53 protein-coding genes (2 of these 53 only partly in view) are annotated in these 57,671 nt (G+C 60.7%); 17 read left to right on the top strand and 36 right to left on the bottom strand.

Annotation, left to right across the window (positions count from 1 at the left end):
- From tilS to rpsB, 19 genes are all read right to left on the bottom strand, one after another.
- A protein-coding gene (tilS, locus tag ABD997_RS07790; protein WP_345316448.1) for a tRNA lysidine(34) synthetase TilS crosses the window boundary here: on the bottom strand, positions 1-1,209 show its 5' portion. 201 nt of this gene lie to the left of the window's left edge; 1,209 of the gene's 1,410 nt are visible here — the first part of the coding sequence; the start codon lies at positions 1,207-1,209; the stop codon falls past the left edge of the window.
- 9 nt (positions 1,210-1,218) lie between these two features.
- The gene (locus ABD997_RS07795) at positions 1,219-3,066 is read right to left on the bottom strand and encodes an ABC transporter ATP-binding protein (RefSeq protein WP_345316449.1); all 1,848 of its coding nucleotides are present in this window, start codon (positions 3,064-3,066) and stop codon (positions 1,219-1,221) included.
- A gap of 269 nt (positions 3,067-3,335) precedes the next feature.
- Complete coding sequence (gene accA / locus ABD997_RS07800; RefSeq protein WP_345316450.1) at positions 3,336-4,295, bottom strand: acetyl-CoA carboxylase carboxyl transferase subunit alpha; 960 nt, start codon at positions 4,293-4,295, stop codon at positions 3,336-3,338.
- Positions 4,296-4,328: 33 nt separating this feature from the next.
- A complete protein-coding gene (dnaE, locus tag ABD997_RS07805) occupies positions 4,329-7,826 on the bottom strand; it encodes a DNA polymerase III subunit alpha (protein ID WP_345316451.1) in 3,498 nt (1,165 codons plus the stop codon).
- A 172-nt stretch (positions 7,827-7,998) separates the two neighbouring features.
- Positions 7,999-8,577 carry a ribonuclease HII gene (rnhB, locus tag ABD997_RS07810; RefSeq protein WP_345316452.1) on the bottom strand — a complete coding sequence of 193 codons (579 nt, stop codon included), beginning with the start codon at positions 8,575-8,577 and terminating at the stop codon, positions 7,999-8,001.
- Complete coding sequence (gene lpxB, locus ABD997_RS07815) at positions 8,574-9,779, bottom strand: lipid-A-disaccharide synthase (RefSeq protein WP_345316453.1); 1,206 nt, start codon at positions 9,777-9,779, stop codon at positions 8,574-8,576. The genes rnhB and lpxB overlap by 4 nt, the downstream gene beginning before the upstream one ends.
- On the bottom strand, positions 9,780-10,550 hold the full coding sequence (lpxA, locus tag ABD997_RS07820) for an acyl-ACP--UDP-N-acetylglucosamine O-acyltransferase (RefSeq protein WP_345316454.1): 771 nt from the start codon (positions 10,548-10,550) through the stop codon (positions 9,780-9,782).
- 3 nt (positions 10,551-10,553) lie between these two features.
- Entirely contained in the window at positions 10,554-11,003 is a 450-nt protein-coding gene (gene fabZ, locus ABD997_RS07825; RefSeq protein WP_345316455.1) for a 3-hydroxyacyl-ACP dehydratase FabZ, read from the bottom strand.
- 22 nt (positions 11,004-11,025) lie between these two features.
- The gene (gene lpxD / locus ABD997_RS07830) at positions 11,026-12,063 is read right to left on the bottom strand and encodes a UDP-3-O-(3-hydroxymyristoyl)glucosamine N-acyltransferase (RefSeq protein WP_345316456.1); all 1,038 of its coding nucleotides are present in this window, start codon (positions 12,061-12,063) and stop codon (positions 11,026-11,028) included.
- 3 nt (positions 12,064-12,066) lie between these two features.
- The gene (locus tag ABD997_RS07835; protein ID WP_345316457.1) at positions 12,067-12,570 is read right to left on the bottom strand and encodes an OmpH/Skp family outer membrane protein; all 504 of its coding nucleotides are present in this window, start codon (positions 12,568-12,570) and stop codon (positions 12,067-12,069) included.
- A gap of 47 nt (positions 12,571-12,617) precedes the next feature.
- Positions 12,618-15,119 (bottom strand): outer membrane protein assembly factor BamA, encoded by a 2,502-nt coding sequence (gene bamA / locus ABD997_RS07840; protein ID WP_345316458.1) that lies wholly within the window; start codon positions 15,117-15,119, stop codon positions 12,618-12,620.
- A gap of 31 nt (positions 15,120-15,150) precedes the next feature.
- On the bottom strand, positions 15,151-16,494 hold the full coding sequence (gene rseP, locus ABD997_RS07845) for a sigma E protease regulator RseP (RefSeq protein ID WP_345316459.1): 1,344 nt from the start codon (positions 16,492-16,494) through the stop codon (positions 15,151-15,153).
- Positions 16,494-17,684: a 1-deoxy-D-xylulose-5-phosphate reductoisomerase gene (gene ispC, locus ABD997_RS07850; RefSeq protein ID WP_345316460.1), complete on the bottom strand. Its 1,191-nt coding sequence runs from the start codon at positions 17,682-17,684 to the stop codon at positions 16,494-16,496. The genes rseP and ispC overlap by 1 nt, the downstream gene beginning before the upstream one ends.
- Before the next feature lie 3 nt (positions 17,685-17,687).
- Positions 17,688-18,548, bottom strand: coding sequence for a phosphatidate cytidylyltransferase (locus ABD997_RS07855; RefSeq protein ID WP_345316461.1), 861 nt, complete (start codon positions 18,546-18,548; stop codon positions 17,688-17,690).
- Between the two features lie 33 nt (positions 18,549-18,581).
- Entirely contained in the window at positions 18,582-19,334 is a 753-nt protein-coding gene (gene uppS / locus ABD997_RS07860) for a polyprenyl diphosphate synthase (protein WP_345316462.1), read from the bottom strand.
- A gap of 91 nt (positions 19,335-19,425) precedes the next feature.
- Positions 19,426-19,983: a ribosome recycling factor gene (gene frr / locus ABD997_RS07865; protein WP_345316463.1), complete on the bottom strand. Its 558-nt coding sequence runs from the start codon at positions 19,981-19,983 to the stop codon at positions 19,426-19,428.
- A 29-nt stretch (positions 19,984-20,012) separates the two neighbouring features.
- On the bottom strand, positions 20,013-20,747 hold the full coding sequence (gene pyrH / locus ABD997_RS07870; protein ID WP_345316464.1) for a UMP kinase: 735 nt from the start codon (positions 20,745-20,747) through the stop codon (positions 20,013-20,015).
- 73 nt (positions 20,748-20,820) lie between these two features.
- Positions 20,821-21,693, bottom strand: a complete 873-nt coding sequence (tsf, locus tag ABD997_RS07875) for a translation elongation factor Ts (RefSeq protein ID WP_345316465.1) — start codon at positions 21,691-21,693, stop codon at positions 20,821-20,823.
- Between the two features lie 140 nt (positions 21,694-21,833).
- The gene (gene rpsB / locus ABD997_RS07880; protein WP_345316466.1) at positions 21,834-22,562 is read right to left on the bottom strand and encodes a 30S ribosomal protein S2; all 729 of its coding nucleotides are present in this window, start codon (positions 22,560-22,562) and stop codon (positions 21,834-21,836) included.
- A gap of 269 nt (positions 22,563-22,831) precedes the next feature.
- On the opposite strand from rpsB, the gene map reads away from it, so the two are divergent.
- From map to dapD, 3 genes are read left to right on the top strand one after another with little or no spacing between them, the layout of a single operon-like run.
- Positions 22,832-23,626, top strand: a complete 795-nt coding sequence (gene map, locus ABD997_RS07885; RefSeq protein WP_345316467.1) for a type I methionyl aminopeptidase — start codon at positions 22,832-22,834, stop codon at positions 23,624-23,626.
- Positions 23,627-23,652: 26 nt separating this feature from the next.
- The gene (gene glnD / locus ABD997_RS07890; RefSeq protein ID WP_345316468.1) at positions 23,653-26,235 is read left to right on the top strand and encodes a [protein-PII] uridylyltransferase; all 2,583 of its coding nucleotides are present in this window, start codon (positions 23,653-23,655) and stop codon (positions 26,233-26,235) included.
- A gap of 10 nt (positions 26,236-26,245) precedes the next feature.
- Positions 26,246-27,070: a 2,3,4,5-tetrahydropyridine-2,6-dicarboxylate N-succinyltransferase gene (gene dapD, locus ABD997_RS07895; RefSeq protein WP_345316469.1), complete on the top strand. Its 825-nt coding sequence runs from the start codon at positions 26,246-26,248 to the stop codon at positions 27,068-27,070.
- 52 nt (positions 27,071-27,122) lie between these two features.
- On the opposite strand, the gene ABD997_RS07900 is transcribed toward dapD, so the two are convergent.
- Positions 27,123-28,550: a PTS transporter subunit EIIC gene (locus ABD997_RS07900; RefSeq protein ID WP_345316470.1), complete on the bottom strand. Its 1,428-nt coding sequence runs from the start codon at positions 28,548-28,550 to the stop codon at positions 27,123-27,125.
- Positions 28,550-29,026 carry a flavodoxin gene (locus ABD997_RS07905; protein ID WP_345316471.1) on the bottom strand — a complete coding sequence of 159 codons (477 nt, stop codon included), beginning with the start codon at positions 29,024-29,026 and terminating at the stop codon, positions 28,550-28,552. Before ABD997_RS07905 ends, ABD997_RS07900 begins: the two co-directional genes overlap by 1 nt.
- Positions 29,027-29,110: 84 nt before the next feature.
- On the opposite strand from ABD997_RS07905, the gene ABD997_RS07910 reads away from it, so the two are divergent.
- On the top strand, positions 29,111-29,245 hold the full coding sequence (locus tag ABD997_RS07910; RefSeq protein ID WP_345316472.1) for a hypothetical protein: 135 nt from the start codon (positions 29,111-29,113) through the stop codon (positions 29,243-29,245).
- Here the strand turns inward: ABD997_RS07910 and truC are convergent.
- Together truC and ABD997_RS07920 are read right to left on the bottom strand one after the other, a co-directional pair.
- Positions 29,235-29,978, bottom strand: coding sequence for a tRNA pseudouridine(65) synthase TruC (gene truC / locus ABD997_RS07915; protein WP_345316473.1), 744 nt, complete (start codon positions 29,976-29,978; stop codon positions 29,235-29,237). The genes ABD997_RS07910 and truC overlap by 11 nt on opposite strands.
- Positions 29,975-30,319: a YqcC family protein gene (locus ABD997_RS07920; RefSeq protein ID WP_345316474.1), complete on the bottom strand. Its 345-nt coding sequence runs from the start codon at positions 30,317-30,319 to the stop codon at positions 29,975-29,977. The genes truC and ABD997_RS07920 overlap by 4 nt, the downstream gene beginning before the upstream one ends.
- Before the next feature lie 95 nt (positions 30,320-30,414).
- Between ABD997_RS07920 and ABD997_RS07925 the strand changes: the two genes are divergently transcribed.
- Positions 30,415-31,443, top strand: coding sequence for a DUF3549 family protein (locus ABD997_RS07925; protein ID WP_345316475.1), 1,029 nt, complete (start codon positions 30,415-30,417; stop codon positions 31,441-31,443).
- The gene (locus ABD997_RS07930; protein ID WP_345316476.1) at positions 31,436-31,846 is read left to right on the top strand and encodes a DUF3301 domain-containing protein; all 411 of its coding nucleotides are present in this window, start codon (positions 31,436-31,438) and stop codon (positions 31,844-31,846) included. The genes ABD997_RS07925 and ABD997_RS07930 overlap by 8 nt, the downstream gene beginning before the upstream one ends.
- Positions 31,847-33,114: 1,268 nt before the next feature.
- Here the strand turns inward: ABD997_RS07930 and ABD997_RS07935 are convergent.
- The gene (locus ABD997_RS07935) at positions 33,115-33,732 is read right to left on the bottom strand and encodes a GNAT family N-acetyltransferase (protein WP_345316477.1); all 618 of its coding nucleotides are present in this window, start codon (positions 33,730-33,732) and stop codon (positions 33,115-33,117) included.
- A 77-nt stretch (positions 33,733-33,809) separates the two neighbouring features.
- Here ABD997_RS07935 and ABD997_RS07940 point away from each other — a divergent pair, with 77 nt between their 5' ends.
- On the top strand, positions 33,810-34,040 hold the full coding sequence (locus ABD997_RS07940; protein ID WP_345316478.1) for a DUF2789 domain-containing protein: 231 nt from the start codon (positions 33,810-33,812) through the stop codon (positions 34,038-34,040).
- Between the two features lie 24 nt (positions 34,041-34,064).
- Here the strand turns inward: ABD997_RS07940 and ABD997_RS07945 are convergent, their stop codons facing one another.
- Positions 34,065-34,442, bottom strand: coding sequence for a DUF3192 domain-containing protein (locus tag ABD997_RS07945; protein ID WP_345316479.1), 378 nt, complete (start codon positions 34,440-34,442; stop codon positions 34,065-34,067).
- Between the two features lie 162 nt (positions 34,443-34,604).
- Here ABD997_RS07945 and ABD997_RS07950 point away from each other — a divergent pair, with 162 nt between their 5' ends.
- The 3 genes from ABD997_RS07950 (at position 34,605) to exaC (ending at position 37,376) form a co-directional block, all read left to right on the top strand.
- Positions 34,605-34,907 carry a bZIP transcription factor gene (locus ABD997_RS07950; RefSeq protein WP_345316480.1) on the top strand — a complete coding sequence of 101 codons (303 nt, stop codon included), beginning with the start codon at positions 34,605-34,607 and terminating at the stop codon, positions 34,905-34,907.
- Positions 34,908-34,991: 84 nt separating this feature from the next.
- Complete coding sequence (locus ABD997_RS07955) at positions 34,992-35,774, top strand: Zn-ribbon-containing protein (RefSeq protein ID WP_345316481.1); 783 nt, start codon at positions 34,992-34,994, stop codon at positions 35,772-35,774.
- Between the two features lie 81 nt (positions 35,775-35,855).
- Positions 35,856-37,376 carry an acetaldehyde dehydrogenase ExaC gene (exaC, locus tag ABD997_RS07960; protein ID WP_345316482.1) on the top strand — a complete coding sequence of 507 codons (1,521 nt, stop codon included), beginning with the start codon at positions 35,856-35,858 and terminating at the stop codon, positions 37,374-37,376.
- Between the two features lie 177 nt (positions 37,377-37,553).
- Here exaC and syd read toward each other — a convergent pair whose 3' ends face one another.
- Positions 37,554-38,186, bottom strand: coding sequence for a SecY-interacting protein (syd, locus tag ABD997_RS07965; protein ID WP_345316483.1), 633 nt, complete (start codon positions 38,184-38,186; stop codon positions 37,554-37,556).
- A 60-nt stretch (positions 38,187-38,246) separates the two neighbouring features.
- Between syd and queF the strand changes: the two genes are divergently transcribed.
- Complete coding sequence (gene queF / locus ABD997_RS07970) at positions 38,247-39,104, top strand: NADPH-dependent 7-cyano-7-deazaguanine reductase QueF (RefSeq protein ID WP_345316586.1); 858 nt, start codon at positions 38,247-38,249, stop codon at positions 39,102-39,104.
- A 32-nt stretch (positions 39,105-39,136) separates the two neighbouring features.
- On the opposite strand, the gene ABD997_RS07975 is transcribed toward queF, so the two are convergent.
- Positions 39,137-39,997: an HDOD domain-containing protein gene (locus ABD997_RS07975; protein WP_345316484.1), complete on the bottom strand. Its 861-nt coding sequence runs from the start codon at positions 39,995-39,997 to the stop codon at positions 39,137-39,139.
- A 137-nt stretch (positions 39,998-40,134) separates the two neighbouring features.
- Here ABD997_RS07975 and trhP point away from each other — a divergent pair, with 137 nt between their 5' ends.
- Entirely contained in the window at positions 40,135-41,499 is a 1,365-nt protein-coding gene (trhP, locus tag ABD997_RS07980; protein ID WP_345316485.1) for a prephenate-dependent tRNA uridine(34) hydroxylase TrhP, read from the top strand.
- Between the two features lie 3 nt (positions 41,500-41,502).
- Positions 41,503-41,754 carry a YfhL family 4Fe-4S dicluster ferredoxin gene (locus ABD997_RS07985; RefSeq protein ID WP_345316486.1) on the top strand — a complete coding sequence of 84 codons (252 nt, stop codon included), beginning with the start codon at positions 41,503-41,505 and terminating at the stop codon, positions 41,752-41,754.
- Positions 41,755-41,856: 102 nt separating this feature from the next.
- Here the strand turns inward: ABD997_RS07985 and ubiT are convergent, their stop codons facing one another.
- On the bottom strand, positions 41,857-42,345 hold the full coding sequence (gene ubiT, locus ABD997_RS07990; RefSeq protein ID WP_345316487.1) for a ubiquinone anaerobic biosynthesis accessory factor UbiT: 489 nt from the start codon (positions 42,343-42,345) through the stop codon (positions 41,857-41,859).
- Positions 42,346-42,480: 135 nt separating this feature from the next.
- Here ubiT and ubiU point away from each other — a divergent pair, with 135 nt between their 5' ends.
- Positions 42,481-43,476 carry a ubiquinone anaerobic biosynthesis protein UbiU gene (gene ubiU / locus ABD997_RS07995; RefSeq protein ID WP_345316488.1) on the top strand — a complete coding sequence of 332 codons (996 nt, stop codon included), beginning with the start codon at positions 42,481-42,483 and terminating at the stop codon, positions 43,474-43,476.
- A gap of 34 nt (positions 43,477-43,510) precedes the next feature.
- Positions 43,511-44,395: a U32 family peptidase gene (locus tag ABD997_RS08000; protein WP_345316489.1), complete on the top strand. Its 885-nt coding sequence runs from the start codon at positions 43,511-43,513 to the stop codon at positions 44,393-44,395.
- Positions 44,396-44,414: 19 nt separating this feature from the next.
- Here the strand turns inward: ABD997_RS08000 and ABD997_RS08005 are convergent, their stop codons facing one another.
- The 5 genes from ABD997_RS08005 to ABD997_RS08025 form a co-directional block, all read right to left on the bottom strand.
- The gene (locus ABD997_RS08005) at positions 44,415-45,083 is read right to left on the bottom strand and encodes a DUF998 domain-containing protein (RefSeq protein WP_345316490.1); all 669 of its coding nucleotides are present in this window, start codon (positions 45,081-45,083) and stop codon (positions 44,415-44,417) included.
- 171 nt (positions 45,084-45,254) lie between these two features.
- A complete protein-coding gene (locus tag ABD997_RS08010; protein ID WP_345316491.1) occupies positions 45,255-46,511 on the bottom strand; it encodes a glutamate-5-semialdehyde dehydrogenase in 1,257 nt (418 codons plus the stop codon).
- Positions 46,508-47,620: a glutamate 5-kinase gene (gene proB, locus ABD997_RS08015; protein WP_345316492.1), complete on the bottom strand. Its 1,113-nt coding sequence runs from the start codon at positions 47,618-47,620 to the stop codon at positions 46,508-46,510. The genes ABD997_RS08010 and proB overlap by 4 nt, the downstream gene beginning before the upstream one ends.
- Before the next feature lie 261 nt (positions 47,621-47,881).
- A complete protein-coding gene (locus ABD997_RS08020) occupies positions 47,882-49,171 on the bottom strand; it encodes an NCS2 family permease (RefSeq protein ID WP_345316493.1) in 1,290 nt (429 codons plus the stop codon).
- 805 nt (positions 49,172-49,976) lie between these two features.
- On the bottom strand, positions 49,977-51,497 hold the full coding sequence (locus tag ABD997_RS08025; RefSeq protein ID WP_345316494.1) for a M17 family metallopeptidase: 1,521 nt from the start codon (positions 51,495-51,497) through the stop codon (positions 49,977-49,979).
- A gap of 241 nt (positions 51,498-51,738) precedes the next feature.
- Here ABD997_RS08025 and ABD997_RS08030 point away from each other — a divergent pair, with 241 nt between their 5' ends.
- Both ABD997_RS08030 and nhaD read left to right on the top strand, forming a co-directional pair.
- The gene (locus ABD997_RS08030) at positions 51,739-53,199 is read left to right on the top strand and encodes an aminoacyl-histidine dipeptidase (RefSeq protein WP_345316495.1); all 1,461 of its coding nucleotides are present in this window, start codon (positions 51,739-51,741) and stop codon (positions 53,197-53,199) included.
- 247 nt (positions 53,200-53,446) lie between these two features.
- A complete protein-coding gene (gene nhaD, locus ABD997_RS08035) occupies positions 53,447-54,694 on the top strand; it encodes a sodium:proton antiporter NhaD (RefSeq protein WP_345316496.1) in 1,248 nt (415 codons plus the stop codon).
- A gap of 15 nt (positions 54,695-54,709) precedes the next feature.
- Here the strand turns inward: nhaD and ABD997_RS08040 are convergent, their stop codons facing one another.
- The 3 genes in view from ABD997_RS08040 to ABD997_RS08050 are tightly spaced (at most 9 nt apart) and all read right to left on the bottom strand, a layout consistent with a single transcriptional unit that may run on beyond the window.
- A complete protein-coding gene (locus tag ABD997_RS08040) occupies positions 54,710-56,434 on the bottom strand; it encodes a sugar phosphorylase (protein ID WP_345316497.1) in 1,725 nt (574 codons plus the stop codon).
- Positions 56,431-57,654, bottom strand: coding sequence for a glycosyltransferase family protein (locus ABD997_RS08045; RefSeq protein WP_345316498.1), 1,224 nt, complete (start codon positions 57,652-57,654; stop codon positions 56,431-56,433). Before ABD997_RS08045 ends, ABD997_RS08040 begins: the two co-directional genes overlap by 4 nt.
- A gap of 9 nt (positions 57,655-57,663) precedes the next feature.
- Positions 57,664-57,671 carry the end of an HAD-IIB family hydrolase gene (locus tag ABD997_RS08050; protein WP_345316499.1) on the bottom strand. It continues 835 nt past the right edge of the window, so 8 of the gene's 843 nt are visible here — the last part of the coding sequence; the start codon falls outside the window, past its right edge — the gene reads right to left on this strand; the stop codon is at positions 57,664-57,666.

The following is a 57,671-nucleotide window of genomic DNA, read 5'->3' on the forward strand; positions in this document are numbered from 1 at the left end:
ACTACCGGAGAGACCGTAACGGACCGAGACCGCCTGCCCGGGCCTAGGCAGCATCAATCGCTCACCCTGATGACAACGCTGCCCACACCACTGCTCTCCATTGGCCAGTGCCCACTCCGGCGCCGGTGAGCCAGGCTCGGACAACGCAGAAGCATCCAGCCAGTGCGCCAGCAGAGGTAAAGTCTCCCGCTTTGGCAGTACAGGCAGTGGTGCCCTGAGCAGGTAGATCCCATCCCGGTAGCGTCGAAGCTCGCCCCCCTCCCAGGCGATCTGCGGCTGGGCATCCTCCCTGGCCTCCCACAGCTGGGCCATCTGCGCCAGCTGAGCGCGGGTTGGCATCACCCCGCCCCGAGTGCCAAGCCAGTATCGCAACAGGTTGTTGCGGCGCTCCGCTGACAGCGATGCGATGGCGGAGACGCTGAGGCCGCCGCAGGGGCGGGCCACGGCATCGAGATCGCTGCGGGCCAATTCATCACACAGATGCTGCTGCTCGGCGCAGAGCTCAGCGCTGCGGGCCAGGTTGCGCCTGAAACCTGGCCAGCGCTGCTCCAGCTCCGGTAACACCCTGTGACGCAAAAAGTTGCGGTCGAACCGGGTGTCGGCGTTGCTGTCATCCTCGATGTGCGTCAGTCCGAGGGACTGGGCGGCCCGTTCGATGATGACCCGGGGGATCCCAAGCCAGGGGCGTAGCAAAGTGGCATCGCCAAGGGCGCGCCGGCGCGACATCGACGCCAATCCCTTGGGACCGCTGCCGCGCTTGAGTGCCAGTAGCAGGGTTTCCGCCTGATCATCCAAATGATGGCCGGTCAGCAGAATATCCTTTGGCCCAAGGTGGGATAAAAAAGCGGCATATCTGGCATCACGGGCCGCCGCCTCCACACTAATCCGGGACTTGAGCGCCAATTGAACCCGCGACACCGTCAGGGGCAAGCCGAGTCGTTCGGCGCTGCGGCGGCAGTGCAACTCCCAGCCGTCCGCGTGCTCCGACAGACCGTGATGAACATGCAGCAGGGCGCAGGAGCGCTGCGGCTGGCGCTGCTGCCAGCGCGCCAGCAGAGTTGCCATCAACTGGGAGTCAACCCCACCGGAGTAGGCTAACCAGACTCGGCCCCCGTGTTGCGCCGAACTCGCGTCCACACCCTCGCCTGCCAGCGCCGTTGCCAGAGCCGTTTCAAGTTGCGCCACCGCTGCGTCCGATAAACCCACCATCTCGCTACCTCAAGCCGACTGTGCCGGCACCTGATCAGCGAGGAATCCGCCGGTCTGGTGGGCCCAGAGTTGAGCGTAGAGGCCGTTGTTGGCCAGGAGCTCCTGATGGGTTCCCTGCTCAATGATCCGGCCTTGGTCCAGCACGACCAGGCGATCCATCGCCGCGATGGTGGAGAGGCGGTGGGCGATGGCGATCACCGTCTTGCCCTCCATCAACTCGTACAAGCTCTCCTGGATCGCCGCTTCCACCTCGGAGTCCAGCGCCGATGTGGCCTCATCCAGCACCAGGATGGGGGCGTCCTTGAGCAGCACCCTGGCGATGCCGATCCGCTGACGCTGACCACCGGAGAGCTTGACCCCACGCTCCCCCACCTGGGCATCGTATCCCCGGTTGCCATGACGGTCGTCCAGAGTCTGGATGAATTCATGGGCATGGGCCTGGGCCGTGGCGGCCAGCAGCTGATCCTCGGTGGCATCCGGCTTGCCGTAGAGGATGTTCTCCCGGATGGTGCGATGCAGCAGCGAGGTGTCCTGGGTCACCATTCCGATCTGGGCTCGCAGCGAATCCTGGGTCACCTCGGCAACATCCTGGCCATCAATGGTGATCTTCCCGCCTTCCAGTTCATGGAAACGCAGCAACAGATTGACCAAGGTGGATTTTCCAGCACCAGAGCGCCCCACCAGGCCCACTCGCTCTCCGGGTCGAATGGTCATGTTAAACGCCTCCAGCACCCCCTGCCCCTTGCCGTAATGGAAGGTTACATCCCGAAACTCAATGGCCCCCTGACTCACCTGCAGCGGTTTCGCGTCCGCCTTATCCTCGATAGTAACCGGCTGGGAAAGGGTCTGGATCCCATCGATAACAGTGCCGATGTTTTCAAACAGCGCCCCGATCTCCCACATGATCCACTTGGACATCCCCTGGATCCGAAGCGCAATACTGATCGCCACCGCGATTACACCGACGGTCACCGCCGCCTCCATCCACAGGAAGATGGAGAGGGAGGCGATGATAAACAGCAGCAGGTAGTTGATCACATCGACGCTCAGTACAAAACAGGTGGCCAGGCGCATCTGGCCGTAAACCGTCTTGAGGAACCCCTTCATTCCCGCTTCGGCGTACTCAACCTCGCTGTCATTATGGGCAAAGAGCTTGACGGTCTGGATGTTGGTGTAGCTGTCGACGATGCGGCCGGTCATCATGGAGCGGGCATCCGCCTGGGCAGTGGCGATCCGCTTCATCCGGGGGACGAAGTACCACTGGATCACGACGTAGGCGATCAGCCAGAGCAGGATCGGCAACATCAGGATGAGATCGGATCGCCCCATCATCACCAGAATGGAAACAAAATAGACACTGACGTAGACCAGGACATCCAGCAGCTTCATCACCGTTTCCCGCACCGAGAGCGCCGTCTGCATCACCTTGGTGGCGATGCGGCCGGCAAAATCGTCCTGGTAAAAGGCGACGCTCTGCTTCAACAGGTATCGATGGGCAAGCCAACGAATCGACATCGGGTAGTTACCCAAAAGGGACTGGTGAAGCAGGCCCGCGTGCAGCAGCGCCAGCGTGGGAACCACCAACAGCAACAGCGCCGCCATTCCGATAAGCATCCCACGCTGCTCAGCCCAGAAGCTGCCGGGATCCGAGCTGGCCAGCAGATCCACCAACTGTCCCATGAAACCCAGCAGGATCACCTCCACCACCGCGATCATGGCGCTGAACAGTGACATGGCCAGTAACGGCCTCTCGAACCCTCGAGTGTAGTGGCGGCAAAACGCAAATAGCGTCCGAGGCGGTTGATCGGGCTCGGCCGCTGGGAAGGGCTTGGTAAAACTCTCAAACAGCTTAAACATCAATGGTATCCATTATTCTCCAGGCAGGCTCCCACACTAAAAAGGTCGGTTGGCTCACAAGCCAAGCCTAGGAGCATGCTCCAAATCATGACAGACCCAAAGCATCGTGGCCATCCGATGAACCACTCCTTGAATGCTCCCTGCCGGGTCCCCTGTTGAGCCACAAAGTGATCGAGAGTGGCCGTTGTCGCCGACCTGAACGCGCGACGTCAGCGCCAAGATAGAAAAAGCGCGGCCCTCGGGCCGCGCTTTTTTGCTAACTGCGGGAGCTATCGGCAGTAGCCGTACCCCATCAGGCGCTCGTAGCGCTGCTCAAGCAGGGTGTCGATCTCCAGCCCCTGCAGGGTCGCCAAGTCGTCCTCGAGCCGGCTGCGCAGGTTCGCCGCCATGCTGTGGGGATCCCGATGGGCGCCCCCCATCGGCTCGGGAATGACGTTGTCCACCAGGCCAAGTTCGTGCAGGCGCTGCGCCGTGATCCCCATCGCCTCGGCGGCCAGGGGGGCCTTGGCGGCATCTTTCCACAGGATGGAGGCACACCCTTCCGGTGAGATCACCGAGTAGGTGGAGTACTGCAGCATGTTGACCCGGTCACCCACGCCGATGGCGAGGGCGCCACCGGAGCCCCCTTCGCCGATCACGGTGCAGACCGTCGGCACCTTGAGGCCGGACATCACCATCAGGTTCTTAGCGATCGCCTCGGACTGACCGCGCTCCTCGGCACCCACACCGGGGTAGGCCCCGGGGGTGTCGATGAAGGTGAGGATCGGCAGCTTAAACCGCTCGGCCATCTCCATCAGGCGCAGCGCCTTTCGGTAGCCTTCGGGGCGTGGCATGCCGAAGTTGCGGCGGATCTTCTCCTTGGTATCACGCCCCTTCTGCTGGCCGATCACCATCACCGGCTGGCCATTGAAGCGGGCGGTGCCTCCGACGATCGCCGCATCGTTGGCGTAGGCACGATCACCGGCCAGCTCATCAAACTCGGTAAACAGCATGTCGATGTAGTCCAGCGCATAGGGACGCTGGGGGTGGCGGGCCATCTGCGACACCTGCCAGGGCGCCAGGTCGGCAAACACCTTGCGGGTCAGGGTTTCGCGCTTTTGCTCCAGGGCGCGGATCTCCTTGGCCAGGTCCACATCCAGGCCACCGTTCTGGGAAACGTTGCGCAGCTCTTCAATCTTCGCCTGCAGCTCGGCAATCGGCTGCTCAAATTCCAAAAAATCCAGACTCATGTTCCTACTCGCAGCTGAGGGGCTGCCTGCCCCTTAAAAATTCAATGTGATCCGATCCTGCCCCAGCAGCTTCTCCAAGCCGCTGAGCAGGTCATCGCCGGGCACAACCCGGTAGCGATCACCCAATTCGAACACCCCCTGGGCGTTGGCCTGCTGATACTGCACCTGCACCGGGCAGCCGCCATTGCCGTGTTGCGCCAAAAGGGTTTTCAGCTCAGCCAAGGTGTCTGGCTGGGCCTGTTGTTGATTCAGTTGCAGCACCAGCGCCTTGGCATAACGCTCCCGCGCCTGACCGATGTCCAGTACCTCTTTGGCGGACATTTTATTGCCCCCACTGAACTGATCAAAGCTGACCTCTCCCTCAACCACCAAAATATTGTCAGTACCGATTAAATCCTGATACTTCTCAACACCTTCTGAGAATAACATGACTTCGAGTCGTCCCGACTTGTCATCCAGAGTAAAGATCCCCATTTTGCTGCCCCGCTTGGTGATCATCACCCGGGAGGCGATCACCAGCCCGGCGACCCGCATGCTCTTGCCACGGCCAGTTGGGGCCACATCCTTGAGGCGGCCACTGGTGAACTTCTTCAGCTCTTTCAGGTATTGATTGATCGGATGGCCGGTGAGATAGAGCCCCAGGGTCTCCTTCTCACCATCCAACCATGTCTTGTCCGCCCAGGGCAGCACCTTGACGAAGGCGTGGTGGGCCTGGTCCGCATCCGGGGTCAGGGAGCCGAAAAGATCATCCATCCCCTGGGCCGCATTGCGGGCGTTCTGGGCCGCCGCCTTGATCGCCTCCTCCAAGGTCGCCATCAGGCTCGCCCTATGGGGGGCACCGTCCGGCAGGCGAGGGCCCAGGTTGTCCATCGCCCCGGCCAGGATCAGCTTCTCGATGGTGCGGCGGTTGACCTTCTTGAGATCGACCCGGTCGCAGAAGTCGAACAGGTCGGAGAAGCCTCCGCCCTGCTCCCGCGCCTTGAGGATCTCATCCACCGGCCCCTCCCCCACGCCCTTGATGGCGCCGATGCCGTAGACGATCTGCTGATGTTCATTGACGTTGAACTTGTAAAGCCCCTGATTCACATCCGGCGGCAGCACCGGCAACCCCATGCGGTTGCATTCGTCCACCAGGGTCACCACCTTATCGGTGTTGTCCATATCCGCGGACATCACCGCCGCCATGAAGTAGGCGGGATAGTGGGTCTTCATCCACAGGGTCTGATAGGAGACCAGGGCATAGGCGGCGGAGTGGGATTTGTTGAAGCCGTAGCCGGCGAACTTCTCCACCAGGTCGAAGATCTTCATCGCCAGCTCGCCGTCGATGCCGTTGTCGATCGCGCCCTGTTCGAAGGTCGCCCGCTGCTTGGCCATCTCCTCCGGCTTCTTCTTCCCCATGGCACGGCGCAGCATGTCGGCCCCCCCGAGGGTGTAGCCGGAGAGCACCTGGGCGATCTGCATCACCTGCTCCTGATAGAGGATGATGCCGTAGGTGGGCTCCAGGATCGGCTTGAGCGACTCGTGCTGCCAGGTGGCATCCGGGTAGGAGACCTCTTCACGACCATGCTTGCGGTCGATGAAGTTATCCACCATCCCGGACTGCAGGGGGCCGGGCCTGAACAGGGCCACCAGGGCGATCATATCCTCAAAGCAATCCGGCTTCAGACGGCTGATCAGCTCCTTCATACCCCGGGATTCCAGCTGGAATACCGCGGTGGTTTCCGACCGTTGCAGCAGTTCGAAGCATCGGGGATCATCCAGGGGGATGCTCTCAATCGCCACCGGGGGCTTGCCCTGTGCCGCCAGCGCCGGATTGAGCATATCCAGTGCCCACTGGATGATGGTCAGGGTCCGTAGCCCCAGGAAGTCAAACTTCACCAGGCCGGCGGTTTCAACGTCGTTCTTATCGAACTGGGTAACCGGGTTTTTGCCCTCATCATCGCAGTAGAGCGGGGCAAAGTCGGTGATTTTGGTGGGTGCGATCACCACCCCGCCGGCGTGCTTACCGGCGTTACGGGTGGTGCCCTCCAGCTTGCGGGCGATATCGATGAGGTTACGCACCTCCTCATCCGAGTCGTACACCTCCTGCAACTGGGGCTCCACATCGAACGCCTTGGCGAGGGTCATGCCAGGGTCGCCGGGGATCAGCTTGGAGATTCGATCGACAAAGCCGAAGGGGTGACCCAGCACCCGACCTACATCCCGCACCACCGCCTTGGCGGCCATGGTTCCGAAGGTGATGATCTGGGAGACCGCATCACGACCGTACAGCTCAGCCGTATGTTCAATCACCTCATCACGTCGATCCATGCAGAAATCAACATCGAAATCGGGCATGGAGACCCGCTCCGGGTTGAGGAAGCGTTCGAACAGGAGATCAAACTCCAGCGGGTCCAGATCGGTGATCTTGAGCGCATACGCCACCAGGGAACCGGCACCGGAGCCCCGTCCCGGCCCCACCGGGATGTTGTTGTCCTTGGACCACTGGATAAACTCCATCACGATGAGGAAGTAGCCCGGGAAGCCCATGTTGTTGATCACCTCAAGCTCAACCTTGAGGCGTTCGTCATACTCACCGCGCTGGGCGTTGCGCTCGACCGGATCCGGAAAGAGAAACTCGAGCCGCTCCTCCAGCCCCTCCTCGGATACCTTGACCAGGTAATCCTCGATCTTGAGCTCCCCGGTGGGGAAATCCGGCAGGAAATACTCCCCGAGACGCACCTTGACGTTGCAGCGTTTGGCGATCTCCACGCTGTTCTCCAGTGCCTCGGGGATATCGGCAAACTGCTCCAACATCTCCTGCTCACTGCGCAGGTACTGCTGCTCCGAGTAGCGACGGGGACGGCGGGCATCATCCAACGGATAGCCATCGTGGATGCAGACCCGGATCTCGTGGTTATCGAAATCCTCGCGATTGCGAAACACCACCTCGTTGGTGGCCACCACGGGCAGATCCCGCTCACTGGCCAGGGCCATCGCCTCGTGGATGTAGGTCTCTTCATCTGGCCGCCCTGTACGGATCAGCTCCAGGTAGTAGCGATCGGCGAAATGCTGCTGGTAGAAGGCCACCAGTGAGCGTGCCATCCCCTGGTTACCCTTCACCAACGCCTTGCCCACATCCCCCTCGCGGCCGCCGGAGAGCAGGATCAGCCCCTCGCCCTGGGCCGCCAGCCATCCCTTATCGATCACCGCTCGGCCACCGATATGCCCACGCAGGTACGCTTGGCTTATCAGTTCGGTGAGGTTGGCATAGCCGGTGTTGTTCATCGCCAACGCCGTCACACGGCACTGTTCATCGCCGAACTCCGGCACCCGCATCCAGAAGTCGGCACCGATGATCGGCTTGACGCCACTCTTGTGGGCGGCGCCAAGAAACTTCACCAGTCCACAGAGGTTGGTCTGGTCGGTCAATGCCACTGCGGGCATCCCGAGCTCGGCCACGGCGTTCACCAGGGGCCCGGTTTTCATCAGGCCATCGACCATGGAGAAATCGGAGTGCACCCGCAGGTGAATAAATTTAGGGTCCGCCATCAACGCGCTCCCACCGTAAAGGCTGTGCTGGGGGTGTGCTTGGGATCGGTCATGGATCACTCTCGCCCGGCCGCTGCCGGTCTACAGAATTTAGATAGACAATAAAGGGCGCTGCGCGCCCATGGATGTATGACAGTGCCAGCGCTGAAGCTAACACGGAAGCGCCGCACTGTCAGGGGAGAAGTCCCAACGCGCGCCGGACCGGCTTGAAGCTGGTGCGATGCTCAGGGATCGCCCCATGCTGCGCCAGGGCCTCGAGATGAGCGGCCGTCGGGTACCCCTTGTGCTTGGCAAAACCGTACTGGGGGTAGCGGCCATCCAGGGCCACCATCTCGGCGTCGCGGGCGACCTTGGCCAGGATGGAGGCGGCACTGATGGCCGGCTCCAGGCTGTCCCCCTTGATCAGGGCCTCCGCCGGCAGGCCGCCGAAGTCGGGACAACGGTTGCCATCCACCCGGATCAGGCCTGGCCGGTGACTCAGTCCCGCGACCGCCCGCTGCATCGCCAGCATGGTGGCGTGCAGAATATTGAGCCGGTCGATCTCCTCCACGCTGGCACGGGCAACGCACCAAGCCAGGGCTTTCTCCCGGATCTCACTCTCCAGCGCCATACGTCGCTTCTCCGACAAGACCTTGGAGTCCGCCAGTCCAACGATGGGACGCTGAGGATCCAGGATCACGGCGGCAGTGACCACGTCCCCTACCAGCGGGCCGCGTCCCACCTCGTCGACACCGGCAATGAGCAGCGTCATGATGCCGCTACGCCGTCCGGCGCTTGCCCTGAATGACTCGGCTCCCGGGGGGCGATCAGTGCCAGTACCGCCTGGGCCGCCCGCTCCGAGGCGTCACGACGAAGCTGGTGATGCAACTGGGCAAAGCGGGCCTGGAGCGGCGCCGGATCTTCGGTCAGCTTGGCTTCCACTTCCGCCACCAACTTCTCCACCGTGCAATCCTCCTGCAGCAACTCCGGCACCAGGATTTCCCCTGAGAGCAGGTTAGGCAGGGAGACGCTCTCCACCTGCAGCATCGCTTTGGCAATGCGATAGGTAATGGGGCTGACCCGATACGCCACCACCATGGGACGCTTCACCAGCATCGCTTCCAGGGTGGCGGTACCGGACGCCAACAGGATCGCATCCGACGCCGTCATCACCTCCCGGGAACGCCCATCGACCAGAGTCAACGCCGGCGGCTGATCCATCTCTGCCAGCAACCTCTGCCACTGCTCACGGCGGTGTACATTGGCCAGGGGCACCACGATGGTCAGATCAGGGATGCGACGCTGCAGTTCGGCGGCGGCCTCGAGAAACACCGGGCCGATCCGGCTCATCTCGCCGCCGCGGCTACCCGGCAGCATCGCCAGTACCGGCCCCTCGTCAGGCAGCCCCAGAGCGGTACGGGCGGCGGCGGCATCGCTGTGCATCGGGATCTCGTCCGCCAGGGTATGACCAACAAACTCACAGCTCACCTGGTGCTTGTCATAGAACGCTTTCTCAAAGGGCAGCAGGGCCAGAACCTGGTCGGTGGCAGCATCGATCTTGAAAATCCGCTTGGGACGCCAGGCCCAGACGGAGGGACTGACGTAGTGCACCGTGGTGATCCCCGCATCCTTGAGCGGCTTTTCGATCCTGAGATTGAAATCCGGCGCATCGATGCCGACGAATACATCTGGCTGCAGCGCCAGTATCCGGCGCACCAGCTGCCGCTTGATCGAGAGCAGCCGTGGCAAACGCCCCAACACCTCAACCAACCCCATCACCGAAAGCTCCTCCATGGCGAACCAGGAGTCGAGTCCCTCCGCAATCATCAGGGGACCGCCAATCCCGACGAAGCGGGCATCCGGGTGGTGGCGTTTCAACGCCTTGATCAAGCCCGCCCCGAGGATGTCGCCGGAGATCTCTCCGGCGACCAGGGCAATGGTCAAGGGACGGGTTTGCGTTTCAGAGTGAGTCACTTAGCGCACGATCCCGCGGCTGGAGTTCTCCACGAACTCGGCCATCTCGCCGACGTGGGGATGCTCCTTAGCCAGCTCACGGAGCTGGGGCAGCGCCTCAGCGGTGGTCAGGCCGCTGCGGTAGAGCAGCTTGTACGCCTTACGGATGGCACTGATCGACTCCTTGTCGAACTGACGGCGCTTAAGGCCCTCGGTGTTGATCGCCCGAGGAACCGCACTCTGCCCCGACGCCATCACGAACGGCGGCACATCCTGCAGCACCAGCGAGTATCCGGCGGTGAAGGCATGGGCACCAATATGAACAAACTGGTGCACCCCGGTCATGCCACCGAGGATCGCCCAGTCATCAACCCGCACGTGACCGGCGATGGAGGCGTTATTGGCGAGGATCACATGGCTGCCTACCACGCAGTCATGGGCGACGTGGGTGTAGGCCATGAACAGGTTGTCGGAACCGATCTTGGTTAGCCCCTGGTCCTGCACCGTCCCACGGTGCACGGTGCAACACTCCCGAAAGACGTTGTTGTCGCCGATCTCGACCCGGGTTGGCTCCCCCTGGTATTTCTTGTCCTGACACTCCTCACCGATGGAGCAGAACTGGAACAGCTTGTTGCCCTTGCCAATTTTACAGGGGCCTTTGACCACGACGTGGGAACCGATCCAGGTATCGTCACCGATCTCGACATCGGCCCCAATGTAGGTAAAGGGCCCGACGGTTACATTTTTGCCCAGTTTGGCATCCGGGTGGATAACGGCATTGGCATCAATCACGGGTTACATCTCTCGTTTGGCACACATCAAATCGGCGCTGCAGACTACTTTGCCATTCACCAGTGCACGGGCCGCATAGAAGCCGATACCCCGGCGCTCTTTCTTGAAAGTAACCTCCAGCTGCAGGCTATCACCGGGCACTACCGGCTGCTTAAAGCGGGCGTTATCGATGCCGGCAAACAGGTAGAGGCTGTCCTCCTCTTTACCGTAGCTCTTAAACGCCAGGATCGCGGAGGCCTGGGCCAGGGCTTCTAAGATCAGGACCCCAGGCATGACCGGCATGCTGGGGAAGTGACCCGGGAAAAAAGGCTCGTTGTAGGACACATTTTTCAGCGCCGTCAGGGATTCACCTGGGGTGTAATCCAGGACCCGGTCCACAAGGACGAAGGGGTGGCGGTGTGGCAGGTAATCCAGGATCTCCCGGATCTCCATGGTGTTCAGTTGCTCTGACAAGGTGGGTTCCTCAGTCAAACGATCAGTCATCTTGACTGGCCTGCTCGGCCAGCTGTTTTTCCAGGGTGCGGATACGACGCGACATCTCATCGAGCTGCCGCATCCGTACACTATTCTTGCGCCAGGCCTTGGCCTCCTGCATCGGGGCAGTCGAGGCGTAAAGCCCCTTCTCCTTGATGCTGCCGGTGACGCCAGTCATGCCGAAAATATGGGTACCATCGGTAATGTTGAGATGGCCAGCGATGGCGCTGTTGCCGCCAATAATGCAGTACTTACCGATCGTCGTGCTGCCCGCCACCACGGTGGCACCGGCGATGGCGGTGTGGGCACCGATCACGTCGTTGTGGGCAATCTGTACCAGGTTATCCAGGATCACGCCCTCTTCGATCAGGGTGTCATCCAGGGCACCGCGGTCGATACAGGTGTTGGCACCGATCTCCACGTTATCGCCGATCTGGACCGAACCTGTCTGGGGGATCTTGACCCACTGGCCACGATCATTGGCGTAACCAAAGCCATCGGAGCCGATCACCGCGCCGGAGTGGACAATGCAGTCCTGGCCAAGGAAGACACCGTGGTAGAGGGTCACATTGGCCCACAGGCGGGTTCGGTTGCCGACTTGGGCGCCAAGACCCACCACACAGCCGGCCCCCACCTGAACCTCGTCACCGAGCACGGCGCCCGCCTCGATCACCGCATTAGCACCGATGCTGACGTCACGGCCCAGCTGGGCGCTCTCGTGGATCACCGCACTGGGGTGGATCCCCTCAGCAGCGGCCGGGGTGGTATCCAGTAGCTGTGCAACCCGGGCAAAGCCCAGGTAGGGGTTGGTCATCACCAGGGCATTGCCACTGAAGCCGTCCAGGTCCGCGTCGGAGAGGATCACGGCACCCGCGCCGGTCTCCGCGAGCTGGTGCCGATATTTGCTGTTGGCCAAGAAGGCGATCTGGTGACTTTTCGCTTGCTCTAACGTAGCGACACCCTCAATGAGGGTGTCGCCATTGCCCTGCAAGCGAGCGTCCAGAGTGTCCGCCAACTGCGCCAGGGTCATCATGCTCATGGATTAGTTGCCTTTGGATACTTTCTCAAGAACCTTCTCGGAGATGTTGTCCTCGTCCTTGGCGAAAACCACAGCACGGGCTTCTAGGACGATATCGTAACCACCCTCTTGGGCCACCGCGTTGATGGCCTTCTGAACAGAGGCAACGATCTTGTTCATCTCTTCGCTTTCACGTTTCTGGGTGTCTTCCTGCAGGGCCTGGCCCTTCAGCTGCAGATCCGCCTGCAGGGACTGGCCTTTGCGCTCCAGCTCGGTTTTCTGGGCGTCGTTCATCAGCGCCCCATCCTTCTGCATCTTCTGCGCCAGTTCCTGCAGGTCTGCCTGCAGTTTCTGAACCTCAGCAATGCGCTCGCCAAATTCAGACTCCAGGCGCTGCCCTACCGCTTCGCGATCCGGGTGCTGGGCCATGATGGCCTGGGTATTTACCACGGCAATCTTCTGGGCAGCCTGGGCTGCGGGTACCAGGGTGGCCAGTAATAATGCCGCTGTCGCGATTACTTTTTTCAAGGTCTTGCTCCTATGCAATGTGATCTTGTGACGGCTCGTTGCCTTCATCAGAAGGTACGGCCAATGTTAAAGCTGAAGACTTCGGTTCGATCCCCTTCGTACTCCTTGAAGGGTTGGGCCAGGCTGAACACCATGGGACCCATCGGCGAAATCCACTGGACCGATATGCCGTAAGAGGCACGGATCCGGCCCGGATCCGAGTAGTCCTGCAGCTTATCAAACTCGCTCTGCGGCAGGAACCGGTACCGGTCGTATTCAAACTCCGAGTCCCAAACGTTACCGGCATCCACGAAGAATGAGGTACGCACGGTGTTGGTGTAGGCCTCATCCAGGAAGGGGGTGGGAACCACCAGCTCGGCACTCAGGGTCGCGATGCCGTTACCCCCGATGGAGCGTCCATCGTCTACCTGGAGTCGGTCCGGGTTGCCGGGCAGATCACAGCCACCGATACCACCGGAGGGATCCGGGATACAGGGGGTGCCATCGCCGCTGAGGTAGAAGGCACGAGGGCCGACGGAGTTGGTACGGAAGCCCCGCAGGATGGTGGAACCACCGGCGTAGAAGTTCTCCCAGAACGGCATGATCTGATCATGCTCAACCCCGCCGTTGTCGTAAGTACCATAGCCGTTACCGTAACCCAGGCGGCCTCGGGTCAGGAACACCCAGCGGTGATTGCGGCTCAGGGGCACGTAGAAGCTGGTGTCAAAGTTCACCTTGAAGTACTTGTTGTCACTGCCCGGCACCGTCATCTTGCCGCTCAGTCGCTGGTTGTTACCGGCGGTGGGGAACATGCCCCGGTTCAGGGTGCTTCGACTCCAGTTGGCGTTGACTTCGAAATTGTCGAAGCCCAGCGTTGAGGTCGGGTCATTCACATCGGCGTAGATGTTGTAGAACTTAAGCACCTGCTGGTAAGGCGAGACTTCCGACAGTTCGTTGTGGCGATAGGCCACACCGATCCCGAGACGGTTGTACTCGTTCAGCGGCCAGGAGAGGTCAAAAGCCACACCGTAGGAGTCGTTCTTATAGGACTCTAGGTAGTAACGATCCGCATCAAACGCCGACCAGTAGATGCTCCCGCCGGCACTGACCCCGTGCTTGGTAAAGTAGGGATCGTGATAGCTGAGGTTTACGTTTTTGGAGTAGGCGTTGGTGTTGACGTTGATGCCCACATTGTTGCCGCTACCGAGGAAGTTAGACTGGGACAAACCCAGCTGCAGACTCAGCTTACTCTCGGTGCCGTAGCCGACGCCGAAGGTAAAGGAACCGGAAGGCTGCTCTTTAACCTGGTACTCCACATCCACCAGGTCATCGGTGCCAGGAACCGGCGTGGTGGTCGACTCTACGGTTTCGAAAAAGCCCAGTCGGTTGAGGCGCTCCTTGGAGAGCTCCACGTTGCGGCTATTGAGCCAGGTGCCCTCCATCTGGCGCATCTCACGGCGCAACACCTCATCCTTGGTGACCTGGTTACCGGAGAAATCGACCTTGCGCACGTAGATCCGCTTGCCGGGATCGACGTTGATATTGAGGACGACCTCATTGGTTTCGTCATCGATGTCCGGGTAGGTGTTAACCGTCGGGTAGGCGTAACCAAAGCGCCCCAGGAACTTGCTGATCAACTCTTCGGTAAAAGTGACCTCGGCGCCGTTATAGACACTGCCCTCTTTGAGGGGCACCAGGCTCTCCAGCAGTTCCCGCTTATCCAGAAGATCGCCGGTGAGGTTGACCGCCTTGACGGTGTACTTTTCCCCCTCGTCGATATTGACGGTGACGTAGATCCCCTCTTTGTCCGGAGTCATCGCCACCTGCGTGGAGTCCACCCGGAAGCGGATGTAACCTCGGTCCTGGTAGTAGGAGGTCAGCTTTTCCAGATCCCCTTCCAGGGTCTGCTTCTGATAGCGGCGATCGCCGAAGAAGTCCCACCAGGCCTTGTAATCTTTCAGTTCGAAACGGCCAATCAGCTCATCGTCAGGGAACACAGTGTTACCGACCACGTTGAGCTGATGGATCTCGGCGGCATCGCCCTCTTTGAAGTTAAACTCCACCTCGACGCGGTTGCGGGGCAGGCTGACGATCTTGGCCTCTACCGTGGCGTTGTACTTACCGACGCCATAGTAGAAATCCTGCAGTCCCTTCTCGATCTCCGTCAGGATGGTGCGATCCAGGGGCTCACCCACCTTGACGCCCGAGCTGTCGAGACTCTCCTGCAACTGCTCATCTTTGATGTCTTTATTGCCCTCCAGCACGATGCTGGAGATGGTCGGGCGCTCGCGCACCCGCACCAAAAGGGTGTTGCCGTCACGCATCACCTCGATATCGTCGAAATTGGCACTGCGATACAGTGACTTGATCGCTCGTTGCAGGGTAACGGCATCCAACTCGTCCCCCACTTTGACCGGCAGGTTAAGTAGCGCAGCCCCCAAGGCAACACGCTGTAATCCCTCAACTTTTATATCTTCTACTACAAAAGGCTCGAAGCCTGCCGCCTGGCTTACCCCTGAAAAGGTCGCCCCGACAAGCAGCATCGACGCCATGATTTTATTTATTCTCATAGACGCGATTTCTTGTTATTCCCTGAAGTCCCTACAGTCGGGCAACATCGTTGACAATGGCGATGGACATCAACAACAGAAGCAGCGCCGAGCCGATCCGAAAACCAACTTCCTGTGCCTTCTCAGGCACCGGTTTGCCGGTGAAAAGTTCAATAAAGTAATAAAGTAAGTGACCGCCATCAAGCACGGGCAGCGGAAACAGGTTAATGATGCCCAGGTTCACACTCAGCATCGCGAGAAAACCGAGGAAGTAGACCAGTCCAACACCGGCGCTAGCACCTGCCCCCTGGGCGATGGCGATCGGCCCCCCGAGGTTTTTCACCGACAGGTCGCCGGTCAGCAGCTTGCCGAAGGTGCCGAGCGTCAGGGTGGTCAGTTCCCAGGTTCGCCCCGCGGCCTGACTCATCGCTGCGAACGGGCCGAAACGCTGGTCTACCAGGTACGCCGGCGGCCAGGCCGCCTGCAGCGGGGCCACGCCGATCCGACCGAGCCGCTCCCCCTGCTCCAGCACCGCAACCGGTGTCACCACCGTGCGTTGCGTCGCACCGTTGCGTTCGACCTCAAACACCAGAGCTTGTTCCGGAGAGGCGGCAATAAGCTCTGCAAGGTCTTCCCAGTTAACAGGTTTTCCGTCGATATGGGTGACCACGTCACCCTCTCGCAAGCCGGCAGCGTAAGCCGCGCCCGCCTCATCGACCATGGCCAGCTCGGTGGTGATCTCCGGGCGCCACAGGGTCAGACCCAGGCTATCCGGCAGCGAGTGACGCTCGGGATCGAAGGCCCAGTCTCGGGTATTGAGGATCCGTTGGCGGTTGACGCCCTGTTCATCCAGCGTCAGCGGAATGCTGTCCTCTCCGATGTAGGCCGCCAGGGCAAGATTCAGGGTTTCCCAGTCCTGCACCGCATTGTCGCCGACTGCGGTGATGATGCTGTGCTCGGAAACACCGGCCTGGGCCGCGATGGATTGCTCAGGCGGCGTCGCCATCACTGGCTTGACCGAGGGCACTCCGACCATGAACATGGCGTAGAGCAGGATCAGGGCGAGGGCAAAGTTGGCCAGAGGCCCCGCCGCGACCACGGCGATGCGCTGCATGACCGGCTTGCGATCAAAGGCTTGAGACTCCATGCCGGGGGGCAGATCATCCACCCGACCATCCAGCATCTTGACGTAGCCTCCCAGGGGGATCGCCGCCACCACGTACTCAGTACCATCGGTACCCACACGCCGCCAGATCGGCTGGCCGAAACCGATGGAGAAACGTTCCACCTTGACCCCACAGCGGCGGGCCACCCAGAAGTGGCCAAACTCGTGCACTGTGACCAGAAGGCCAAGGGCAACGATGAAGGCACCGAGGTTCCACAAAAATTCCAGCATCAGCGTCCTCGCTTCGCCCACCCGCTTGCCAGCGAACGGGCCTGGGTATCCAACTCTGCCAGACCGGCCAAATCCGTGCGGGTCGACAGATCCGCGTGCTCCAGACAGTACCCGTTTACCCGCGCAATGTCACTAAAGCCAATCTGCTTGTCCAGAAACGCCGCCACCGCCACTTCGTTGGCGGCGTTAAGCACCGTGGTTGCTTCTTGACCATGACGGCAGGCGGAGATCGCCAGCTCCAGGCAGGGGTAACGTTGGAAATCCGGCGCTTCGAACGTCAGTTGTCCCAGCGTACAGAAATCCAGAGGCGCAACCCCGGCGCTAATACGCTCGGGATAGGACAGTGAGTGTGCGATGGGGGTGCGCATGTCCGGCTGGCCCATCTGTGCTAACACCGAGCCATCTCGATACTGGACCATGGAGTGAATCACGCTCTGGGGGTGGATCACCACCTGGATCTGCTCGGCGGCGGCATTGAACAGCCAGCGCGCTTCGACGTACTCCAACCCCTTATTCATCATGGTGGCGGAATCCACCGAGATTTTTCGCCCCATCGACCAGTTGGGATGGGCGCAGGCCTGCTCCGGTGTGATATCGGCAAACTGGTCCAGGGGACGGGTACGGAAAGGTCCCCCGGAACCGGTCAGCAGGAGGTGGGAAACCCCGTTGGCCGCCAGGTCGCAATGTCCAAGATTGCGCTGTATCGCTTCCGGCAGACTCTGGAAGATGGCGTTATGCTCAGAGTCCACCGGCAGCAGGGTGGCGCCACTCTCTGCCACGGCATCCATGAACAGTCGGCCGGAAACCACCAGCGCCTCCTTGTTGGCCAGCAAGACTCGCTTGCCCAGCTTGACCGCCGCCAGCGTCGACGCCAGCCCGGCAGCGCCGACAATGGCCGCCATCACGGTGTCCACCTCCGGCAGTGAGGCCATCGCCACCAGGGCCTCTTCACCACCATGAACCCGGGTAGGCACCCTGCCCGCCAATGCCTGGCGCAGCTGTTGTGCCGCCGCTTCATCGACCATCACTGCGTGATCCGGGCACAGTTCGAGACAGAGTTTGGCCATCGCCTCATGCTGGCGATGGGCGGTCAGCACCGCCGCCCGGTACTGTTCGGGGTGACGACGGATCACGTCGAGCGTACTGCTGCCGATGGAGCCGGTGGCTCCGAAGATCGCCACGTTATTCATGGCTTACAATCCGAAAATCAGATAAAGGAAGGCAAACACCGGCATCGCCGAGGTCACGCTGTCGATGCGATCCAGGACGCCCCCGTGACCCGGCAACAGGCGCCCGCTGTCCTTGATGTTGGCGGCGCGCTTGAACATGCTTTCTGCCAGATCCCCCAGAGCGGAGGCGAAAGCTGTCACCATACCAAGTATCAGCGCTTCCACGAGTGTCAGGGCGTCGATCAACTGCCAGCCGATGACACTCAGTACGGCGCAAACCGCCATGCCACCGACCAGACCCTCCCGGGTTTTACCGGGGCTGACTTTGGGGATCAGCTTATTTTTCCCGATCGACTTACCCACAAAATAGGCCCCGGTATCGGCCCCCCAAACCAGCAACAGCACGGCCATCACCAACCAGGCGCCATCAACATTACCGGTCAGGCTCGCGGGCATCCCTTTCAAGGCGATCAGGGCGGCAAAACAGGGCAGCAGCGTCAGTTGTCCAAAGATCGACTTGGCCACCGGGTTGTCGTACCAGGCACGGCTACTTTCGGGAAAAGTGAGTACCAGCATCAGTGCCAATAACCACCAGATCACACCGGCTACCAGCAGTCCGTACAGCAGGGGGTGTAGCTGCTCCCCGACCCAGACATAATCCGAGGGTACCAGCAGCAAGATCGCGGTCAGCAATACCGCGACGGCAGCCCCGTAGGCAAGCTTGGCGCCGGCACTGCCTGGCAACACCAAGGCCCCCCACTCCCGTCCAGCCAACACGATGACCGCGGCAACGGCGATGGCAAACGCCCAAAGAGGCAGCATGAAAATTCCGGCCAACGCCAGGGGTAACAGCAAAAGAGCGGTCAAAATACGTTGCTTAAGCAAACAAACCTCGTTCTATCAATTGTTGATTGGGCGTCAGCCAGTCTGACTCACTTGGGCACCGGTCTGGCCAAAGCGGCGCTGACGGCTGGAGAATGCCTCGATCGCTTCGGCGAAGGCGTCATCGCCAAAGTCGGGCCAGAGCACGTCAGAAAAAAACAGCTCGCTGTAGGCGCACTGCCACAGCAAGAAGTTGCTGATCCGCTGCTCACCGCCGGTGCGGATCAACAGGTCCACCTCCGGCAGCTCCGACAGGGACATCAACCCCTGCAGCATCGCCTCGTCGATGGCGGCCACCGAGCAGTCGCCCCGCTGCACCTTTCGGGCCGCCTGGCGGCAGGCCTGGGCGATGTCCCAGCGTCCACCGTAGTTCGCGGCTACGTTCAAAGCCAGCCCGGTGCAGTCCGCGGTGCGCGCTTCCGCCTCCTGGATCCTCTGCTGCAGCTTAGGCTCAAACATGGTGATATCACCAATCACCTTAAGGCGCACATTGTTCTTTTGGAGCATTTTCACTTCGCGGCGCAGGACGGTGATGAAGAGTCGCATCAGCAGGGCCACTTCGCGCTCCGGACGACGCCAGTTCTCGCTGGAGAAGGCAAATAGCGTCAGGGCGTCGACACCGGACTCCCGGCACAGGCGCACCACCTCACGGACCGAGCGCACACCGGCACGGTGACCGACCACCCGGGGCTTACCCTGAGCTTCCGCCCAGCGGCCGTTACCATCCATGATGATGGCGATATGACGCGGGACAGAGATCTCGCGTTGCCCTGATAAAGACTCAGACATGGGGAAGCTGCTCGCAAAAAAGGCCAAATACAGAAACGCCGCGTAGGATACCACTACACGGCGCTATTTCTAAGCGGCGGGAGCCGGATGATCAGACTTCCATCAGCTCTTTTTCTTTATCGGCGGTCAGGTTGTCGATCTCTTTGACAAACTTGTCGGTCAGCTTCTGGATCTCCTCCTCGGCGCGACGGGCGTCGTCCTCGCCGATCTCCTTCTCCTTTTCCAACGCCTTGATGTCACCGTTGGCATCGCGACGGATGTTACGGATGGCGACACGGCCCTGCTCGGCTTCACCACGTACCACCTTCACCAGTTGCTTACGGCGCTCTTCAGTCAGCGGCGGCAGCGGAATGCGGATAACGGTACCGGCGGAGCTCGGGTTGAGGCCCAGATCGGACATCATGATCGCCTTCTCAACCGCCTGGATCATGGACTTGTCGAACACGGTCACGGCCAGAGTGCGAGAGTCCTCGGTGGTCACATTGCCCACCTGCTTAAGGGGCGTGTCGGCGCCGTAGTAGGAAACATGGATGCCATCCAGCAGGCTCGGGTGGGCGCGGCCTGTGCGAACCTTCGCCATCTGGGTGCGGGTCGCTTCCACACTTTTTGCCATGCGGTTTTCTGCGTCTTTTTTGATCTCGTTAATCACGGGATTGCGTCCTATAACTTGGAATCTATTTAATCGATGTTAGCGCTGATCAGGGTGCCGATATTCTCACCCATCACCACCCGGCGCAAGGCGCCCGGCTCGTTCATATTGAACACCATGATCGGCATGCCGTGGTCCCGGGCCAGTGTGAAAGCGGACAGGTCCATCACTTTCAGCTCCTTCTCCAGCACTTCCTGGTGGCTGAGCTTATCATACTTGATCGCCTCCGGGTTTTTGACCGGATCGTCGCTGTAGACGCCGTCCACCTTGGTGGCCTTCATCACCACATCCGCCTCGATCTCGATACCGCGCAGGCAGGCGGCCGAGTCGGTGGTAAAGAAGGGGTTACCAGTACCGGCGGAGAAGATCACCACGCGACCGGACTTGAGCAGGCTGATCGCTTCAGCCCATTGGTAGTTGTCACATACGCCGTTAAGCGGAAATGCCGACATCAAACGGGCATTCACATAGGCACGGTGCAGCGCATCGCGCATCGCCAAACCGTTCATCACGGTCGCCAGCATACCCATGTGATCGCCCACCACGCGGTTCATTCCGGCTTCCGCCAGACCCTTACCGCGGAACAGGTTACCACCGCCAATCACTACGCCTACCTGGACGCCTAACTCGACCAGCTCCTTGATCTCCTGAGCCATGCGGTCCAGCACCTTGGGATCGATGCCGAAGCCCTCGTCCCCCATCAGGGCCTCACCACTGAGTTTTAACAGAATTCGACGGAATGCAGGTTTGGGATTGGTGCTCATAATTTTAAAATCCTGGTGCTAAAAGACCGCAGCCTTCGCTGCGGTCTGAAGATGAAATCAAAGTGTCATTCGCTTACTGCTTGGCAGCAGCAACCTGGGCAGCCACTTCGGCAGCGAAGTCCACTTCTTCTTTCTCGATGCCTTCACCCACTTCCAGGCGAACGAAGTTAACCACGTCAGCGTTGTGCTCTTTGAGCAGCTGGCCTACGGTCTTGGACGGGTCTTTTACGAAAGCCTGACCGGTCAGGGAAACCTCACCGGTGAACTTCTTCATACGACCTTCGACCATCTTCTCGGCGATCTCTTTCGGCTTACCAGAGTTTACGGCGATCTCAACCTGGATCTCACGCTCTTTGGCAACCACCTCTTCGGAAACATCTTCCGGCTTCACGAACTGCGGAGAGCAGGCTGCCACGTGCATGGCGATATCTTTGGCCAGCTCTTCGTCGCCACCGTTGAGAACCGCAACCACACCGATTTTACGGCCGTGGATGTAAGCACCCAGGTTGTCACCTTTGACGATTTCAACACGACGTACGTTCATGTTTTCACCGATCTTGGCAACCAGTTCAGCACGAACGGTATCCACGGTGGAGTCGTTCATCGGGGCAGCGCGCAGCGCTTCGATGTCGGTGATCTGGTTCGCCAGGGCAATGTCGGCTACGCCGTTAGCCAGGGCTTGGAAAGATTTGTCCATGGCAACGAAGTCAGTTTCACAGTTGACTTCAACCATGGCGGCAACGCCATTTTCCTGCTTGATAACAATCAAGCCTTCAGCAGCAACACGGCCGGCTTTCTTGGCCGCTTTGGCCAGACCGGATTTGCGCATGTTTTCGATGGCCAGTTCGATGTCGCCGTTGGTCTCAACCAGGGCTTTCTTACAATCCATCATGCCAGCGCCAGTGCGCTCGCGCAGCTCTTTTACCAGGGAAGCAGTAACTGCCATTGTCATATTCCTCTAGACAGACGTCTGATTTTGAAAAAAGGGGCCCTCGGGGCCCCAATTTAACCAATGATGTTCATCAACCTAAGACAGAACGACGAACATAGTATCTTGGTGATTTGGGAGGGGTGACCCGGCCCAAATTACTCGGCTTCTACGAAACCGTCTTGCTCAGCCTGAACAACCAGGTCTTGGCTGCGACCGTCCTGAACGGCTTGAGCCACTGCAGAGGTGTACAGCTGGATAGCACGGATAGCGTCGTCGTTACCCGGAACGATGTAGTTCACGCCATCCGGGTTGGTGTTGGTATCAACAATAGCAACTACCGGGATGCCCAGGTTGTTGGCTTCTTTGATGGCGATGTGCTCGTGGTCAGCACCGATTACGAACATAACGTCCGGCAGGCCACCCATGTCCTTGATACCACCCAGGGACTTGTCCAGCTTGGCCATTTCGCGAGTGCGCATCAGCGCCTCTTTCTTGGTCAGCTTTTCGAAGGTGCCGTCTTGAGACTGTGCTTCCAGATCTTTCAGGCGCTTGATGGACTGACGAACGGTTTTCCAGTTGGTGAGCATGCCGCCCAGCCAGCGGTTGTCGACGTAGTACTGGCCACAGCTCTGAGCTGCTTCGCGAACCGCTTGAGACGCAGCGCGCTTGGTACCTACGAACAGAACTTTACCGTTCTTGGAGGCCACGTTGCTGATGTAAGCCAGGGCTTCGTTCATCATCGGAACAGTGTGTTCCAGGTTGATGATGTGAACCTTGTTGCGAGCGCCAAAGATGAACGGCTTCATCTTCGGGTTCCAGTAACGGGTTTGGTGACCGAAGTGCACACCGGCCTTCAGCATGTCGCGCATGGAAACAGTAGCCATGATAATTCTCTCTAAAATAGTGGGGTTAAGCCTCCACGTACTCCATAGTCCGACCCCGAAGGGCACCCCGCACTATGTGCCGGTACGTGTGTGGTTTAAAAGTTAACTTTAACGATATAATGACCCCCATTAGGACCAGCCCAACCGTTCGGTAAGCCCGTTCGGTGCAGCCAGACCATGGGAGAGTCGGCGCGCTTTATACCATAAAGCAGCCCCAAGCTCAAACTTCCTGCCTGTGGCGGCCAAAAATCGAACTAAAGAGTAGACCAATGAGCATTGTCATCAAGACCCCGGAAGAGATTGAAAAAATGCGCGTCGCCGGCCGCCTGGCCGCCGAGGTGCTGGAGATGATTGAACCCTATGTGAAAAAGGGCGTGACCACCGACGAGTTGAACCAGCTGTGTCATGACCACATCACCAAGGTTCAGGAAGCGATTCCTGCACCGCTGAACTATCACGGTTTTCCTAAGTCCACCTGCATCTCCATCAATGAGGTGGTCTGTCACGGGATCCCGGGGCACAAGAAGCTCAAAGAGGGGGACATCCTCAACATCGACATCACGGTGATTAAGGATGGCTACCACGGGGACACTTCGAAGATGTTCATCGTCGGCAACACCACGCCCCGCAATCGGAAACTGGTGGAGGTGACTCAAGAAGCCCTCTATGCCGCCATCCGTACCGTCAGGCCAGGCGCCTGCCTGAGCGACATCGGCGCGGCCATCCAACCCATCGCCGACCGGAACGGGTTCTCCGTGGTGCGGGATTTTTGTGGCCACGGTATCGGCGCTGGTTTCCACGAGGAGCCCCAGATTGTTCACTACCGCAACAAGGCGAAGCTCACCCTGCAGGCGGGCATGTGCTTCACCATCGAGCCGATGATCAACGCCGGCGACTACCGCTGTAAGGTCAGCAAGAAAGATGGCTGGACCGCCACCACCAAGGATGGCCAACCTTCCGCTCAATATGAGCACACCCTCCTGGTCACCGAGGATGGCTGTGAAGTATTGACCTGGCGCAGCGAAGAGGAGGGGGCCCTGCCCCAGGTTCTTCACAACGCCTGACCCCGCCTCTTCACTAAGGTCTAGGAATGGACAACGCAGACACCATTCGTCACTGCAAAGCGCAGTTGGCGTCTTTGGAACAAGCTCAGCAGGCCCAGTTTCGCGACGGCGAAGCGATCGGCGTTCTGCTGGGCGCTCGTGCAGCAGCCATGGATGCCCTGCTGCAATCTCTCTGGCAGCAATATGGATTGCATGACAGCCCCATTGCTCTGGTGGCGGTGGGCGGTTACGGCCGCGGCGAGCTGCACCCCAGATCCGACATCGACCTGCTGTTCCTGGTACCGGATGAGTTGCCGGTCCCCCTCGAGGATCGCCTTGGACAATTGCTGACCCTGCTTTGGGACATCGGGCTGGAGCTGGGCCACAGTGTGCGCTCCATTGCCGAAACGGTGATCCAGGCACGTGACGACATCACCATCGCCACCAATCTGCTGGAATCCCGGCTACTGATCGGTGACCAAGCGCGCTATCAACAGCTGCAAGCACAGCTGCAGCAGGAAGACTTCTGGCCCAGTGCCGCATTCTTCCGCGCCAAGTTCGACGAGCAGAAAGCGCGCCACAATCGGGCGACCCCCTTTGATCTCGAACCCAATATCAAGTCCTGCCCCGGTGGCCTGCGCGACATCCAGACAGTAACCTGGGTCGCCCTGCGTCACTTCAAGGTCAGTTGCCTGGCGGAGCTGGCCAGCCAAGGTTATCTTGGCCAGGAGGAACTTGATGAGCTCAATACCTGCCGGGAGTTCCTCTGGCGTCTGCGCTTCGCCCTCCACACGGTCTCCGGGCGGGCAGAGGATCGTCTGCTGTTTGATCACCAACGGGATGTCGCCGGTTTAATGGGCTACAACGACGGCACCCAACTGGCGGTCGAGCAGATGATGAAGCGCTACTACCGCACCGTGCGGGCAGTGCGTGAGCTTAACCAGATGCTGCTGCTGCTGTTCAAGGAGGCCACCCTGGGTCAGAGCGCACTGCCGCCACCGGCCCCCCATACGGAGTTGTTTGATCGTCGAGGCCACTACATCGAAGCCCGCCACGATGGCGTTTTTGATCAGCCGGAGCAGATCCTGCAACTCTTTCTCGATGCCGCCGCCCACCCGGAGATCGATACGGTTTCCGCCGCCACCCTGAGACTGCTGCGGCGTGCCCGCCGGAGACAGAAGCAACCCCTGTCGGAGTTACCGCAGTGCCGAAAGATCTTCATGGCAATCCTGCGCCACCCCGACGGTTTCAAGGCGATGTCACTGATGCATCGCCATGGTGTCCTCGGCATCTACCTCAAGGCCTGGCAGATGATCACCGGGCAGATGCAGTTTGACCTGTTCCATGCCTATACCGTCGATGAGCACACCCATCGGCTGCTGCAGTTTATCGACAGCTTTTCCAAGCCCGAGCACAGCGCCATCTTCCCCCTGGGCAGTGTGCTGATCGACCAGCTGCCGAAGAAGGGACTGCTGGTTCTGGCCGCCATCTTCCACGATATCGGCAAGGGCCGGGGCGGGGATCACAGCAATATCGGCGCCGAAGAAGCGCTGCAGTTCTGCCAGCAACACGGTCTCAATGAGCACGACGGTCGCCTGGTCGCCTGGCTGGTGGAGCATCACCTGCTGATGTCGGTAACCGCACAGCGACGGGACATCACCGATCCCCAGGTGATCGAGGAGTTTGCCGGTAAGGTCAAGGACCAAAACCATCTGGCCTACCTTTACTGCCTGACGGTAGCGGATATCTGCGCCACCAACGACACCCTATGGAACAACTGGAAGGGCTCCCTGCTGCGCGAGCTCTACCACACCACCCGGGATCGTCTGCAGCACGGTATGGCCAAACAGGTTGACACCCGAGCACGGATCCGCGAACACCAATCCAAGGCGCGTAACCAGCTGCTTCGCCAGGGCTTCACCCCTGAGGCGATCGACACCCTCTGGCGTCGCCTGTCCGCGGACTACTTCCTCCGGTTCAGCCCGGAGCAGATCCAGTGGCACAGCGAGCACCTGCTCAACCAGCCAGACACCGCCTACCATGTGCAGCTTTCGGTACACACCACCCGTGGGGGCACCGAGCTGTTCGTCATGGCACCGGATCGACCCGGCCTCTTTACCCGTATCATGGCGGTGCTCGACGCCAAGAAACTCTCCGTTCACGATGCGCAGATCTTCACCACCCGGGACGGGCACGCCATCGACAGCTTCGTGATCCTTGAACATGACGCCACCCCGGTGCAGAATCCCTCGCGCATCGCCAGCATACGCAAGAGCCTGCTAAGGGTATTGCGACGCGACAAGGCCCCGGAGCGGACCCAGCGCCCTCTGCCACGCCGGTTGCGCTCGTTCAGCGTCAAGACGAAGGTCACCTTCCTCAACAGCCACCGTAAGAACACCTCCATGATGGAGCTGGTGACCCTGGACCGACCCGGCCTCCTGGCCCTGATTGGCCAGGTGTTCGAGGAGTGTCACATCGACGTCAAGGCCGCCAAGATCACCACCGTGGGCGAGAAGGCCGAGGACTTTTTCCTCATTGCCAGCCCCGACGGCCGGGCCCTGAGCCCGGATGAACAATCCCTGCTGAAGACGGCGCTCAACAGGGCGCTGCAGCAAAGCCTTTCCCATTGAAGGAGTTCCCATGACCGAATTGCAACAACGCATCGAAGCCGCCTTTGAGCGCCGTGCCGAGATCACCCCCGGCAACGCCGATGCCTCCCTAATCAGCGATGTTCAGCGCGCCCTCGCCCTGCTCGACAGCGGCGAAGCCCGGGTGGCGGAGAAAGTGAACGGCGACTGGGTGGTCAATGAGTGGCTGAAAAAAGCCGTGCTCCTCTCTTTCCGTCTCTTCGACAACCAGGTGATCGATGGCGCGGAGACCCGCTACTTTGACAAGGTACCGATGAAGTTTGCCGGTTATGGCGAAGCCCGCTTCCGCGCAGAGGGGATGCGCGTGGTACCGCCGGCGTCCGTTCGCCAAGGGGCATTCATCGGCAAGGACACCGTCCTGATGCCCTCCTACGTGAACATCGGCGCCTATGTGGACAGCGGCACCATGGTGGACACCTGGGCCACCGTCGGCTCCTGCGCCCAGATCGGTAAAAACGTGCACCTCTCCGGCGGCGTCGGCATCGGTGGCGTTCTGGAGCCCCTGCAGGCCAGCCCCACCATCATCGAGGACAACTGCTTTATCGGTGCCCGCTCCGAGGTTGTGGAGGGGGTGATTGTCGAGGAGGGGTCGGTGATCTCCATGGGGGTCTACATCGGTCAGAGCACCCGGATCTTTGACCGGGAAACCGGTGAAGTTCACTACGGCCGTGTTCCCGCCGGCTCCGTCGTGGTTTCCGGCACCCTGCCCTCCAAGTGCGGCACCTGCGATCTCTACGCCGCCATCATCGTCAAGAAGGTGGATGCCAAAACCCGTGCCAAGGTGGGGATCAACGAGCTGCTGCGCAGCGCCGAGTAACACTTTTGCTCCCCCGAACCACAGACGCCCCGGCCTAATCCCCGGGGCGTCGTCATTTCCGTCGCCCGTTCAGGGCATTCTGCAGTGCCTTTCGCAGCTCCTCGGCCTGGGTCCCCACCACCACCTGGACCCCCTCACCGTGCTGGATCACCGCCTTGGCGCCAAGGCGTTTCAGGCGCTCCGCATCCAGCCGCTCAGGTTGGTACAGTGACAGGCGCAGGCGCGTCAGGCAGGCGTCCACGGACTTCAGGTTCTTCCCGCCCCCCAGCGCCTTCAACAACGCCGCCACCGGCGCGGTCGCCAGGTTGCGGCCGCTGCGCGGCGTGCGCCCGGGGGTCAACAGCTTGAACCGCACGATGACGATACGAAACAGGGTGTAATACACCACGGCAAACAGGGGGCCCAGCCAGACCAGGTCAACGACGTTGCGGCTCAGGTGCAGGTAAAGAAGGAAATCCAGTAACCCCTGGGAGAACACCATACCGTGGTGGATCCCCACCGCGGTCGTCACCATGTAGGCAAGGCCGGTCAGCAGAGCATGGAGCACGAACAGACCCGGCGCAGCAAAAAGAAAGGCAAACTCCACCGGCTCGGTGACGCCGGTCAGCCAGCAGGTAAATGCGGCGGACAGCATGATTCCTGCGGTCTGCCGGCGCTGTCGGGGTTCGGCGCTGCGCCAGATAGCCAGCGCCGCCGCCGGCAATCCCCACATCTTGATCAGGTAGCCACCCGCTAGGTGCCCGGCGTTAGGGTCCCCGGCCAGGAAGCGGGTGATCTCCCCATTGACCGAATAATCCGGATAGACCGCGTACTGCCCCACCTCATAGAAAAACGGCAGGTTCCAGATATGGTGCAACCCCAGGGGAATGAGTAACCGCTCCACGGTGCCATAAAGCCCCCAGGCCAGGACCGGTTGCTGATACAGCACCCATTGGGAGAACAGATCCAGACCGCCCTGCAGACGTGGCCAGAACAGCGCAAAGAGTCCCGCCAGCAGCATGCCACCGGGAACCGTCAGCAGCGCCACCAACCGACGACCGGAGAAAAAAGCCAGGGCCTCGGGCAGTTGGACATCGTGGAAGCGACGATAGACCGCACTGGTCATCAATCCGACAATCACTCCCCCAAGAACACCGGTATTGACCGCTTCAAACCCCATGATCGGGACCGTTTTCCAGCCGTAATGCTGTGCCAGCACCTCCAGTGCCGCCAGCATCGCGGCGTAGCCCGTCACCGCCGCCAGCGCGCCCACACCGTCCTGGTGGCAAAAAGTGAGTGCCACGGCGATGGCGAACAGCAGGGGAAGAAACTCAAAGACTGCGGCACCACAATGGAGCGCAAACTCTGCCAGCAGGGGGGGAATGAAGGGGATGGGGCTGGTTCCTATCCCGACCAAGAGCCCGGCGATAGGAAGCACGGCCACCGGCACCATCAGCGCCTTGCCGACACGCTGGAGCCGATGAAACCAGTTTTTAAACATCACTCGTCGGCCGTGGCCAACGCCGAGGTCAACTGCGAAAGCCACTGGGGCAACCAGGCCAGGGCCAGGCGCTCCGGCTCCATGGTTTCCGTAGCATCGATCTGCAAGCGGGCGCCGATACGTCGGGCCCCCAATTCGGTGAGCAACTCATCGAACTGGCGACCACCGCCACAGAAGGTCTCACCGTAACTGCTGTCGCCCAGCGCGATCACGCCATAATGCAGCTGCGGCAGGTAGGGCGCCTGGTCTTTCAGATCCAGGAAGAGGGGAAGGATATTGTCCGGGAGATCGCCGGATCCGGTTGTGGAGGTGATCACCAGCAGGGGCGTCTCCTCCTGCTCACTGATGGCGCTGGCACTGTCCGATTCGATCCAGTGCACCTCATGGCCCGCCTGTTTCAGGGCATCAGCCACCTGTTCCGCCACGAATTCCGAGGCGCCATAAACCGTCCCCACCGCCAGCGAGATTACCGCCATTGTCCATCCCCTAGTTGCATATCCTCTGCTGTCAACTTACTGTAAGGATCGACGGTGCGCAATACGCCAACCAGGAGCCCGGTCATGCATCAGCGCAGTTTACGACGTCGTCATATCCATCGCCATGTCTGCGTTCGCCGTCGCATCCGGCGCAACGTCTTCTTCGTGACTGAGCAGAAGGAGCACGCGCCTATCGTCTACCCGCGCACTAAGTCCTGACCCGGTAGGCACCGGAATCCGTCGGCCAACCAAAACGTTGCAGTAGCGGCTGCCACTCCGGCTCCAGATCGCATTCGATCCAAAGCGGATCCTCGCTGCGCGGATGCCGTAACCCCATTGCCTTGGCAACGAGCCAAAGTCGCTGGATACCGAACGCTTCCCGATAAAGCTTGTTATGGTGACGACACCCATGGGTGGTATCACCCACGATGGGGTGACGCAGATGCGCCATATGGCGGCGTAACTGGTGTTTGCGCCCCGTCTGCGGCCTTAACTCCATCAAGGTATAGCGGGCACTGGGATAACGACTGACCGGGATCGGCAGCTCAACCTGACGCAACGGTGCAAAGTGGGTCACCGCCTCCTGGGGCGGTTTATCCTGCTTCGCATGTTTATCCGCGATGGCATCCAGCTCCTCTTTCAGGGGGTAATCCAGCGTCCCCGCTTCATTGAGGTGGCCCCGGCACAGGGCAAGATACACCTTTTCAACCTGATGAGCGGCAAACTGCTCCGACAACCGACGGGCCATTAATGCACTCTTGGCAAAGAGCAGTACCCCGGATGTAGGACGGTCCAGGCGGTGGACCGGAAACACGTGGCAGCCAACCTGGTCGCGGGTCATCTGCATGGCAAACTGCGTTTCGTGACGATCCAGCCAGCTACGGTGCACCAAAAGACCCGAGGGCTTGTGCACCGCGACCAAATCCTCATCCTCGTAAAGAATCGGGATCATCGGCCCCCCTGCGACAGGCAGAGATCCAGGCGCCCAAGATGGGCAATCAGGAGCTGGCACTGGGGGTGGTTGCGAAACGCCTCCTCGGCCATGGGTTTTAAGGCAATGGCTGTGGGCAGGCTCCGCCGCTCTGCCACCAGAAGACGCATCCGCGGGACAAAGAGAAATTGCAGCCACTGCTCGAACCTGAGGGTATCCACACAAAATGGCAGTGGACTGGCCAGCGCCGCCGCATCCGGCGGCGCGGCTTGCCAAAGCTCCGCCTCTCGCATCAGCCGTTCGAGGACCAACAACTGGTCCGCCACCGCATGATACAGGGCTTCGGATCCATCACTCGTCATAAGCGCTCCACAAAAGGGCAAAAGGCTGGGCGCGGGATCATACCATCCGGCGGATGAGCCACCTATAATGGCCCAAATTTCCCACGAGCCGTGTCATGGAAAGTCTTACCACACTCGACCAGTTTCTCACTCAAGCCGGCGTGCAGTATCAGGTTTACGATTTGGGACGCCGAGTGGTTCCCCTGGACCCCACACTGTTCCAGCGCTTCGAAGCCACCGAGCAACCCTACCCCTACCCCCGGGCCCAGCATGCTTGGCTTGGGATCCTGTTTTGGGATCCCCAGCGCTCGACTCAGCACTTTGTCTGGTTTCTCAAGCTGCCGCTGGATGAACAGGGAAAACTCAACCCGGCGGCGCGCAGTCAGTTCCTGCAGATGGTGGTGGAGGCCCTGGGTCAGGATCCCGCAGCGGCAATGGCACCGGAGCAGCAGGAGCGGTTGAACAACAACCCTTTCACCTTCACGCCTACCCAGGAAAAGATGGCGCTGTTCCACGCTCGCGTTCGGCAACAGCTGGCGCAGCCGCCCACTGTCCACTGTGCCCCGGTGCAGGCCTACCTCTGTGGGCACAGCGACCCTCAGCAGTGGCCACAGCTCGGCCTTCAGGGGTTCGCGGACTACCTCTGCCGTTTCCCGCCTCAAGACATCCCACAGGTTGTCGAAACACTGAAAACCCTTCCGCCGGAGCCACGGCACGCCTTTGCCAGCGTCTGCGAACACCTCTCCCTGAACGATGCCCTCGCCGACGCCTGGCTGATGCTGGCAATGCAGGAAACCTCGGGGCCGCAGCGCCTGATGGCTATCCGGGCCATCGCCGGCTGCCCCCTGCAGCGTCAGCAGGGGCTGGATCTCCTGCTGGACCAACCGACGCTGGATGACGAGACGTTGATCGCCATCGCCGCTCGGCTCTGGCAGGGGCTGGATCCCGGGCGCCTGAATCGATACCTTGGGCACTTGGCCGAGGCCCGGTCAGAAACATTCGAACAGATCTTTGTTGATCTGGTCGCCATTCCCCAGCTTCGGGGGGCCATCCTGGCCCTGGTGCAGGATCCCGCACGCCCCAAAGCACTGGCCGATGCGATCCTGTGCCTGCGCCAAACCCTGAGGAGCCGCAACCATGTTTAGCCTGATGGAACTGATGCTACTGCTCTGCTGTGGCGTAATCGCCATGCTGTTCTGGCAACTGCGACAGATCTCTGAAGCCGCGGGCTTTCACGCCCAGCGGCTGTGCCAACAGCGGCGACTGCAGCTGCTCAATGTCGCCCGAGTCAAAGCCAGACTTGGCAAAATCCCGGGGCATGGGCTGGGCTGGCGCACCGAATACCAGGTCGAATTCAGTACCGATGGCCTCAACAGCCTGACCGCCAAAATGGCGTTTCTGGGGCCGCGACTGAATGAGGCAACACTGCCACTCTACCCGGAGCCGGAATGGCAACAAGCTCCCGCCAACCGGGGACGGATAGGCATGGGGAGCTGCAGCAGTAGTGGTTGCGGCAGTAAAAGCAGCTGCGGCTCAAAACGCTGCTGACTCTCCTCGCCAGTGTGCCCTCTCGCTGAACTTCACCGCATAAACAAGCAAAAAAAAGAACCGCAACAGTTACCTGTTGCGGTTCGGGTACCACATCTACGCCAACTATCCGTGTTGAATTGATGCTCCCTGCATCCTCCTTGCGTACCGATGCTCCTTGCACTTTCCTTAGCTGATCCATCAGCTTCCCTGTACTCCCGTGTCCCCGCTCCTGCGAAGTCCCCTTCCCTGGGGTGTGCCACCCTCGGCATCCTGCCTATCCCTGGTGGCCAACACGCTCAACGTACTCACTTCCTTGTGACGGCCCCATCCTGCGGCCGAACATGCTCCATCCTGGAGCGGTCCTACATCTTCCTTGATTAACCCATTGTTTCGATGACCGCATCCTGCTGCCACCGAAGGGTTATCTGTCGTTTCCTGACAAAACCAGAGTCTAGTTCAGTGATATCGACAAACAACCCAATGTTAACAAAAGGTTTTTTATCTGAAATCCAAGGCACAACCGTCAACCGGGATAAATGTCTTTAAAAATCAAAAATTTGACTTATCAAAGCACGATAACCACACCGCTTCGGCGGGACATTTTCTTACAGGGTAAAGAGAAATTCGACTCAACAATCATCGGGTTAAGTCGCCGCGTTAAAGAACGGTAGCGGACAAGCTGGTCATGCGAAGAAGAGATGCTGGCGCCGATAAGAGACCGGGCCATAAAAAAGCGGGCCGCAACAAAGTTGCGGCCCTTAAGGTACGTGTCAAGCTATCCCGCTTAAATTGGCGCCACTCCCTGGCCCATCCCTGCGTCACTTGCCAATCCCTGCATCATCCTTGGCTGTTCCATCAGCATTCCCTGAACAAACCGTTCTAACCATCCTGGCAGAGCATCATCCTGGCACTCAGCGCACAATCGAAACTGCGCGTTTTCCTCCCTGCGGCGAACATCCCCATCCGCCTGAGTATCCGTTCCTGTCCCACTCCCTGTGGTAACAGCACGCCACTCACTCATTTCCCAGCAGGCCAACTCCTTGTCAGACAAGCCATGAAACCAGTTACCGCTCCTTGGTGTCTCCCATTCTATGCAAATCCACCCTGACCACAACCCCTTTACTCAAACGCTACGGGCCCGCAACCAAAGAACGCTCCGTACACCACTACGAAACCTTTGACTTACATCGAGATAAAATAAAAGACCGGCAAGAACTCGGGACCCTGACGGGCAATACTCTCCCAAGGGAAATGGACAATCTCTTACACGAGATATCAGAGATCCTTCACCTTAAATCAGCCTGATACAAGCTTCCGGTCACCTGACCAACATTCAACTCAGCGATGGGATTAAAGCCAAGGCTCTCAAACAGAGGCTTCAGGGTGGGCCAATAGATCATTGTGGCGAGCCCATTGATGTGTCGCTCTCGCTCCAGTGCAATGACCGAGCTCAGTAGCTGAGCACCATAGCCGCGTCGACGGTAGGCCGGGGCCACAGCCACAAACTGCAGCAGATGGGTACGATCGAAATCCAGGCGCTCGAGGATCTCCTGCTCCCGCGCCATCCATTGACGGGCGCCGCTCCAGCCAGTTCCGAGCGCCATCTTCAGACGCCAGTTCCAGAAACGTTCCTGGCCCAGCGGGTAAGCCCCGTCGAGCAGAGACGCCACGCCCACAAGGGCACCCTCCAGTTCCAGGCCGACAAAGATCTGCTCGCGCTGCCACAACTCATGCAACTCCTCCCGGATCGCCGCACGCAGGCGCTGCTCATAGTTATCCGCAGGGAAAACGGAACGAAAAAAGGGATCATCTCGATATGCCTGAAGCAGAAGGGACGCGGCGACACGAAGATCATCCGCACTGAGATAACGCACTTCCGGTGAGGGGGCAACCGCCGGCTCCATGGCACTCTCCTGATGAAAACTTGACCAATGCAAACATCGGTCAAAACTTAGGTAAAAATCAAGCTCAGGAGCAATCGATGGACACCACACCCACAGACTTAACCCACCTTTTTGAACAATTGGGACTGGATCCGGAGCAAACCGCGATGGACCACTTCATCTCAACCCACCGGCTGGCGCCGGAGCAGGCTTTAGAGGAGGCCCCATTCTGGACACCGTCACAACGGGCATTTCTCAGGGAGGAGAAGCAGCAGGATGCCGAGTGGGTAGAAACCATCGATATTCTGGACACCCTGCTGCGGGGATAGGGAGACTCGCGGCCCGGGAGGCGATCAGATAGCCAAGTTCACCGCGGTTTCACCCCAACCGGTGACGGCACCGTCACGGAAAACCACCGGTGTGCACTCCTCCTTCTCGGTTACGCCATCTCCGTGTAGGCGATGGGTTCGGTAATACAGTACCTGAACCACCCCTTGATCCTTCTGATAGACTTCGTTGAAATCTGCGGTACCCATAATGACGCGCACCTGGTCCACGGTCATACCCAGGCTGATCTGGGCCAGGTTCTTACGATTGCGCTCCTGTTGCTTCTCCCAGCTGCTCAGGTGATCCGCGTCCCAGCCGCCGTCACCGCCCACCTTTACCACGCAACCGCTTAAACTGGTGATCGCCATCGCCGCAAGGGTGGCCGCAAGTATGGTTTTTTTCATCGTTGACATCCTGTGTTCATTAAGGGTTCGCAGTGCTTATAACAAAAGTCGTGCCAACCACGAAAATCACCTTTAAATCAATGGTATAATTATTTCCCGTTGCGCTTACAGTTTTCAATCAGGCAAACTCTTAGCGAAATTCACTAACGGTTTTGCCCGAACATGATGGAACCTGAAATTCGCGCCGCACTTTGCCGCCTGCACGACACCGGCCCCACCCTGGCCCTGTTGAAAAAGCAAACCGGGCATCGTTTTCCTCTCCCCATGCTGATCAGCGCCTTGCAAAGTTACAAGGCCAATCCGGACGCCTTTGCCGAGGCACCACAGACCATGCCCGCCGCCCCCGAAGCCGGTCCATCAAGCGCTTCAGATCTTGAAGAGCTTGAGCACAGGGTGGCGACACTGGAAGCGCTGGTAACGCAGCTGCAGGCAGAGATTGCCCAACTGCTGGCCCGGCAGAAATAACTCCCCTGGGGGCTTCCAGTTGGCGGGCACAGACAACCGCCCTATACTGACGCCCCTTTTTCCAGTGAACCGTCGGGAGCTCCCATGTACCTAGCTGAAGTCCGATTCGAATGTTTTGCCGACACCACCCTCACCGCGGTGGAACAAGCGATCAATGGACTGATGGAGGCGTGGCGCAACAACGGTCAGGTATTGGGACGGGAGTTTCCGCTGGTGCAGCAGGAAGCGGAGTTTCGCCTACGTGTGATGTGCCCGGGGCGGGACAGCCTGGAACACCGCCACACCAGTTCCTGGGGCCGTCATGCTCTGGCCCAGCTGACCGAAGCCAAGCTGCTCCAGCCCCGTTTCAAGCTGCTGGGACGTGACATCAACGCCGACCATTGTGCCGATCAGGCCCCGGTCAACTGGCAGGTGCTTTATACCACCTATGTGCATAGCAGCTCTCCGGTTCGCGATGGGGACAGCTTTCAACCGGTTCCCCTCTACCGCCTGCCCGCCAGCTTCAATGGCGATCACAAGGCGCTGATCAAGTGGCAGACGGAGTGGCAAGCCTGTGACGAGCTGCAGATGGCCGGCAGTGGTGCGGTGGAGCATGCGGCCCTGAATGAGATCGCATCGGTAGAGAGTGTCCTGTTTCGCCGGGGCTGGGATCTCCGAGGTCGACTGGAGTACCTCACCAAGGTGCCCACTTACTACTACCTCTACCGGGTCGGGGGCAGCAGCCTGGAGGAGGAGCGGGAGCGCCCCTGCCCACGCTGCGGCAGCCGAGACTGGGCACTGGAATCCCCGCAGCACGATCTCTTCGCCTTCAAGTGCGAACCCTGTCGCCTGGTCTCTAATCTCTCCTGGGATCTGCAGCATGGCTGACGGAGTCGACTAAGGTCGAATTAACCACAGAGGCGTTTGCGCGCAGGGTGATCACTCCCTCTCAGTCAGAAAGGAAGCGACATGATCTACGCCAAGCCCGGCACCGAGGGTGCCCCATTCCAGTTCCAGTCCCAATATCACAATTTCATCAACGGCCAATGGGTCGCGCCGGTTAATGGCCGCTACTTCGACGATATCTCCCCGGTGGATGGCTCGGTGATTGCCGCCGTGGCCCGCTCTGACGCCGACGACATCAACCTGGCGCTGGATGCGGCCCATGCCGCCCAGGCCGACTGGGGCAAACGCAGCCCCACCGAGCGCAGCAACCTGCTGCTGAAGATCGCCGACCGCATCGAGCAGCACGCGGAAACCTTGGCGTACGTGGAAACCTGGGAAAATGGTAAGGCGATCCGCGAAACCCTTAACGCTGACCTGCCCCTCTGCGTCGACCATTTTCGCTATTTCGCCGGTGCGATAAGGGCCCAGGAGGGCAGCCTGGGCGAGATTGATGAGCACACCACCGCCTACCACTTCCACGAGCCTCTGGGCGTGGTGGGCCAGATCATCCCCTGGAACTTTCCCCTGTTGATGGCCGCATGGAAACTGGGCCCCGCCCTGGCGGCGGGCTGCAGCGTGGTACTTAAACCGGCAGAGCAGACCCCTATCTCCATCCTGGTGCTGATGGAGCTGATCGGTGATCTGATCCCCCCTGGCGTCGTTAACGTGGTCAACGGCATGGGCGAGGAGGCAGGAGCTGCCCTGGCCACCTCGAACCGCATCGCCAAGCTGGCCTTTACCGGGTCCACCGCCGTCGGACAGCAGATCATGCGCTGCGGTGCCGACTCCCTGATCCCGGTCACCCTGGAGCTGGGGGGCAAATCCCCCAACATCTATTTCGAGGATGTGATGGCCGAGGACGACGCCTTCTTCGACAAGTGCCTGGAAGGCTTGCTACTGGGCTTTTTCAACCAGGGGGAGGTGTGTACCTGCCCCTCTCGGGCGCTGGTCCAATCCTCCATCTATCCGCAGTTTATCGAGCGCCTGCTCGACCGGGCCCGGCAGATCCGCCAGGGCAACCCGCTGGATACCGAGACCCAGGTTGGCGCCCAGGTATCCCAGGAGCAGTTCGACAAGATCCTCTCCTACATGGAGATTGCCCAGAACGAAGGGGCGGAGTTCCTGTTGGGAGGTGAGGCAGCCAAGGTCACGCCGGATTTGGCAAACGGCTTCTATGTGCAGCCCACCTTGCTCAAGGGCGAGAACAAGATGCGGGTCTTCCAGGAGGAGATCTTTGGCCCAACCCTGGGGATAACCACCTTCGAGGATGAGGCGGAAGCCCTGGCCATCGCCAATGACACCCAGTACGGCCTGGGCGCCGGAGTCTGGACCCGGGATCAGAACCGGGCTTACCGCATGGGACGGGGGATCCAGGCCGGACGGGTGTGGATCAACTGCTACCACCTCTACCCGGCCCACGCCGCCTTCGGTGGCTATAAGCGCTCCGGCATCGGCCGCGAGACCCACCTCAAGGCACTGGGGAACTACCAACAGACCAAGAACCTGCTGATCAGTTACGACCCCAACCCATTGGGCTTTTTCTAACGACCCTGTGCCTTAGAACCCGTCATCCATGGGGGCCTCTGGGCCCCCATCTTTATGGCGCTTTGGCCATAATTTTGTGGCCATCGGCAGCGTCCATAGCTCAATGCCACGCGGTGGCCTATCTGGCTGCGCGGCCCGGCCTGAGTCAGGAGCCGCCCCTGAGGGCAACAGCTGATATCACCCCCGGCGCAGGTGAGACCACATCCGTTTCAGCCTGGGCAATAGACCCGGCGCTTCATCCGGCACTGCCTCTTCGGCCGTCATCGGCGGCAAAGCCACCCGGGGCGACAACTGAGACAGCAGCCCCTCAAGACTCTCCGCCAAACGTTGATGGGGGAGTTGACCCGGGATCTCCAACCACACGCTGCCACTCTCGTTTTCCAGCACCAGCATCTCTTCCCCCTCGCCCAGGAGGCCGATAAAGATCGTGGCAGGCTGTTTGAGGCTGCGCTTCATCATCAGGTGACCTATCAGGTTCTCCTGCAATCGGGGCAGCTCCTCCGGGCTCCAAAGCTGCAGCAACTCCCCCTGGCCAAATTCCGCGTCAAACTGCAGCGGCCCGGCAAAAAATTGGCCGTAGTGGGCGCTCACCGACGGATGGAGCGTCAGGGACAACGCGGCCTCGATATTATCGAAGCGAACCTGGGGCTGCTGGGCCACCGGCTGCCACAGAGCCCTCCCCTCCTCGTCCCTGCCCTGCAGCGCCGGCCCCGGCTCATCCTGCTCGCAAGCGGGCAGAGTTCCCAGGCTCCTCTGCCAGGCCTGAAGGTAACGCTGAATGAAATGGGACAGGGGAGATTCCGGCATCATGGGCCTCTTACTGGGTGAATTACGGTAAACTGATGCCATATTGTGTCACGAATTGAGATGATCATGTCACACCACGATCCCTACAAGGGCGCGGACGCCCTCAACGGCCTGACCCTCGGCCAACGCACCCAGTACCACGACCAGTACGATCCCAGCCTGTTGCAGGCGGTCCCCCGCAGCCTGAACCGGGACGCACTGGGCCTCAGTGGCCCCCTGCCCTTCGGTGGGGCAGATCTCTGGACCGGCTTCGAGCTCTCCTGGCTCAACGCCAAGGGGAAGCCGATGGTGGCCATCGCCCACTTTCGCCTGCCGGCCACCAGCACCAACCTGGTGGAATCCAAATCCTTCAAGCTCTACCTCAACAGCTTCAACCAGACCCGTATCGCCTCCATGGCCGAGCTAACGGAGCGCCTGCAGCGGGATCTCAGCGTCTGTGCCGAGGGGGAGGTGGAGGTTGAGCTGGTGCGGCCACAGGCGTTTGCCCGACAGGGCCTGGTGGAGCTGGAGGGGGAGTGTATTGATGAGCTCGATATCGCCATCGACAACTACGATTTTCGTCCCGACTACCTGGAGGAGGCGGCCCGGGGCGAGTGGGTCTCGGAAACCCTGCGCAGTGATCTGCTCAAGTCCAACTGCCTGATCACCTCCCAGCCGGACTGGGGCAGCGTCCAGATCCGGTACCAGGGGCCGAAGATCGACCATGAAGCCCTGCTGCGCTACCTGATCAGTTTCCGCCAGCACAACGAGTTTCATGAGCAATGCGTGGAGCGGATCTTCATAGACCTGAAGCGCTACTGCCACTGTGACAAGCTCAGCGTCTACGCCCGCTACACGCGGCGCGGTGGCCTGGATATCAACCCGTTCCGATCCGATTTTGAACCGGTTCCGGGCCACAACACCCGCCTTGCCCGCCAGTGACCGGGAGCCTCCGGCGACTCGGGTCAGATGGCTCAGGCCGTTTCCGTGCTCCGTGCCAGGTTCCTCATCACTTCGTTGTAAGTCATGAAGTAGGTCTCTTTGCCAAACAGCTCGAGGTTGGGGATCACCCCTTTGCGGACAAACAGATCCAGGGTCGAGGGGAGCGGATCTACCAGCACCAGCTTGCGGCTGTAGATGGCAGCCAGGCGAACCAGGTCCAGGTAGCTGTGGCTTGGGGTCTGGTAGCTGAGATCGGCCCAGTAGCGCGCCGTTTCCACCAGCTCCGGCGGAAAGTTCCAGTGCTTCAGTACCGCTTCCCCCAACTGGGGACTAAGCCGCTCGATCACCCGCATCAGGCGCTCGTGGTCGGTAAAGAGATGGGGGTAGCGCTCAAACTGCTTTATCAGGGGCAAGGCACCGATATTGTGGACCTGGCAGGCCAGCAACAGGGTATCGCTATTGAGGTGCAGCAGGCTGCCCTGCTCATGTTGACAGGCCAGCACCCCAAGGGCACAGCTGGCCACCTCGATATTGCTCTGCCAGAGCGTCTCCAGCACCTCCCAGGCGGTGGGTTGCTCAGTGAAGAACAGTTGATGCATAGCCGCTGCGGAGGCCTGGTTCCGCAGCAGCTCCTCTCCCAGGCGTTTGGCGGCTTTGCTGAGGCTGTCAGCCTGGCGATCTCCGCCGAAGCCGGCGGAGTTGGCCAGCGCCACCATTCGTGCGGCCAGGGCGGGGTCTTTATTGATCTCCTGGACCAGTCTCTCCAGTGCGACGCTCTTGGTCACCGCCAGGTTGCGAACATTCATCGCCACTTCCGGCAGGCTTGGCAATACCATTTTATCGTCGTTGATCATCTGCACCAGCTGGATCAACATCGCCCTTTCCGTTGCCATCGTCGTTTTATCTCTTCCTTGAGTCCCTTACGGCAGTCACCGAAGGGAACCGGGCACAGCGCCCACTTGTCTACATTTGCAACAGCGTCTGGCCGGCAGTAGAATGCCCGCCGCACTGAATGCCCCTGAGGTCACCCATGTTGAAACCCGAACTGCTTTCTCCCGCCGGCACACTGAAAAACATGCGCTACGCCTTTGCCTATGGCGCCGATGCCGTATACGCCGGCCAGCCCCGTTACAGTCTGCGGGTTCGCAACAACGACTTTAACCTTGAGAATCTTGCCACCGGGATCCAAGAAGCACATCAGCTTGGCAAAAAACTCTATGTGGTGTCCAACATTTCACCGCACAACGCCAAGCTAAAAACTTTTATTCGTGACCTCACACCCGTGGTCGATATGGGCCCGGATGCCCTGATCATGTCCGATCCCGGCCTGATCATGATGGTTAAGGAGCAGTGGCCGGACCAGCCGATCCACCTCTCCGTTCAGGCCAACGCCATCAACTGGGCTTCAGTCAAGTTCTGGCAGCAGCAGGGTATCGAGCGGGTGATCCTCTCCCGCGAGCTCTCCCTGGATGAGATCGAGGAGATCCGTATGCGCTGCCCGGAGATGGAGCTGGAGGTGTTTGTCCACGGCGCCCTCTGCATGGCTTACTCCGGTCGTTGTCTGCTCTCCGGCTACATCAATAAGCGCGACCCCAACCAGGGCACCTGCACCAACGCTTGTCGCTGGAAGTACGACGTGCATGAAGCCAAGGAGAACGAGAGCGGGGATGTTGTCGCGGTTGACCCGACCCTGGGCCAGGGGAAACCCAGTGACCAGGTGGTGCTGCTGCAGGAGGCAAATCGGCCCGGTGAATACATGCCGGCGTTTGAAGATGAGCACGGTACCTACATCATGAACTCCAAGGATCTTAGGGCGATCCAGCATGTCGAGCGCCTGAGCAAGATGGGGGTTCACAGCCTTAAGATCGAGGGCCGAACCAAGAGTTTCTATTACGTGGCACGCACCGCCCAACTCTACCGCAAGGCGATCGACGATGCCGCCGCCGGCCGGCCCTTCGACCCCTCCCTGATGGCAGGGCTCGAGTCCCTGGCGCACCGTGGCTACACCGAAGGTTTCCTGCGTCGCCACACCCATGACAGTTACCAGAACTACGATTACGGCTACTCTGTCTCTGACAAGCAGCAGTTTGTCGGCGAGTTTACCGGCGAACGCAATGCGGCCGGTTTGGCGGAGGTGCTAGTGAAGAACCGCTTCGAGGTGGGTAACGGCGTCGAGCTCATGACCCCCCAAGGCAACCTCAACCTGCGGCTGGGCCATATCGAGAACCGCAAAGGCGAAAGCGTCGAGGTGGCACCGGGTAACGGCCACACCGTTTACCTGCCGGTCAATGAGTCGCTGGATCTCTCCCACGCCATCCTGATGCGCAATCTCGATGAGGGCCAGACCACACGCAACCCCAAGGCGGTCAACCCGCTGGCGGAGCAGAAGGCGTAACCCATGGCCCTGAAGATCCTCGACACCTGCATCAACTGCGACATGTGCGAGCCGGAGTGTCCCAATGACGCCATCGCCATGGGCGAGGAGATCTACGAGATCGATCCTGACCGCTGTACCGAGTGCGTGGGCCACTACGATAAGCCTACCTGTGTCAGGGTCTGTCCCATCGACTGCATCGATCCGGACCCGGAGCGGTTGGAAGACGCCGACACCCTGATGGCCAAGTTCCTGATCCTCACCGGCAAGGCCTAGGCTCGAAACCGGCGGCTCGAAATTAACAGCTCGGAATTATCGACTCGAAACAAAAAACGGGGCCCCTAAGATGAGGCCCCGTTTTTGGGTCTTGATGCACCGTCAATCCGTTGTGCCAACGCCGGTATGCAGCGTTTGCAGCGCTCGTTTCAGAGGCCCGGTCGAAGGGCGTGGCAGCCTTGGCCACTGCGCCTTTAGGGAGCGCCCCAGCGTCAGCAACTGCGCTGGTAGATCCATCAGGGGGTAGCGAGAGAGAAGGCTTTTCACCTCCAACGCCAACTCGGTGTCCCCCTCCATCGCCAGGCGCCGCTGGAAAAACAGCGCATCGCCATCATAGCGGCCGGTGCCCACCGCCAGCAGCGCCGCAGCGTCACCACTCATCGTCGCCTCGGCACTGCCATCCTCCCAGCACAGGGTCAGCCGGCCCTGCTCAAACCCCAGCTGCAGTGCAAAGGGCAGCTCAAACACCGCCACTGCAACCCGTCGTCCCTCCAGAAAATCCAGTTCATGGGCGGCGATCGCCGCGGAGAAATGGTTCTGCAGCAGGGGCAACAGGGTTCGACGCAGGGGAGCAATGGGTGGGGTGAGCATATTGAGATCCAAAATTTCAGCAACTTATGCGAATAATAACCAAGCTAACAAGCGAATAATCGGGCCTACATCAAATAAACGGCAGGAGCAGACTGATACCCTTGTCGCACAAAGAATCAAAATGATAACTGCAACATGGAACTGCTTGCTCCGGTTGGCACCCCAGCCAGCCTGCTGCCGACCCTGGAGGCCGGCGCCGACGCCGTCTATGTCGGCCTGAAGGACGACACCAATGCCCGCCGCTTCGCCGGCCTCAACTTCACCCCGGCACAGTTAGGCAGCGCCGCGGATCTGTGCCGACAGCGTCAGCGCAAACTCTACGTGGCGATCAATACCTATCCCCAACCGGGCCAGGAGCAGCGCTGGCACCGGGCGGTGGATGCTGCCTGCGAGGCGGGCGTCAGCGCGGTGATCATGGCCGACCCCGGCCTGTTGGCCTACGCCGCCAAACACCACCCCGAAACCGAACGCCACCTGTCGGTGCAGGCCAGTGCCGCCAACCTGCCCAGCCTGCGTCTCTACCATGAGGCGTTCGGCATCACCCGGGCGGTGCTTCCCCGGGTGTTGGATATGACCCAGATCGAGGCGATCGCCGCGGAGAGTCCGGTGGAGCTGGAGGTGTTCGCCTCCGGCAGTCTCTGCGTCATGGCAGAGGGGCGCTGCCAGCTCTCAAGCTGGGTCAGCGGTCACTCCCCCAACAGTGGCGGCGCCTGCTCGCCGGCCAGCCTGGTGCAGTGGCAGGAGCGCCCGGATGGACGCGAGGTGCGCCTCGGCGGGGCCCTCCTCGACCGCGTTGCACCGGGGGAACCCGGTGGCTACCCGACGGTCTGCAAGGGGCGGTACCGGGTTGATGGCAAGGCCCAGCATGCCATCAGCCGTCCCTGCTCCCTCTCGACGCTGCCGCTACTCCCGCAGATGGCCCGTCTCGGGATCCATGCCCTCAAGCTGGAGGGACGTCAGCGCAGTCCCGCCTACAGTCAGCAGATCACCACCATCTGGCGCGAGGCGATCGACCGGTTCAACCAGCAGGGCGATCAGTACCGCCCGGATCCCAGCTGGCAGCGCCGCTTGCGCGCCCTTTCCGAAGGCCAGGCGCTGACCACAGGCCCCTACCTGAGCGGCTGGCAGTAGGAGGCGGATGATGACAGAAACAGGAGTTAACCCCATGAGACTGAGCCTTGCCCCGAACTGGTGGCCTATGGATCGCCAAGCCCAGCAAAGCTGGCTAGCACAGGCACAGGCCAGTCCGGCAGAACGTATCGTTTTGGGAGAAACCGTCTGTCGGCTGAGAGACAGAATGGCCCCAAGAACCCTGCTCGAACACGCCCAGGCGCTCAAGGCTGCCGGTAAAGAGGTGGTATTGGCCAGCCTCAACATGGTCGCCAGCGAGGCCGACCTGGCCCTCGTCCGCGGCGTCTGCCGCCAGAACGAGTTCCCGCTGGAGGCCCACGACATGGCGGGGGTCGCCCTGGCCCATCAGCATGGTCTGCCGTTCATTGCCGGTGCCGGCCTCAATATCTACAACCTGGATGGGATCCGCTGGCTCCTCTCCCTGGGGATGGTTGGCTACCAGCCACCGATGGAGATGGCAGCGGATACCCTGGCGACCCTGATGGCCCAGTGCCAGGCGGCGCAACTGCGAGACCGTTTTAGCTTAGAGATACTGGGCTATGGCCGGCCGGTGCTGGCGGTATCCGCCCGCTGCAGCAGTGCCCGTGTTGCTGGTCGTAACCGTCAGCGATGCAACAAGGTCTGCCAGCAGCAGGGCGCCCTACCGGTGGAAACCCTGGAGCAGCAGCCGTTGCTCACCCTCAATGGCGTACAGGTCCACGGACACCGTCCCCAGGATCTGCTCGGCGAGCTGGCACTGCTCAGGGCGTTAGGCGTGGAGTGGCTGAGGGTGGATCCCGGTCCGCAGGGGGCGCAGCCCTGGCTGAAGGACCTGCAGCGGGCGCTGGCCCAGCAGGAAGACGCCTTTACCCCGCCGGAGCCGGGGATCCGCCATTTCTGGCAGCGACCCGAAGGGGATTTCGCCCTTCACGGGGATTAAGGGGGGGATAGAGCCCGATTCAACCGTTACTTCGTTGGATCAGCACCAGGGCATAGAGCAGCCAGATCCCGACAAACAGCAGCAGCAGCCAGCCGTTGAGTGCCGGCCACCAGAGCGTGGGACGGTCGGCACCGAAGAGTCCGTAGGCGTAACGGTCCATCAGCAGCAGGTCCCGTCGGGGATCCGCCAGCATCGAAAGCGCACAGCCTGTTGCTGCCAGCGCCGGCAGCATGCCCCAGCGCGGCGGGCTCTCCTTTAAGATGGCAAAGCAGTAAAGCACGGCGCTAATGGGGGTCATCAGGTAAAGGGCGGTCATCGCGTCGCTGTGCAGCTGCCCCACGTTGACCGGGAACAGACCGCAGGCGGCCACCGACAGCGACAGCAGGATACCGGACAGTTTCAACGACCAGGAGATGGGCGCCGAGTGGCGATGCCAACGACGGGAACTGAAACTGACCAGCAGTGCCAGACCGCCGAAAAACATCCCACCATTGACCAGCACTGCCAGGGAGGAGGTGTCGTACCGCCCCAGCTCCGACAGGGTATGGGTGAGGAAGCTGAACCGCTCCCCCGCTTCACCCCGGTAAACCCAACCCGCCAACAGCGGCGGGATCACCAGCAATAAGAGGCCGATAATCCCCAGGCGATTGCCCAGCCTGGACAGGAATTGGTCACCCGTTTGCGCCATCTTCTCCGCTGACCCCCACTGAATCTTCCCCCTACTCTAATGTGCAGCGCCGAAAAACGCAGCAAATCTCTCGTCTCCCGCCCTGCTGCTGACGGCCGCACAAGCGACTGCCAAGGCGGATTCAACCACCAGCGGAGACGTTCCCTCTCTCGGCAACGGGATACCGAGGTGCTAGCTGCGCGCCGTGTAGTGGCCCTGGCCGATCCACTTGTAGGTGGTCAGGGCATCCAGTCCCATGGGGCCGCGGGCATGGAGTTTCTGGGTGCTCACCGCCACCTCGGCACCCAGTCCAAACTGGCTACCATCAGTGAATCGGGTGCTGGCGTTGACGTACACCGCCGCCGAGTTGATGGCGTTGACAAAGCGCTCTGCGGTCGCCAGGTCATCGGTCAGGATGCTCTCGGAGTGATCACTGGAGTGGGCCCGGATATGATCGATCGCAGCCTCGACATCCTCGACCACCTTGATCCCCAGAACCAGCGATAACCACTCCTGGTCGAAGTCCTCCGGCCCCGCCACCTCGGCGAGTGCCCCGATATGGGCCAGTGCCTCAGGGCAGGCCTTCAGGGTCACCCCCTGATCCTGCAGCGCCTTGGCCAGGCCGGGCAGCAGTTCGGCAACGATCGCCTTGTGTACCAGCAGGGTGTCCAGGGCGTTACACACCGTCGGCCGCTGCACCTTGGCGTTGATCACCAACTCCGCCACCGACGATAACCGGGCCGCCCTGTCCACGAACATGTGGCAGATCCCGATGCCACCGGTGATCACCGGGATGCGGGAGTGCTCGATACAGAGTCGGTGCAACCCGGCGCCACCACGGGGGATCAGCATGTCCACGTAGTGATCCAGCTGCAGCAGAGCAGTCACCAGTCCCCGGTCCGGATTGTCGATCAACTGGATCGCCGCGGTAGGCAGGTTGCGGGCCTCTAGGGCGGCATGCAGCGAGGCCAGCAGGGCCCGGTTGGAACGGACCGTCTCCTTGCCGCCGCGCAAGATGGCCGCATTGCCAGTTTTCAGCGCCAGAACCGCCACGTCGATGGTGACATTGGGTCGGGCTTCGTAGATCACCCCGACCACCCCCAGGGGGATACGCCGACGGGAAAGGCGCATCCCGTTGTCCAGCAGGCGACTCTCCAGCTCCTCCCCCACGGGATCCGCCAGGGCGATCACCGTCTCAATGTCAGCCCGGATTGCCGCCAGGCGCTCCGGGGTCAGCTGCAGCCGATCCAGCATGGCACCGCTGAGTCCGGCCGCTTGCGCCGCAGCCATATCCTCCGCATTCGCCGCCAGGATGGCGGCCTCATCCTGCAGCAACCGTGCCGCGATGGCGGCCAGCAGTCGATTCTTGGCCTCGCCACCCAGCCCCATCAGGGCATAGCTGGCCTTTCGTGCAGCCTGGCCCATGGCCAGCAAGGGATTCTCAGTCATAACACCACCAGGTCATTTCTGTGGATCAACGCCGGGCCATGGCTGTAGCCCAGGGTTGCTTCAATATCTTTTGAGTGATGCCCCATCAGGCGTTCGATCTCCTGGGCGCCGTAGCGGCTGATCCCGCGGGCCACCGGACGGCCACGGCGATCCGCCAGCACCAGCGTCGCACCACGGACAAACTCCCCCTCCACCGCCAGTACCCCTTTGGCCAGAAGGCTGGAGCCCTTGCGACACAGCGCTTCCACCGCGCCCTCATCCAATCGCAGGGCACCGCAGGGAGGCGGGCCCGCCAAAATCCAGCGCTTACGACCATCCAGCAGGGAGCTTTGGGGGACGAAACGGGTTCCCAATGCTTCGCCGGCACAGAGTCGTTCGATCACCCCCTCGACATGGCCACTGGCCACTACCGCCGGGATCCCGGCCCGGTTGGCGACATCGGCGGCCTGCAGCTTGGTGGCCATGCCGCCGGTGCCCAGGTTGGTGCCGCTGCCGCCCGCCAGGGCGCGCAGGGATTCGTCGATGCGGTGCACCTCGGGGATCAACTTAGCATCGGGGTTGCCACGGGGATCGGCATCATAGAGCCCCTGCTGATCCGTCAGCAGCATCAGCAGATCCGCCTCCGCCAGCAACGCAGCCAGGGCGGAGAGATTGTCATTGTCTCCCACCTTGATCTCGGCGATCGCCACAGCGTCGTTTTCGTTGATGATCGGGATCACCCGGTGGTCCAGCAGGGCATGCAGGGTATCCCGGGCGTTGAGGTAACGCTCACGGTCGTCCAGGTCCGCCCGGGTCAGCAGGATCTGCCCGACGTGCAGGCCATAGAGGTTGAAGAGGGTTTCCCAGGCGCGGATCAGTTGGCTCTGACCCACCGCCGCCAGCATCTGCTTGGAGGAGAGGGAGTCCGCAAGCTGTGGAAAGCCCAAGTGCTCCCGCCCTGCGGCGATCGCCCCTGAGGTTACCAGGACGATCTCCACCCCCGCCTGGTGCAGCCGCGCCATCTGGCGCACCAGCTCCACCATGTGGGCGCGATCCAGCCTGGGGCTGCCGGAGGTCAGCACGCTGGTTCCCAGTTTCACCACGATTCGGCTGGGCAATCTGTTGTTCATCGGATCCTGATTCTGCGACGGGTAACGATTTAGCTAAGTTACCGTAATTTTCCTACGAAACCACCCAGTTTCACCTCGCCGTTAACCATAATCGGATGAAGATCTCGTCCCGTCCCTCCTCTTAATCCAGCGCCTCCGGACGACCTCCCCGTAGCCTGCTCCGATAATCGGCTCCCGCCGTTTTACGGTGCCGCCTGAACAACAAAAAACGCCACCGCGAAGCGATGGCGTTTTCTGACAAAATGCTGACGCCGAGCGGGCTCAGCTCATCATGAACTTAACGATGAACAGCAGGGCTAACAGGGCGACAGGCAGGCTGATCTCCCGCAGTCGGCCGGCTAAGAGCTTCACCGCCGCATAGGTGATAAAGCCGATGGCGATACCGTGGGCGATGGAGAAGGTCAGCGGCATCATCAGCACGGTGATCACCACCGGCGCCGCTTCGGTCAGGTCGTCCCATTTGACGTTAACCAGGCCGGACATCATCAGGATGGCGACGTAGAGCAGTGCCCCTGTGGTGGCGTAGGCCGGCACCATCCCCGCCAGCGGCGAGATGAACAGGCAGGCCAGGAACAGCAAGCCCACCACAACGGCAGTCAGGCCAGTGCGACCGCCCGCGGCCACTCCGGCGGTGCTCTCCACGTAGCTGGTGGTGGTCGAAGTCCCCATAAAGGCACCGGCCAGGGTGGCGGAGGAGTCCGCCAGCATGGCGCGGTTGGCCCGGGGCAGACGACCGGCCTCGTCCAGCATTCCACCTTTTTGCGCCACAGCCACCAGGGTGCCGGAGGTGTCAAAGAGATCGACAAACAGGAAAGCGAAGATCACCGCCACCATGGAGACCTCCAGAGCACCGGTAATGTCCAGGGCCGCAAGAGTCGGGGCCACAGAGGGCGGCATGGAGACCATACCGCCATAAGCGACGTCGCCAAACAGCAGAGCCAGAGCAGTGACGACCAGGATGGCGTACATCACCGCCCCTTTCTTGCCAGCATTTACTAGGGCAATGGTCAGGAAGAAGCTCAGTGCCGCCATCACCGGGCCGAAACCGGTGATGTCACCCAGCCCCACCAGGGTTGCCGGATTGGCCACGATGATACCGGCGTTCTTGAGTCCAATCAGCGCCAGGAACAGGCCGATGCCACCGGCGATACCGATCCGCAGTGAAACAGGGATGGCGTTCATCAGCCACTCTCGTACCTTGAACAGTGACAGCACCAGGAACAGGAAACCGGACAGGAACACGGCCCCAAGAGCGGTCTCCCAACTGTGCTGCATCTCCAGTACGACGGTATAGGTAAAGAAGGCGTTTAGCCCCATCCCAGGCGCCAGCGCGATGGGGTAGTTAGCTAGCAGGCCCATCACCATGCAGCCAACGAAAGCCGCAACGCAGGTCGCCACGAACACGGCGCCGCGATCCATACCGGCGTCCGCCAACATGGTGGGATTGATAAAGATGATGTACGCCATGGTCAGGAACGTGGTCACTCCGGCGATCACTTCCTGACGGACGCTGGAACGGTTCTCGGTGAGCTGAAACAGCTTTTCTAGCATTTTGAGACCTTATCGGTAGGTTTGATTTTTTATTCGGGAGGGGCACGCTCCGGGGATCGCGCGGGGCGGGATTATGCGGTTTTTTAGTGGCCTTAACCAGCGGGGAAGCCTAAGGCAAGAAAAACAGACAAATCGCTGGAGCGAACAGTGGCCAATCGCATCGAAACGAGCAGTGCCGTTGACAATACCCCGCCCACTGGGCAAAAGAAGCCAGTTAAGCCGTCGTGGTTTTGTGCTGGTTAGAAAGAAGCTCAACGAGGGGCAAAAAAAACACCGGCCAAAAGGACCGGTGCAAAACATGAGAGACGCTTTAGGGGATCCCAAAAAAGGGGAAACCTAGGGATGAAAGCGCTGAGTGATCAGACGTCCATCGCAAACACGATGCCTCTGCTCCAGGCAGGGTCATACCAGGTGTTGTACAGGGTGACGTCGTAAGAAAACGGATAATTCATAACCATACTCCTGAAAATAAAAAAGATGACAAATCCCGAAGGTGCGGTTCCCTGGCGCAAGCTCGGTTCCTTGGAGTCATCGATTCTCGGTTCCGTGGAGAAAAATCGTCTTCCTGACCTATCCCGTCGACCGTGGACGACAGCGGATGCAGTCAATCTACCAAAATGTAGTTTTATTACAACAAAAATCGCGATGAAATCGCTAAAAGGCGGAAAAATGGATCTGGACGCCCACTTTTTCAGCAAGAAAACGACAAACCGAGGGGCTGAACGCCCCTCGCAGCAATCTTCACCATGCTTTGCTGGCACTGACGCCTCGGACGCGCCCTGGCTTTGGTGCTTCCCGGTTTGGATTAGTGATCCAGCAGTTGTGACAACAGGGTCGCCACCGGGACCGCCGTCGGAGTGCCATAGAGCGGATCCCGGGCATCGGTCGCACTGCCGGCGATATCCAGGTGCATAAAGGCGATGGGCTTGTCACTGCCGACACCATGCTGATCCAGTCCCCCAGCCTGACAGAGGAAGGCGGCGGGGAACTGATGGCCACGGGCGATCGCCACCGAGGGACCGTTATTGGAGGAGAGCAGGTCCTCGGACGGCGTTCGGGGGGCCACCTGGGCAAAGTCCTCTCGGCGCAGCCGGGACAGTTCAAAGGGTTCACCCCACTGCTCGGAGATCGCCTGCAGTTCGCCCCCCATCGCCTGCTCACGTGCCACCGCGTTCTCCACCACGGCGCTGTAGGAGCCGTAACTGCGAGCCACGTGACCGGTCAGGGTCGCCACCGAGAAGAGTACAGGATCCGACACCTGCTCCGCTTCGAGCCTCAGGTGGGAGAGCAGATCCGCCAGCACCAGACGGCCCTCGGCATCGGTATTGCCGATCCGGACCCGCTTGCCGCTGTGCCCGGTGATGATCTCATCCGGCACGATGGCCGCCTTTCCAAGGCTATTGCGTACCAGCCCCAGCTGGGCCACTACCCTGACACCCTTGGGTTTCAGGATCGCCAAGGCTCGCATCAGGCCCGCGACCGCGGCGGCACCGCCCTTATCCCGGCTCATTCCGGCCATGGCGCCACCGATCTTCAGATCCGCCCCACCGGTATCGAAGGTAACCCCCTTACCCGCCAGGAACCAGTTACGGGTGACCACCCCCTCACCCACGTACTCCAGCCGCACCACCCGAGGTTCATGGGCCGATACTCCGTAGGAGGCCCGGGCCACGCCGCTGAGCAGAGGAAAATCCCGTTCGATCACCTCCGGGCTCTCGATTACCGAGACCTTCACCGCACTGTCAGCGAGCGCCTGCTGACAGTAGCGAGCAAAGGCGGGCGGGGCCATCTGTTCCGGATCCCCAACACAGAGATCCCGGGCCAGGATCCGCCCCTGCTCCAACGCGTTGGCCCGCGCCTCCCGCTCCAGCCCCAACACTCCCAAGGTCAGATCATCCGTCTCCACATCAAAGGGTTGGTACAGCGCATGACCGGCCCCCAGTAGCGCCACCGAGAGCGCCTCGCTGTAGCGCAGCTGCTCATTGGCGTTATCCACCAGCAGCAGCGGGCGACTCGCCCCCGCGCGTCGGGCCAGGGTCACGCCGGCTGCGGCAGCTTCGGCAAAGGCGCGCACATCCTGGTACTCCGCATTCAAGGTACCTGTGGGTGCCAGGATAAGGCGGCCACCGGCCAGTCCGGGGGCCTGCAGCAGGACCGACTCCTTCCCGACCCGTTGATCCACACTGGCGGCATGGCTGACCAGTGGGGCCACTTCCGGATAGTCCGTCAACTGGAACCCCTCGCTGATCACCACCAGGGCATCCCACTCCCCCTGCCCGAAGATCGCGTCCCGCTCCGTCACCGACTGCCAATGCAGATTGCTCATGCTCGTTTCCTTTTCCCGTGTTAAATACAGCCCCAGACCATAGCAGTGAAGGCCTCATCAGGGCTAACCATATCAATAGGTTAGCCCGTTAATTCCCCTAGCTGGGCGTAGCGTCCCCTTTCCAGGGCGAGATCGGCCTGGCGCGCCGACTGGCCACGCTGTGTTACACTGCTCGCCCGTAGATATGGCCGCTGCGGCCATCTCGTCACTGCCTGTATGTTGACCCAATAAGGAGAGTGCTGTGTCCGTCTTAAGCACCCTGGAACCCCGGGGCCTCTGGTCCTGGTTCGATACCATCTGCGCCATTCCTCACCCATCGAAACATGAGATTGCCCTGCGGGACCATATCCAGCAGTGGGCCGAGCAGCGCGGGATCCCCACCCGCGTCGACACCGTTGGTAACCTTATCCTGACCAAACCGGCCACCCCGGGCATGGAGGGACGCAAGGGGGTGATCCTGCAGGCCCACCTGGACATGGTGCCGCAGAAAAATAGCGACACCGGGCACGACTTCACCCGTGACCCCATCCTGCCCCGCCTGGTGGAGGAGGATCAGTGGGTCGCCGCCACCGGGACCACCCTGGGTGCCGACAACGGCATCGGCATGGCCTCCGCCCTGGCGGTGCTGGCCGCCGACGACATCGAACATGGTCCGCTGGAGGTCCTGCTGACCATCGACGAAGAGGCGGGCATGACCGGTGCCTTCGGCCTGGAGGCCGGCCTGCTGAACGGTGAGGTGCTGATCAACACCGACTCCGAAGAGGAGGGTGAGGTGTACATGGGCTGTGCCGGGGGCGTCGACGTCGCCCTGACCCTGCCGGTGGTTCGCGAGCCCCTGCCCGCCCAGCATCAGGTGGTGGAACTGGCCCTGACCGGCCTTAAGGGTGGCCACTCCGGCTGTGATGTCCACACCGGTCGCGGCAACGCCAACAAGCTGCTGGCCCGCTTCCTGTTTGGCCATGCCGACGAGTTGGGTCTGCGCCTGCTGGAGCTCAAGGGCGGCTCGCTGCGTAACGCCATCCCTCGCGAAGCCTGGGCCAAGGTGGCTGTGCCCGCAGACAAAGCCGACACGCTGGCCAGCCTGGTTGAACAGTACCAGGGGCTGTTGAACGACGAGTTGTGTGGCGTGGAGAACCCGATCAAATTCGCCCTGCGACCCACCGAGGGCACCCAGGTGATCGACCGTGACGCCCAGGGTCGACTGCTGGCAATGCTGCACAGCGGTCCCAACGGCGTGATCCGCATGAGCGATGCCTTCCCCGGCGTGGTGGAAACCTCCCTCAATACCGGCGTGATCACCACCGAGGAGGATAAAATCCTCACCCAGTACCTGATCCGCTCCACCACCGATTCTGGCCGCAGCATGGTGGAAAACATGCTCAAGGCCCTGGCCCAGTTGGGCGGTGCGCAGTGTGAGCTTTCCGGTGCCTACCCCGGTTGGAATCCGGATCCGAGCTCGCCGATCATGAAGGTGGTGCGGGAAACCTACCAAAGTCTGTTTGGTACCCTGCCCAACATCCAGGTGATCCACGCCGGTCTCGAGTGCGGCCTCTTCAAGGAGCCCTATCCGCACCTGGACATGGTCTCCATTGGCCCCACCATCCGCTTCCCCCACTCCCCGGATGAGAAGGTGCACATCGAGTCCGTCGGCAAATACTGGCAGCTGCTGCTGGCGGTGCTCAAGGCGATCCCGGCCAAGTAAGCCGCCTTTCGCCTCGTCCCGGGATAAACCAAAAAATCCGAGCCCTCAGCAGGGCTCGGATTTTTTATGGACGCCCCGTTAGGGCAACAGACCGCTGCGCCGCAAAGAGTAGGGCCACAGGTAGAAGGATCTCCTGACGATTGTCGCAAATAGTGCAATGTGCGCTGGCTCACAACGCTGTGCGCACCGGACTCTTTTGCTAGACTGCCGCCGTGCCCGACTCCCCCGCTAATGAGTGCTGCCCCACATGGTAAACGGCCTGATCCTGACCCTCATCATCGTCGCCTTCGTGCTGATCGTCATCGAGGACATCATCCACGTGAACAAGGCGAAAACCACCCTCTTCTTCGGCACTCTGTGCTGGATCCTCGCCTATATCGCCCCCCTTAACGGCTGGGATCCGGACACCCTGCACCAGAAGCTGGAGCACAACATCCTGGAGATCGCCACCTTGTGGCTGTTCCTGATGGCAGCGATGACCTTTGTCGCTTACCTCAACGCCAAGGGGCTGATCCAGACCCTGGTGAGGCGGGTACTGCCCACCACCCTGTCGGAGCGCAAACTGCTGTTCATGATCGGCAGCTTCGCCTTCCTGCTCTCCTCCATCTCCGACAACATCACCGCCACCCTGATCGCCCTGGCGGTGGTGCTATCATTGGGCCTGGAGCGGCGCAAGCTGCTGAAGTTTGTCACCCTGATCATCTTTGCGGTCAACTCCGGCGGGGTCTCGCTGATCACCGGTGACGTTACCACCCTGATGATCTTTCTGGCAGGCAAGATCAGCATCGACAACCTGATGCTGCTTATCTTTCCCTCGGCCCTGGCAGTCTTGCTGCTTGCCGGCCTGCTCAGCCGAGGGCTGAATGGCCAGGTGCAGCTGCCCCAGACACCGCTAAAACCGGTGGAGAAAACCGACATCGCCATCGCCCTACTGTTTTTGACCACCATCGTCGCCACTCTATTGCTGAGCGTTTTCTACTCGGTTCCACCGCTGCTGACCTTCCTGTTCGGCCTAGCCACCATGTTCCTGTTGGCGCAGCTGCTGATGCGCCATAAGAGGGTGGACAAGGCGATCATCGATTACATCCGCGAGATCGAGTACGACACCCTGCTGTTCTTCGTCGGAGTACTGCTGCTGGTGGGGGCGATGAAGGAGATCGGGGTGCTGGATGGCTTCACCCGCCTTTACCAGGTGCTGCCACCGGAGCTGGCCAACTACGCCATGGGTATGCTCTCTGCCGCGGTGGATAATGTGCCCCTTACCGCCGCCCTGCTCAAGGCCGACATCACCATGGCGCCCCAGCAGTGGCTGGCATTCACCTACGCTACCGGCGTGGGCGGCTCCATGCTGGTGATCGGTTCCGCTGCCGGGATCATCGCCATGAGCAAGGTCAAGGAGCTCACCTTCCTCAGCTACCTGAGGATGGGCCTCTACCTGCTGATCGCCTACTCCTTCGGTTACCTCGGCGCCTACTGGGCCGGTGGCCTGATCTGAGCGAGCCGGGCGGTATTAGGCCCGGTTACTCAGCCAAAGGCTCTGGTAGGGCTGCAGGGTCAGGGTCGCCTGCAGATCGGCCAGCTCCATGCCACTTTGCAAGTCGCTCCAGGTTTCGGTGTCGATCAGGTTCAGTGCCGACAGAGGCAGCGGCTGGGGCTGGTCGCTCACGTTGTGGATGGCAAAGATGCTCTGCTCCCGGTCCGGGCTCTGACGCCAGAACCCCAGCAGTTCATTCCCCAGCTGCAGGGTGTACTGGGTCGCATTGGGGTGGAACGCCTTCTGAGCACGTCGGATTGCCATCAGCCGCTTTACCCCCTCGAACACCTGGTGGTGGTGACTTCCCGCGTCCGCCAGCAGGGCCAACAGCCTGGCGTAATCCCACTTGTGCCGGTTGATGTGGCGGTTGTGGTTGCTGTTGGCAACCCGCTCATGATCATTCTCCGTCCCCAGCAGCGAGTGGATGTAGAGTGCCGGGATCCCCTCGATCCCCAGCATGATGGCGTGGGCACAGAGAAAGCGTGCCAACTGCCACTCATCCTCCCCCTTAGCGGTGCCGGCCATGGCATTCCACAGGCTGATATTGAGCTCGTAAGGGCTGCGCTGACCGCCTGACCGGCCCCGGTAGGAGATCCGGCCGCCGAAGGCGTCCATCGCCGTGACCATCTGCTGGATCTCCCCATCGGAGAGGATCCCCTCCGCCGGCCGCAGGCCGATGCCATCGTGGGAGGCGAGGAAGTTGAAATAGGCGGTGCCGTTGCGAGCCGGTGGCAGGGTCATCAGCCAGTTGCGCAGGTGCCGACAGTTGCCCGTCAACAGGGTGTGCAGCAACAGCGGCGGCAGGGAGAAGTTGTAGATGGCATGGGCCTCGTTGCCGTTGCCGAAATAGGCCAGGTTCTCCCGGTGCGGGATGTTGGTTTCGGTAATGATGATGGCGTCCGGCCGCTGGTGCTCCACCAGCAGCCGCAACAGGCGCACCAGGATGTGAGTCTGCTCCAGGTTGATACAGGGTGTACCCGGGACCTTCCAGACGAACGCCACCGCATCGAAACGAAACACCCGGATCCCCTGCTCCAGGTAGAAGCGCAGGATCGCCACGAACTCCTTGAGCACCTCCGGGTTGGCGAAGTTGAGATCCACCTGGTCCGGGCTGAAGGTGCACCACACCAGACGCTCCCCGCTGAGGGTCTGGACGGGGTTAAGCAGGGGGCTGGTACGGGGGCGCACCACGGTGCTGAGATCCCAGCTGAGATCGGCTTCGACGAAGTAACCCTTGCCCGGTGACTTCTCCTGGCGAAAGTTTTCGAACCAGCCGCTGCGGCTGGAGCAGTGGTTGATCACCACGTCCGCCATCAGGTCGAAGCGGCTGGCGATCTCGCGGATCTGGGGCCAGTCGCCCACCGACTGATTGACCTGGTAGTAGTCGATCACCGCGAAGCCATCATCGGAGCTGTAGGGGAAAAACGGCAGGATATGAACCCCGCTGATGCACTCCGCCAAGTAATGGCCGAGGAAGTGATTCAGGTTTTCCAGTGGCAAGCGGGCATCGGAGAGCAGGGTGTCGGCGTAGCTGATCACGAACAGGTCTTTCTCGTCCCACTGGTTGCAGTAGGGCTCCGGTTCCGGTCCGCCCGGCACCAGGCGCATGATCTCTATCAGCTCATCCGCCAGCACCTTGACCTCTTCATCGGGATACAGCGGGCCCAGTAATTGGGCAACCCGGGTGGAGAGCGTCATCATGAAGCCAGCTCCTTATGATCCGACTCCACGGCATCCACCAGGCGGTCGTATACATCCGGCATGGCGGAGAGCACCCGGTTCCAGCTGGGGATAAACGGGGTCTCCATGGGGTTATCGAGGAAATGGTTGCCCGCCTTGATGATGTTTTCAGCAAACAGCTCGACCGCCTTCTCCTCCTTGTGAATGTCCAGGTCCAGTCCGTTGATGATGGCATCACTGCGATAGGTCTCGATGAAATCCAGGGCGATACGGTAATAGGTGGCCTTGATGGTACGCAGTACCCCGGGGCTGAACACGGTACCCTGGGTTGCCAGCTTACGGATCATCGCCTTAATGATGTCGATGGACATCCGTGACAGACCACCGCTGTCATTCCCGGCACTGAGATCCTGATGCTTATGATCGTAGCGGTCGGCGATATCCACCTGGCAGAGCCGGTTGGTGGCGTAGTTGCGTTTCATCTCCGCCAGCACCCCAATCTCCAGCCCCCAGTCACTGGGGATCCTCAGGTCATTGAGCACATCGAGACGGAAGGAGAACTCCCCCGCCAGTGGATAGCGGAAACTGTCGAGAAACTCCAGGTAATCGGACTCGGGGACAATCTTTTTCAGCGCCCGGATCAGCGGTGTCACCAGCAGCCGCGTCACCCGGCCATTGAGGGTTCCCCCGGCCACCCGGGCGTAATAGCCTTTGCAAAACTCGTAGTTGAAGGTGGGGTTGGCCACCGGGTAGATGAGTCGGGCCAGCAGGCTGCGATCATAGGTGAGAATATCGCAGTCATGCAGGGCCAGGGCTTCCACCCGCTGTGTCGCCATGGCGTAACCGAAGCAGTACCAGACGTTGCGCCCCTTACCCGGCTGATCCGGCGCCAATCCTCGTGCCTGCAGCTCTGCATCCAGCGCCCGCAAGCGGGGCCCGTCATGCCAGAGGACACGGTGGTGCTGGGGCAGCTGATCGAAGAACGCGAGGGCGTGGACATACTCCTCACGACTGGCCCGGTCGAGCCCGATGATCACCTGGGACAGATAGGGAACCTTGGCCAACTCCTCGACAATGGCGGGCAGCGCCGGTGTCTGCAACTCAGAATAGAGCGATGGCAGCACCAACCCCAGTGGCCGGGCCTGGGAGAAGCGGCACAGCTCCGCCTCCATCTCCTCAACCGGCCGGTCAGCCAGATTGTGCAGGGTGGTAATGATGCCGTTCTGGTAGTAATCCGCCATAAAATCTCCTTATTGGG

This window comes from Ferrimonas gelatinilytica (genome assembly GCF_039544205.1).
In the GTDB taxonomy this organism is placed as follows: Bacteria; Pseudomonadota; Gammaproteobacteria; order Enterobacterales; family Shewanellaceae; genus Ferrimonas; species Ferrimonas gelatinilytica.

Coding starts and splice junctions, on each gene's coding strand:
- ABD997_RS07900 (WP_345316470.1), bottom strand. CDS start 28,550: ATGTTTAAAAACTGGTTTCATCGGCTCCAGCGTGTCGGCAAGGCGCTG.
- rpsB (WP_345316466.1), bottom strand. CDS start 22,562: ATGGCTACTGTTTCCATGCGCGACATGCTGAAGGCCGGTGTGCACTTC.
- nhaD (WP_345316496.1), top strand. CDS start 53,447: ATGGTAAACGGCCTGATCCTGACCCTCATCATCGTCGCCTTCGTGCTG.
- rseP (WP_345316459.1), bottom strand. CDS start 16,494: ATGCTGGAATTTTTGTGGAACCTCGGTGCCTTCATCGTTGCCCTTGGC.
- ispC (WP_345316460.1), bottom strand. CDS start 17,684: ATGAATAACGTGGCGATCTTCGGAGCCACCGGCTCCATCGGCAGCAGT.
- ABD997_RS07930 (WP_345316476.1), top strand. CDS start 31,436: ATGTTTAGCCTGATGGAACTGATGCTACTGCTCTGCTGTGGCGTAATC.
- ABD997_RS07985 (WP_345316486.1), top strand. CDS start 41,503: ATGGCCCTGAAGATCCTCGACACCTGCATCAACTGCGACATGTGCGAG.
- bamA (WP_345316458.1), bottom strand. CDS start 15,119: ATGAGAATAAATAAAATCATGGCGTCGATGCTGCTTGTCGGGGCGACC.
- ABD997_RS07925 (WP_345316475.1), top strand. CDS start 30,415: ATGGAAAGTCTTACCACACTCGACCAGTTTCTCACTCAAGCCGGCGTG.
- ABD997_RS08005 (WP_345316490.1), bottom strand. CDS start 45,083: ATGGCGCAAACGGGTGACCAATTCCTGTCCAGGCTGGGCAATCGCCTG.
- map (WP_345316467.1), top strand. CDS start 22,832: ATGAGCATTGTCATCAAGACCCCGGAAGAGATTGAAAAAATGCGCGTC.
- ubiT (WP_345316487.1), bottom strand. CDS start 42,345: ATGCTCACCCCACCCATTGCTCCCCTGCGTCGAACCCTGTTGCCCCTG.
- ABD997_RS08000 (WP_345316489.1), top strand. CDS start 43,511: ATGAGACTGAGCCTTGCCCCGAACTGGTGGCCTATGGATCGCCAAGCC.
- tsf (WP_345316465.1), bottom strand. CDS start 21,693: ATGGCAGTTACTGCTTCCCTGGTAAAAGAGCTGCGCGAGCGCACTGGC.
- ABD997_RS08040 (WP_345316497.1), bottom strand. CDS start 56,434: ATGATGACGCTCTCCACCCGGGTTGCCCAATTACTGGGCCCGCTGTAT.
- glnD (WP_345316468.1), top strand. CDS start 23,653: ATGGACAACGCAGACACCATTCGTCACTGCAAAGCGCAGTTGGCGTCT.
- ABD997_RS07950 (WP_345316480.1), top strand. CDS start 34,605: ATGATGGAACCTGAAATTCGCGCCGCACTTTGCCGCCTGCACGACACC.
- truC (WP_345316473.1), bottom strand. CDS start 29,978: ATGATCCCGATTCTTTACGAGGATGAGGATTTGGTCGCGGTGCACAAG.
- uppS (WP_345316462.1), bottom strand. CDS start 19,334: ATGTCTGAGTCTTTATCAGGGCAACGCGAGATCTCTGTCCCGCGTCAT.
- ABD997_RS07935 (WP_345316477.1), bottom strand. CDS start 33,732: ATGGAGCCGGCGGTTGCCCCCTCACCGGAAGTGCGTTATCTCAGTGCG.
- lpxD (WP_345316456.1), bottom strand. CDS start 12,063: ATGAGCATGATGACCCTGGCGCAGTTGGCGGACACTCTGGACGCTCGC.
- ABD997_RS07920 (WP_345316474.1), bottom strand. CDS start 30,319: ATGACGAGTGATGGATCCGAAGCCCTGTATCATGCGGTGGCGGACCAG.
- dapD (WP_345316469.1), top strand. CDS start 26,246: ATGACCGAATTGCAACAACGCATCGAAGCCGCCTTTGAGCGCCGTGCC.
- trhP (WP_345316485.1), top strand. CDS start 40,135: ATGTTGAAACCCGAACTGCTTTCTCCCGCCGGCACACTGAAAAACATG.
- accA (WP_345316450.1), bottom strand. CDS start 4,295: ATGAGTCTGGATTTTTTGGAATTTGAGCAGCCGATTGCCGAGCTGCAG.
- ABD997_RS07905 (WP_345316471.1), bottom strand. CDS start 29,026: ATGGCGGTAATCTCGCTGGCGGTGGGGACGGTTTATGGCGCCTCGGAA.
- ABD997_RS07795 (WP_345316449.1), bottom strand. CDS start 3,066: ATGTTTAAGCTGTTTGAGAGTTTTACCAAGCCCTTCCCAGCGGCCGAG.
- ABD997_RS08045 (WP_345316498.1), bottom strand. CDS start 57,654: ATGGCGGATTACTACCAGAACGGCATCATTACCACCCTGCACAATCTG.
- exaC (WP_345316482.1), top strand. CDS start 35,856: ATGATCTACGCCAAGCCCGGCACCGAGGGTGCCCCATTCCAGTTCCAG.
- syd (WP_345316483.1), bottom strand. CDS start 38,186: ATGATGCCGGAATCTCCCCTGTCCCATTTCATTCAGCGTTACCTTCAG.
- ABD997_RS07910 (WP_345316472.1), top strand. CDS start 29,111: ATGCATCAGCGCAGTTTACGACGTCGTCATATCCATCGCCATGTCTGC.
- ABD997_RS07955 (WP_345316481.1), top strand. CDS start 34,992: ATGTACCTAGCTGAAGTCCGATTCGAATGTTTTGCCGACACCACCCTC.
- rnhB (WP_345316452.1), bottom strand. CDS start 8,577: ATGACGCTGCTCATTGCCGGTGTCGACGAGGTGGGACGCGGCCCGCTG.
- ABD997_RS08010 (WP_345316491.1), bottom strand. CDS start 46,511: ATGACTGAGAATCCCTTGCTGGCCATGGGCCAGGCTGCACGAAAGGCC.
- ABD997_RS07945 (WP_345316479.1), bottom strand. CDS start 34,442: ATGAAAAAAACCATACTTGCGGCCACCCTTGCGGCGATGGCGATCACC.
- ABD997_RS07940 (WP_345316478.1), top strand. CDS start 33,810: ATGGACACCACACCCACAGACTTAACCCACCTTTTTGAACAATTGGGA.
- dnaE (WP_345316451.1), bottom strand. CDS start 7,826: ATGGCGGACCCTAAATTTATTCACCTGCGGGTGCACTCCGATTTCTCC.
- ABD997_RS08025 (WP_345316494.1), bottom strand. CDS start 51,497: ATGAGCAATCTGCATTGGCAGTCGGTGACGGAGCGGGACGCGATCTTC.
- proB (WP_345316492.1), bottom strand. CDS start 47,620: ATGAACAACAGATTGCCCAGCCGAATCGTGGTGAAACTGGGAACCAGC.
- pyrH (WP_345316464.1), bottom strand. CDS start 20,747: ATGAGCACCAATCCCAAACCTGCATTCCGTCGAATTCTGTTAAAACTC.
- ubiU (WP_345316488.1), top strand. CDS start 42,481: ATGGAACTGCTTGCTCCGGTTGGCACCCCAGCCAGCCTGCTGCCGACC.
- ABD997_RS08020 (WP_345316493.1), bottom strand. CDS start 49,171: ATGCTAGAAAAGCTGTTTCAGCTCACCGAGAACCGTTCCAGCGTCCGT.
- ABD997_RS07975 (WP_345316484.1), bottom strand. CDS start 39,997: ATGGCAACGGAAAGGGCGATGTTGATCCAGCTGGTGCAGATGATCAAC.